Below are 55,093 nucleotides of genomic sequence, written 5' to 3' on the forward strand. Positions count from 1 at the left end.
GATAAAAGCTTTTGCGGTCGATCAGCGCCTCAAGGCCACGGCGCACATGCAGGTAAGGGCGCGGCGTGCCGTCTTCGCTGTGCTGCACCCGGATTTTGTGATCGCCATCGGCCAGAACGCTGTCGCCGACATTGGTTTCAAAGCGCAGGGTCTGATCGTCGCCCGTGCCCTCTGCCTCAAAATCGACCGCCACAAATGGTGCGTCCTGCACCCGAATGCCCACTTTCTCGACCGGGGTGACGAGGAAATATTTTCCGTCCTCCAGCTTGAGAATCGAGGCAAATAAACGCACCAGCGGCGCCCGCCCAATCGGCGTGCCCAGATAGAACCAAGTCCCGTCAGCGCGAATTTCCATGTCGAGATCGCCGCAAAAGGGCGGGTTCCACAGATGCACCGGTGGCGGGCCTTTTTTTGAGGCCGTTCGCGCGGCATTGGCCAGCCCCTCAGCAGAGGGGATATGGGCGGAATCTGTCTCTTTGTGATCCGTCATGTGAGTTTTGCCGTTCCTTGAGGCCAGGATATCTGCTTTGCTGGGAAGCATACGGATCTCGAGGGAGAATGTCATGGCCGAGCCTGAACAGCTGATGAAGGATATCGAACGTCTTGGGGGGAAGCTTGCGGATGCGCGCGCCTCCATTGACCGGCGCTTCATCGGGCAGGACCAGGTGGTTGAGCTGGTACTGGCTGCGATGCTGTCGGGCGGGCATGCCTTGCTTGTGGGTTTGCCCGGCTTGGGCAAGACGCTGCTGGTGGAGACCCTGTCGACCGTTATGGGGCTGGGATCGAATCGCATCCAGTTCACACCCGATCTGATGCCTGCCGATATTTTGGGCTCGGAGGTGCTGGAAACCGCGCCCGATGGCAGCCGGGCATTTCGCTTTCTCGAAGGGCCGGTGTTTTGCCAGCTTCTGATGGCAGATGAAATCAACCGCGCCTCGCCGCGCACGCAATCCGCGCTGTTGCAGGCGATGCAAGAGCGTGAAGTCACGATCGCCGGACAACACCGCCCGCTTGGCCCGCCGTTCCATGTGCTGGCCACGCAGAACCCGATCGAACAAGAGGGCACCTATCCGCTGCCCGAGGCGCAGCTCGACCGGTTCTTGGTGCAAGTCAATGTCGATTATCCCGACCGCGAGACCGAGCGTAATATTTTGCTGGCGACCACCGGCACCTTGGCCGACGCCGCCCACGCGGTGTTTACGCCCGTCGAGTTGATCGAGGCGCAGGGCATCGTGCGCCAAATGCCGGTGGGCGAGAAAATCGTCGATGCGATTCTTGATCTGGTGCGCGCGTGCCGCCCGAATGAGCCCGAGGCGTCTGATTTGGTACGCGATGCGCTGGCTTGGGGGCCGGGGCCGCGCGCCGCGCAGGCCTTGATGCTGACGGTGCGTGCGCGGGCGCTGATCAACGGGCGGCTTGCGCCCTCACTTGAGGATGTGCAGGCGATGGCGCGTCCGGTGCTGATCCATCGCATGGCGCTGAGCTTTGCGGCGCGCGCGCGTGGCGAAACGCTGGATGCGCTGATCGGGCGCGTTCTGGTTGAGGTAACGGGGGCCGAAGGGGTAGCCGCCGGGTCCAGAGGGGCCGCGGCTTGAACGCATCCCCGGACACATCCGTGCAGGCTTTGGCGCTGCGCCGTGAGGCCGAGACCGCCGCCTCGGCACTGCCGCCCTTGCTGGTGGCCGCCGAGCATTTGGCCGCGACCGTTCAGATGGGCGCGCATGGGCGCAGGCGTGCAGGCACCGGCGAGGAGTTTTGGCAATATCGCCCCGCCCATTCCGGCGATGAGGCGCGGTTTGTGGATTGGCGGCGCTCGGGGCGCTCGGATGCGCAATATGTGCGCGAACGCGAATGGCAATTGGCGCAATCGGTGCATCTGTGGGTCGATGACGCGGCTTCGATGAACTTTACCGGAGCGGAAACCGGGCGCGCGGCGCGGGCCCCGAAATCGGAACGCGCGCGGGTCTTGGCGCTGGCGCTGTCGGTGCTGATGATCCGGGGCGGAGAGCGCGTGGGTCTAACCGGGGTTGCCGCCCCGCCGCGTCCGGGACGTGCGCAATTGATGGCGCTGGCGGCGCTTTTGTCTGCGCCAAGCGGGCAGCAAGATTACGGCACGCCGCAGGTAGCAGGGGTTTCGGCGCAATCGCGCGCGGTGTTCCTGTCGGATTTTTTGGGCGATCTTGCGCCCATCGAAAGCGCCTTGGGCCAGCTGGCCGATCGCGGTGTGACGGGCGTGATGTTACAGGTGCTCGACCCCGACGAAGAGGCCTTTCCCTATGACGGGCGCACGATTTTTCAGTCGATGTCGGGCGCGTTGGTGCATGAGACCCGCAAGGCCAGCGATCTGCGCGGGCGCTACCAAGAACGGCTGGCGCAGCGGCGCGATGCGCTGACGCGACTGGCCCAAAGTGCGGGTTGGCAGTTTTCCACCCATCACACGGGCGATCCGGCCCAAAGCGCGCTGTTATGGCTATATGGCGCGCTGGGACGGGGGCAGGGATGATGGTGCTTGGCCCGATCGGCTTTACCGCACCTTGGCTGTTGCTGGGGCTTGTCGCGCTGCCGCTGCTGTGGCTGCTGCTGCGCGCGGTGCCGCCGGCGCCGATCCGACGTCGTTTTCCCGGCGTGGCGCTGCTGCTGGGGTTGAAGGACACAGAGGTCGAGGCCGCGCGCACACCGTGGTGGCTGCTGGCGTTGCGCCTGTTGGCGCTGGCGGCGGCGATCATCGGCTTTGCGGGCCCGGTGCTGAATCCGCAGCGCGCCGAACCGGGCTCGGGGCCGTTGTTGATCATCGCTGATGCAAGCTGGGCCTCGGCGGGCAACTGGCGCGTGCGCACGGAGCGAATGGAGCGCGCGCTGAGTGCGGCGGAACAGGCCGGGCGGCGTGTTGCGCTGATTTCGCTGGCAGAGCCGCCCGTCGCGCAACCCACCTTTAGCGACGCAAAAAGCGTGACACAGGCTTTGCCGGGAGTGTTGCCGCACCCTTGGATCGGGCAAAGTTTCGACGCAGCCACGATGCTGCCGCAGGGCAATTTCGATACGCTTTGGCTGTCCGATGGGTTGGCGCGCCCTGATCGTAGCGCCATTTTAAGTGCTCTGCAGGGGCGCGGGGCGGTCACGGTCTGGCAATCGCAGGTGCCGGTTCTGGCGCTTGGCGCGGCACGGATTGAGGATGGCGCGCTGGTGGTGCCCGCGCGTGCCTCTGCCCCGCCGCCCAGTCCACGCGAGGTCGCAGCGATTGGCCGCGATCCGGCGGGGATTGAGCGCGAATTGGCGCGGGTGCCGCTGGATTTCGCGGGCAAAACGAGCGCCGACTTGCGCTTTGATCTGCCGCCAGAGCTGCGCAACCGGATCACCCGGTTTGAGATCAGCGGGTTGCGGTCAGCCGGGGCGGTGAGCCTGACAGATGATGCGGTCAAGCGGCGCAAAGTGGCGATCTTGTCGGGCACACGCGACCGCGAAGGCCTGCAACTGCTTTCGCCGACGCATTACCTGCACGAGGCGCTTGCGCCGACGGCGGATCTGATTGAGGGCACGCTTGATGATGTGCTGACCGCCGATCCCGATGTGATTATCCTTGCCGATATGGCCGATCTGCCCGAGCAATCCAAGCTGCGGGACTGGGTGGAAAAGGGTGGTTTGCTGATTCGGTTCGCCGGGCCGCGCATGGCCAATGCCGATCTGACGGCGGACACGTTGTTGCCTGTGCGGTTGCGGGCGGGTGGGCGCTCGATTGGGGGGGCGATGAGTTGGGGCGCGCCGCGCGGACTTGCACCCTTTCCCGAGGACTCTCCTTTTGCCGGTCTTGCGGTACCCGATGACGTTACCGTCAAGGCGCAGGTTATGGCCGAGCCAGCCCCCGATCTGGTAGAGCACACGATTGCCTCGCTGGTCGATGGCACGCCGCTGGTGACGCGCGCGAAGCTGGGGCAGGGCGCATTGGTGCTGTTTCATGTCAGCGCCAATGCCGAATGGTCAACGCTGCCGCTGTCTGTGCTGTTTCCCCAGATGCTAGAGCGGCTGGCGGTCTCGGCGCGCCCGAATGCGCCAGAGGTGGCGGATTTGGCGGGGCAAACTTGGGTGCCCCAAAAGCTGCTTGATGGCTTTGGGCGTCTGCGCGATGCGGGAGCGGCGGCAGGTGTACCGGGCGCAGAGCTGGCCAAGGCCGTGGCGGGGCCCAAGCTGCAACCCGGGATATACACAGCCGATGAGCGCGCTGTTGCGCTGAATGCACTGGGCCGCGATGCGGTGCTGACGCCTGCGACATGGCCTGCCACTGTGGCGGTCGAGGGCGCGACGGAGACGCAAGAAACGCCGCTGAAGGGATGGCTTTTGGCGCTGGCGCTTGGGGCATTGCTGCTCGATATTTTGGCGGCGCTTGCACTGTCGGGCAAACTGCGGGGGCCGCGCGCAATCAAGACCGCAGCGCTGGTTTCTGCGCTGGTATTGACGGGTATCACGCCGCCACAAGCGCGCGCCGAAATGAGCGAAGCGCGCGCAATCGAGGCGGCGTCAAACGTGGTGCTGGCGGCGATGCCCTCGGGCGATCCCGAGGTTGACAGGGTTTCGCTGGCGGGGCTGACGGGGTTGTCTGCGGTGTTGAACCAACGCACGACGGTCGAGCCTTCGGCGCCGATGATGGTTGATTTGAAAAATGACGATCTGGCCGTTTACACCTTTATTTACTGGCCCATCACTGCCGATCAAGCCGCCCCAACCCCGCTGGAATATGCCAAGCTGAACCGCTATCTGCGCGGCGGCGGGATGATCTTGTTTGATACGCGCGATGCCGATGTCGCGGGCTTTGGTGAGGCTACGCCGACCGGTCGACGCCTGCAGGCGCTGGCGGCTCCGCTGGATATTCCCCCGCTTGCGCCGATCCCCAAGGATCACGTTCTGACGCGGACCTTCTATTTGTTGCAGGATTTCCCCGGACGCTATGATGGCACGATCTGGGTCGAGGCCCCGCCCGCCGATGCCGCGCGCGCCGACGGGATGCCGTTTCGCAACCTCAATGACGGGGTGACGCCGGTGGTGATTGGCGGCAATGACTGGGCCGAGGCGTGGGCCGTGGATGCCAGCGGTCGCCCGATGTTCCCGGTTGGCCGGGGGCGCACCGGAGAGCGCCAGCGCGAGATCGCCAATCGGTTCGGCGTCAATCTGATCATGCATGTGCTGACGGGCAATTATAAATCCGATCAGGTCCATGTGCCGGCACTGCTGGAAAGGTTGGGGCAATGAGCGGGATGTCGGTGATCTTTGCGCCGCTGCTGCCGTGGCCCGCGATTTGGGCGGCAGGCGGGGTGGCTTTGGTGCTGCTGGCGCTGGCGCTGTGGCGAGGCTTGCGCGGCTGGGCGTTGCGGGCGCTGGCGGCGCTGGTGTTGCTGGCGGCGATTGCGCAGCCCTCGCTGCAACGCGAACAGACCGCGCCGCTGTCTGATATCGTGCTGCTGATTGATGACCGCTCTGCCTCGCAGACGCTATCAGATCGCGCTGCGCAGACCGATGCCGCCGTGGCGAATGTGCAAGCCCAGCTTGACGCGTTGCCCAATGTCGAGACGCGCCGGGTCACGGTGAAGGATGGCGCGGAAAATGCCGGGACCGAGTTGGGCGCGGCGCTGTCCGAGGCGCTCGCCAGCGAGCCGCGCGCGCGTGTCGCCGGGGCCGTGGTGATCAGCGACGGGCAGGCGCATGACGCCGCCCTTGCGCCCGATCTGCCCGGGCCGCTGCAACTGCTGCTGACCGGGCGCGCGGCGGATTGGGATCGCCGTTTGGTGATTCAAACCGCGCCCGCCTTTGGCATTATCGGCGAGGAAAGCTCGATCCGCCTCAAGGTCGAGGATCAGGGCAAAGTGCCCGCCAGTATCGGCACCAAGGCCAAGCTGACGATCTCAATCGATGGCAAGAATCCGAAAACCTATGACGTGAATGTCGGGCGCGATCTGGAATTGCCGCTGACGCTGGATCATGGCGGGCAGAACGTGGTGCAGTTCACGTTGACCCCCGTCGAGGGCGAGCTGACCACGCGCAACAATACCGCAACCGTGCAGATCAACGGCGTGCGCGACCGCTTGCGCGTGTTGCTGGTCTCGGGCCAGCCCCATGCGGGCGAGCGTACGTGGCGCAACCTGCTGAAATCGGATGCGGGCGTCGATCTGGTGCATTTCACGATCCTGCGCCCGCCCGAAAAGCAAGACGGTGTGCCGGTGTCGGAACTGTCGCTGATCGCTTTCCCGACGCAGGAATTGTTCGTGGACAAGATCGACGAGTTCGATCTGATCATCTTTGACCGCTACGGCGCGCGCGGCATCCTACCGTCGTCCTATTTCGATAATATCCGCGATTATGTCGAACGGGGCGGGGCGATTTTGGTGGCCGCAGGGCCGGAATATGCGACCGTTGAAAGCCTGTATCAAACCAGCCTTGGCTCGATCATGCCTGCGCGCCCCACCGGGCGGGTGCTGTCGGAAAGCTTCCTGCCGCGCCCGACCGAGTTGGGTCTGCGTCATCCCGTCACGGCGGGTCTGAAAGGCGCGCCGCCGCCTGCCGACAAAGCCAAGGATGACGCGAAAGCGCCCCATTGGGGGCATTGGTTGCGTCAGGTCGAATTGAGTGATCCCAAGGGCGAAGTCGTGATGTCGGGCGCCGACGGTAAGCCGCTTTTGGTGCTCTCGCGCGAGGGCAAGGGGCGCGTGGCGCTGCTGGCCTCGGATCAGGCATGGCTGTGGGATCGCGGCTATGATGGCGGTGGGCCGCAGCTCGAATTGCTGCGCCGGATCGCGCATTGGGAGATGAAGGAACCCGAGCTGGAAGAAGAGGCGCTGTATGCCGAGATCGACCCGGGCGCGCTGTCGATGACGATCGTGCGCCGCTCGATGAAGGATGATGTGCCGCCTGCAAGCGTGACGCTGCCCGATGGCACTGTGCAGGACGTGCCGCTAAGCCAAAGCGCGCCGGGGCAGTTCACCGCGCGTTGGACTGCGCCGGGGCCGGGTCTCTATACGCTCAAGGATGGTGATCTGGCGCGCGTGGTCGCGATGGGTCCTGCCAGCCCGCGCGAGTTTGAACAAACCATCGCCAGTGGTGAGCCATTGGCTAAGGCGATTGCGGCCTCGGGTGGGGCTGTGACCCGGCTGGAGGAGGGCATTCCGCGCATCCGCGAAGTAGCGGTTGGGCGTGCAACATCGGGGCGGGGCTGGATTGGCATCACGCCGCGCGGGGCGCGCGCCACGACAGACATTCGCGTGCAACCCGTTCTGCCCGCATGGGCGTGGTTGCTGTTGGCAGCGCTGCTGACGCTTGGGGCCTGGATGATCGAGGGGCGGGGGCGGCGTACGGCCTAAGGCCATGCCGCCCGCCGCCAATATCAGTAGATTACGACCGAGCGGATCGATTCGCCGCTATGCATCAGATCGAAGGCCTCGTTGATCTTCTCCAGCGGCATGGTGTGGGTGATCATCGGGTCGATCTCGATCTTGCCATCCATGTACCAGTCAACGAATTTCGGCACATCGGTGCGCCCCTTTGCGCCACCAAAGGCCGTGCCTTTCCAGACGCGCCCGGTCACCAGTTGGAACGGCCGGGTCGAGATTTCCGCGCCCGCCGAGGCGACGCCGATAATCACCGAAACGCCCCAGCCGCGATGGCTGCATTCCAGAGCATCGCGCATCACCTTGGTGTTGCCGGTCGCGTCAAAGCTGTAATCGACACCGCCGATCTGATCGGCACCCTTCTTGGTCAGGTTGACGATTTCCTCGACGACCGTGCCCTTGATCTTTGTGGGGTTCACAAAATGGGTCAGGCCGAATTTGCGCGCCATTTCCTCTTTGTCGTCGTTCAGATCGACGCCGATGATCATGTCGGCCCCGGCCATGCGCAGGCCTTGGATCACGTTCAACCCGATGCCGCCAAGGCCGAACACCGCCGCGGTCGAGCCGATCTCGACTCCTGCGGTGTTGATCACCGCACCGATCCCGGTGGTCACGCCGCAGCCGATATAGCAGATCTTGTCGAAGGGCGCGTCTTCACGCACTTTGGCCAGCGCGATTTCGGGCATGACCGTGTGATTGGCGAAGGTCGAGCAGCCCATGTAGTGAAACAGCGGCGTGCCATCGAGCATGTGAAAGCGCGTCGTGCCATCGGGCATCAGCCCTTGGCCCTGTGTGCCCCGGATCGCGGTGCACAGGTTGGTTTTGCCCGACAGGCAAGACGGGCATTCGCGGCATTCGGGGGTGTAAAGCGGGATGACGTGATCGCCGGGCTTGAGCGTGGTCACGCCCTCGCCGACTTCGAGCACGACGCCCGCGCCCTCATGGCCGAGGATGCAGGGAAACAGCCCCTCGGGATCGGCCCCCGAGCGGGTGAATTCGTCGGTGTGGCAAATGCCGGTGGCCTTGATTTCGATCAGCACTTCGCCTGCTTTCGGTGGGTCGAGTTCCACCTCCATGATTTCAAGCGGCTTTCCGGCTTCCAATGCGACTGCGGCACGGGTTCTCATGGGCGTCTCCTCAAGGTATAAAAGTTGCCAAGAACCTGCGCGAATGCGCGGGTGAATGCAATAAAGGGTGCGATATGTTGACCAGATTTTCTGCTTTGCCTGCTGTGTTGTTGTCGGTGCTGGCGCTCGCGGCTTGCGATCCCGCAGGTCCGATTGAGCAAACGCCAGATCAAGATGTGGCGGTGCCCACGCCCTATCTGACGCCGCAAACCACCGTGACCGCAGGCGGCTTGCAAGAGCGCGAGCCCGACACATGCGGCGCCGCTAACTATGTCTCGGTGCTTGGCCAGCCAGCGGCGCAGATTCAGAGCCTTGGCATCACCAAGCCGATGCGAATCGTGGAATGGCGCGGCGTGGAAGATCAAGTCTACAACCCGCAGCGCGTGGTGTTCCGCCTCGATTCGCGCGGGAACGTTTACAATATCGACTGCGGTTGAGGCGGTGCGGCCCTCTGCGCTGGCGGGGGGTCAGTCTGCCTTAAAGCGACCGTGGCAATCTTTGCACGATGCGCCGAGTGCGTTGAGTCCATCGGCCAGGCCTGACGCGCTGGAGGGATCGAGCGCATCTGCCGCCTTTTGCAGTCGACGGGTCTTTTGCCAGAACTCGCCTTCATTGTCCCAAAGTCGGGGCAGCGCCTTGGAAGCCGGGTCGCTGGTGTTTTGCTCAAACGCATCGGTGACTTTCGCGGCATCGGCACGCAAAGCGCTGGTGGCTGCGGCTGCGGCGGTAGCATCAAAGGGTGTTTTCTTGGTCGCCATATCGCCAATGATCTTCAGGTTTTGGCCAAGCTGATCCATTAGCTCCATGCGCGCGCGTGCGATTGGATCTTTGGCAATGTCTTTGGCCAGGGCTGTCGTGGTCAAAGCGGCCAGCGCCAGCGCAAGCGACAGGCTGAGAGAGGTGGTGCGGACGAGGCGGTTCATCAGGGTGCTCCGGTGATTTGGGGCAACCTGCAATGTGCGAGCGCCAAGCGCAATCACGGATCGATCACGAAAATGAAAGCTCCAACTTTTTGGGTTGGAGCTTTGGATGCGGGCGGAGCGTCTCGACGGTGCGAACTGGGTGGGGGCTGTTAAGCGCACCGCCGAGACTTTCAGCGTTTTCCGCTATCCCTTGTATTGCGCCCAAAGGCGGCGGGAACGGGTGGGATCTGCGGCAAATCCAAGGCCTTTTCGCGACCCTGCCGTGACAGGGTGAAGCGATCCGCGCACGATACTGCGATGGTCTTGATTTGCGCGCGTGACGCGATACCATCGCAATATGACGGTGCAACCGCCCACACCCTTCCCGCAACGCCCTGCCGACCCGCAGGTTGCCTTTGATCGTGGCGAGCTGAACGTGATCTTGTCGCTTTATGGGCGCGCGGTCGCGGCGGGAGAATGGCGCGACTACGCGATGAGTTTCCTGCGCGAGGTGGCGGTGTTTTCGATTTTTCGCCGTGCGGCGGAAACGCCGCTATACCGCATCGAGAAACGCCCCGCTTTGCGCAATCGCCAAGGGATTTATGCGGTGATCGGGCCTCAGGGTCAGGTGCTGAAACGGGGCGGTGATCTGCGGGTCGTGCTGCGGGTTCTGGAACGCAAGCTGATCCGCCCGATTGATTGAGCGGATGCGGGCCTGCGTTGAGAGGGCGGGTGCCTCCGGCGGGAGTATTTAGCGGCTAGATGAAAGGGGTGGGGCGTTTGCAGCCCAGATAGGGGCTGTCGCCGGACGCCGCGATTCGATCCCGGCATGCGTCGATTGGCTCATAGGCGACGCTCATGGTGTGGCCATTGGCATGAATCAGGGTTTGGGCGTCACAGATCATCGCGACATGGCCTTTCCAGAACATCAGATCGCCGCGCTGCAAAGCGGCGGTTTCGGGTAGGGGCTCGCCCAGTTCCTGCCATTGCATGTCAGTATCGCCCGGCACGGATCGTGCGCATAGCGCGTGGCCCATTTGCACCAGCCCCGAACAGTCGATGCCGCTGCGCGAATTGCCCCCCCAGAGATAGGGCGTGCCCAAGAGGGCCTCGGCCACAGCGACCGGGTCGGTGAGTGGTGTCGTGAGCGGTGTAGCGTGTTGGCGGGGCACAAAGCCCTGTGCGGTGATCAGGAAGTCCGGGGTTTCTCCGATCACCGTTAGCCGGGAGCCCATGGAAAGCGCCATGATCTCGCCGCGCTTGATCGAGGCCTCGCGGTAAATATGTGTGGCCGGGGCGGTGACGCTATGGCTGGGTGTGGTTTTCGCGCACAGGGCGGATTGGGATAGCCAGCCGCAATAGCCGTCCCAGTCAGATTGCACGAAGGCATGGGTTTCGCACTGCTCGATCACGGTGAGTGTCGCGCCAAACAGCACTTGGCGATCGCGCGGGCTGTCTGGTTCGGGGCACAGGTCCGCGACCGGGGCGATGAGGCTTGCGGGGGTGCCTTGGGTGTAGTGTTGCGCTGCAACGTGATCGCGCAGCGATTCAAGGGCGATTGTGCCGGAAAAGGGCAGGCGGCGATGATCGCTCATGACAAGACCTCGGGCAGGGCGGTGAAGATCGCGCGCGCGCCTTGGCCGACGCCGCCTTTGGGGCGCGCTGGGGCGGAGGCAGGTTGCCAGCCATAAATGTCGAAATGCGCAAATCGCGGGGTTTGCGTGACGAAGCGGCGCAGGAACAGAGCCGCCGTGATCGAGCCCGCCATTCCTCCTGAGGGGGCATTGTCGAGATCGGCGATGCCCGGTTCGATTTTGGATTCATAGGCGGTCCAGAACGGCATGCGCCAAAGCGGGTCGGCGCTGTCATGTGCCGCTTGGGAAAGGGCCGTCGCGAGCGCCTCGTCATCGGTGTAAAACGGTGGCAGATCGGGGCCCAACGCCACGCGGGCCGCGCCTGTCAGCGTGGCCATACAGAGCAGCAGATCGGGGCGGTCCTCATCGGCCAAGGCCAAGGCATCGGCGAGCACCAGCCGCCCTTCGGCATCGGTATTGTTGACCTCAACGCTTAGCCCCTTGCGCGAAGTCAGGATATCGCCGGGGCGGAAACTGTCGCCGGACACCGAATTTTCCACCGCCGGGATCAGCACGCGCAGGCGCAGCTTTGCCCCGGTTTGCATGATCATATGGGCCAGCCCGAGCACCGTGGCCGCGCCGCCCATATCCTTTTTCATCAGCCCCATAGACGCGCCGGGTTTGAGGTTGAGCCCGCCGGTGTCAAAACACACGCCCTTGCCCACCAGCGTCAGCGCAGGCCCGCTGTCACCCCAGCGCAGATCGATCAGGCGCGGCGCGCGTGGCGAGGCACGGCCCACCGCATGGATCATCGGGAAGTTCTGCGTCAGCAGGTCTTCACCCGAGATGGTTGTCACCCGCGCAGCATGGCGTTCTGCCAGCAGGCGGGCGGCGCCCTCTAGTTCATCCGGGCCCATGTCAGAGGCGGGGGTGTTGATCAAATCGCGCGTGAAGGCTTCGCCCTCGGCCATTGCCTCAAGATGCGCGCGATCCATTCCGTCGGGGCAGACCAGCCGGGCCTTTGGCGGCGCATCGGGCGCGTAGCGGGCAAAGTGGTAGCCCGCAAGCAGCCAACCCAAAGCGGCCTCGTGCAAGGCATCCTGTGCAAGGTCGCCTTGCAATTTCCACGCGCCCTCGGGCAATGCCGTGGCTGCACTGGAAAGGGCAAAGCGTGTCTTCTCGCGGGCTTGCAGATCGCCCAGACCCAGCAAAGCCCCCTCAACGCCCAAAGCGCCGGGCAAAAGCGCCACGGTGCCTGCTGCCGCGCCAAACCCTTGCGCGCGCACGAATGCGGATTGCGCAGGGGGAAGCGTGGCGAGATGTGCCTCAAGCCCGTCGGGCGCGACCATTATCAACGGGCGCGCGCCCTCGGCGTTTTGCGCAAAGCGCATTGCGGGACGCTCGGCGAAGAAGGAAAAGGCGGCAGGCATTGTGGCTCCTTGCGGCTGGCTGACGCGCGCAGCCTAGCGCCCTCAGCCGCGCCTGCAAGAGATCACAGACGCAGATCACCCAGATCCCACACCTCGGTGAGAGAGCGATCCGCCAGCCGCATCAGCCGCGCGAGAACAGCGGCCTGCGCAATGTGATCGTTTGCGTCAATACAGCTTTGCAGATCCTGCGCGACCAGCACCATCGAGCTAAGCCCGATCTGTTCGGCCAGTGCGATCATCAACTCCAGGTCTGCGATCATCTTGGCCCATTGATGCGCCTTGGCGGACTTTTCGATCGCGACAAGATGTTGGGCGATATCCTCCATCGTGGTTGAAATCACGTGCTCTGCCGCCACTTGCCCAAGCTGCGCATAAAGCACGACAATGCGTGCCGGATCGAGTGCGCTTGCCTCATCACATGTAAATCGCGATACTTGTGCCACCCCGAAAACCCCTTTCACTCAATTGACCAGCTGGCCCCCACCAGTTCGCGCAGTTTGGCAAAGAGGTCTCAAGAAAGGGTTATGGGATATCGAAAATTACTCGAATTCATGCGCCGGGCAGGCTATTTGACGCTTAGACAGAGACAGCAAGCCACGCGAGGGACCGATGAGAGAACACGTTAAACCGCTGCCAAGCTATTTGGTGGGCCGCTATCAAGGCTGGCACGCCACTGCCTATGCCGAAAACCGCGCCTGGTATCGTCGGCTGGCCGAAGAGGGGCAACGCCCGCGTTCGATGATCATCGCGTGCTGTGACTCGCGCGTGCATGTGACCTCAATGTTTGGCGCCGATCAGGGCGAGTTTTTCATCCACCGCAATATCGCGAATCTGGTGCCTCAATTCACCCCGGATGGCGATCACCATGGCACGTCGGCGGCTGTGGAATATGCCGTCAAAAGCCTGCGGATCGCGCATATGATTGTGCTGGGGCATTCCAATTGCGGGGGGGTGCACGGCTGTCACGCGATGTGTTCGGGCGACGCGCCTGAGTTGGAAGAGAAGACCTCATTCACCGGGGCGTGGCTGAATTTGTTGCGTCCGGGCTATGAGCGCGTGATCGAGCGTAAACCTGCCGATCCGCTGACCGAATTGGAGCGTGAAGCCGTCAAGGTCAGTCTGGAAAACCTGATGACGTTTCCGTTCGTGCGCGAGGCGCTGGATGATGACCGCATGACCCTGCACGGGCTGCGCCATGACATCAGCGAGGGCACGCTGGAGCAGTATGATTCAGCGACAGACCAGTTTGAAACGATCTGATTGTTAGCGAATCTGGCGCGCGTTCACCGGGTGTTAAGCAGGCGCGGGCCAGATTGGTCGCATGACACAGACCCGACTCGTTTCCATTCGCCTGCCCGTCGATTTGATTGCTTTGATCGAACACGAGGCGCATGCGCGTGACACCTCTCCGGCGCAGGTGATCCGCCACGCTTTGCGTGTTGGGCTCACCCCGCTGGCCGAGCCTGAGGATGATCCGCTCCCTCTTGCGCTGCCCGAAATGCGGGCGCTGCAGGAGGCGTTGGATCAGGCGCAGGGATGGATCGATTTGCAGATACGGTTACGCAGCGCGGGGTTGGTGCTGCGCGCCGGTGGCGCGGATCAGCGGTTGGGGTTGCACGAATGGCCCTCGGACCGGTTCATAATTGCGCTTGAGGAAATCGGACCGAGCCTTGGGGAATTGGTGCTGCGCTATCGCGCACCGTTTCCGGGGCGACCACCCGAGGCGAAGGGCGCGAGCCCTGCCCGCAGCGAGTCGGCGCAGACCCCATTGATCTCACGCCGGTTCATGCTGCCGCCGCTGCGCCCCGCCGCCTGAGCCCCGTTAGCGCAACACCTGATCCGTCGGCCAGCTGAGCGTGGTTTCGGTGCGCAACTGTTTGTCCGCCCCCGCTGGCAGATCGAACTGCCAGGCCAGAACGCCACGTTTTTGGTCGTAATCGGTCTCGGTTGCGGGCGGGGTCGCCGTGGTCTCGATCTTGAGATCGTCCTGCTCGGAATAGGGCACCTGATCAATCACCCGCATCGGCCAATCCTGTGCGGTGAGGTTCTTCACCTCGATCTGCACCACTTCACGACGCGCGTTCGATTTGGAGATAAACCCGCGATCGCCTTCGCTGGTGTCGGGCATGGTGCGGGTCAGGCGAATCCCTTCGATCGCGCCAAAACCAAGGCGCAGCTTGTCGCCCGCCGCGATCATCGGAAGATGCGTTTGCCCCACCAAGGCTCCGTCGGCGAACAGGTTCGCAGGCCCGGGCAACAGAATTTCACCGGTCTCGTTCTTGCCCTCCGCGACGCGATAGGCCTGCGGATCTGACAGCGGGACGGCCTCGGCGAGGACGTTGACGGGGATCGTCTTGGCATCCAGTTTCAGGCGCAGATCATCCACCCCATCGCGCAAATCAACGGCTGTCGGGTAGTGATAGGTCACCGTTTCGCCCTGCATTTGCAGGGCAGCCGTGTCGGTCATTGCCGCTTCGGTCCTCATCGGCGCGGGTGCGCCTGCTGTGCGCGAAAGCGATTTGGACAGCGGTTGCGCAACCATCGGCGGGCCGATCCGCGCGAGGCGCGGGTAAATCGCTGTGGGCGCGGATTGCCCACCCGGACGTGCAGTCGACAGCGTCAGATCGACGCCGCGCCAATCCTCGCCCGTCGCCTGATGAACCGATACGAATCGCTCCATATCCAACTGGCCAGCGGCGCGATCAAGGCGCAGATCATAGGTTGGCTGCCAGCCAGCATTGCCGACGAAAGAGGTGATTGTCAGCGTGCCTGTGCCCGAGACCATCGCGCGCAACACGTCATGATCCTGGGCTGGGTTTTGCAGCGCATCCAGCGCTGCTTGCGCCTGTTTTACCGCCTCTTGCAGCGGTTTGAGCGCGTCTTCGGCGCGGCGCGCATCGGCTTTTGCCGCGATCACACGTTCAGAGGCGGCAAGGATCTGATCGCCCACCATCTGCGCCATGGCCTGCAATTGCGCCGGATCACTGAGCTGCGTGCCTGCGCCTTTGAGAAAGGTGATCTGATCTGCTGCGGCCTGCGCTTTGGCGCGGATCGTGGCGACCTGATCCTGACTGTTGGCAAGCGCCTCGCGCGCCTGTTGCAGGCGGGCCTGCGCGGCCTTGATCTGGGCGCTGCTTTGATCTGACAGCGCGGGCGCGCGCCCGTCGATCAGGCTCACCGCGCCGATCTGCACACCCTCTCCACTGACGCGCAGGGTCGAGATGTCGGTGCCTTTCGGCAGCCCCGGCACCAGAACCTCATGCGGTCCCTGCGCCGACTTGCCCTCCGCGCCCTTAATCTCAATGTCGCGCACCACCTGCGCCCCTTGGGGGAACAGTGTGACGGCGCGAATCGTGGCGGGGGCTTCGATGGTATCGGCAAGGGCGGGGGTTGCCCCCAAAACCAAGGCTGCGACGAGGGTTATACGCATGGCTTTCCTCCAGTTTGAGCGGGATCAGGGTGGGCCGGGGCGCGCGCGAAGGCAATGGCGGATTGGCGCGCCCCCGACAGCTTGCGCGTTTGATCGCCCAAATCATGGCTGGGGCGGAGCCACCAGCGCGCCCAGCGTCGCGATTTCTGCCGCGCCGGTTTGCGTAACTTTGGCCTCAAGGGCGCGATAGGCGGCCAATACGGCCTCGCCGGTTTCGGTCAGCGCCGCGCCGCCGCCTTGAGGGCCGCCGCGCACGCTTTCCACGAGGGGCGCGCGAAATGTGCCGTTCATCGTTTCGACCAGCGACCAGGCGCGTTTGTAGCTCATGCCCATTGCGCGCCCGGCTGCCGAGATCGAGCCCTCCGAGGCGATCGCTTCAAGCAGGCGCGCCTTGCCCGGCCCCAGCATCGCATCGCCGAAATAAAGACGCAGCATCAATCGGGTCAGCTCCATCGCGCATCGCTCCTGTCTTGTGGGTCCGCGCTATCGTGAAAGCCTGCGCGCGCCTTGGCAAGAGCGCCCCTTGCGCATATGCGCACCATCTTGCAGCTTGGCGCGAGTTTTCGCCCCCGGAGCCTGCATGCGCCTGTCCATTGCTTGTCTGGTCGTAGCCTATCTGCTCAGCCAGTTTTACCGGACCTGTCTGGCCGTGTTGACCCCAGTTTTGCATGATAGGATTGGCGTCACGGCAGGCGATTTGGCGGTGTTGCTGGGGCTTTGGTATGCGGCTTTTGCGCTGGTGCAGATTCCGGTGGGCGAGGCGCTGGACCGGATCGGGCCGCGTCGCACGGTGGGCTGGACGCTGGCGCTGGGCGGCGGCGATGTAATTTGCCTCGCGCCCGGTATTCGACGTGGCCCCAGGGCATTTCGCGCCGCCAACCGCCTATGGGCTGCTATTTGCGTTTTTCTTGGTGCCGCTGGTGGTGGGATTGGTTTTTTACGTTTTCACCCGCGACACTGGCGATGGTCTGATTTAGAACCGCCCCATGACAGAGATTGATGTTATCGCCCCCAACCTCAAGCGCCGCCTGTCGGGCGTGACCGCCACCGTCGTGCGGCTGGTCCCCTTGCAGGCGCGCAAAATCGCGATTGTGGCAACCGGGCCAGGTCTGCCCGATCATCTGCCGCATGTGGCGCTATGGCGGGTGCCGTTTCTGCCGCGCCGCACGCGCGTTTGGCATGCGCGGCGCAATACCGAGATGTTGTTGGGGCTGTTTCTGCGAGATGTTTTGCGGATGCGCCTCAAGCTGTTGTTCACCTCGGCCAGCCAGCGCAAGCACAGTGGCTACACGAAATGGCTGATCGGCAAGATGGACCGGGTTGTGGCGACCTCGGCGCGCACGGCGTCTTATCTGGAGCGCGACTGCACCGTGATCTTGCATGGCATCGACACCGAAAGTTTCACACCGGCCCTGGATCAAGCCGGTCTGCGCGCGCAGCTGCGCCTGCCGGTCGAGGGGCTGCTGGTGGGCTGTTACGGGCGTATTCGTGCGCAAAAGGGCACCGATGCCTTCGTCGATGCGATGATCGCGGCGCTGCCCACACGTCCCGGCGTTGCGGGTTTGGTGATGGGGCGCGCGGTGGGTGAACATGGCGCGTTTCTCGAAGGACTCAAGGCGCGGGTGGCCAAGGCCGGGCTAGCGGATCGCATCCTGTTTCTGCCCGAGGTCAGCGTCGACAAGATGGCCGATTGGTATCGCGTGCTTGACCTTTATATCGCGCCGCAGCGCTGGGAAGGCTTTGGCCTGACCCCGATCGAGGCGATGGCCTGCGGCGTGCCCGTGGTGGCAACCCGCGTCGGCGCCTTTGAGGAAATCGTGACGGATGAGACCGGTGCGCTGGTTGATCCCGGCGATCCGGCGGCGCTGGCCACGGCTGCGGCTCCGTTTCTGGATGATCCGGCGCGTCTGGCTGCGGCAAAACGGGCCGCGCGTTTGCGCGCCGAGACGGATTTTCGCATTGAGGGCGAGGCCGCCGCGTTGGTCGCGATATATCGCGAGATGTTGGCATGACGCGGCTTGGCTTTCTGATCGCGCGCAGTTTGCGTCGTGAGGCCCCGTTGGCGGCGCTGTCTGTCACGCAATCGGATTTGCTGAGCGATTTGGCGGGAAAATCGGTGGCGCTGGTGGGCAATGCCCGCGCGCTGTCCCAAGGCGATGCGGGGGCCAAGATCGACGCGCATGACGTGGTGATCCGCATCAACCGCGCCCCGATGCCCAGCGCGCACAGCCACGGCACGCGTACGGATTGGCTGGCGCTGGCGACTTCGCTACCGGCTGCGGAACGGGCGCGGATTTCACCGGGGCGCATCCTGTGGATGAGCCATAAACGCAAGCGGCTTGACTGGCAAAGCGCGCAAAGTCCGGGGTTTTATCTGCATCCGCTCGCTGATTATGAGGCGCTCAAGGCCCACCTTGGCGCGCAGCCCACAACGGGGGTGATGCTGATTGATATGCTGGCGCGCTCGACCCTAGCACGGCTTGATCTTTACGGGTTTGATTTCTTCGCCTCGCTGTCGCTTTCAGGCTCACGCAGCGCCGACAAGGTGCCCCATGATTTTGCCGCCGAAGCCGCGCTGGTGGGAAATCTGATCGCGCAGGATTCGCGCATCATTCGCAACTGATCTTCGCCAAAACCCTTTTATTTCCGCGTCCGAGGCGCTATGTGCGCCCTTGTTCTTTTCGGGCAAGGAGGTCCTTATGGGCTATAAAGTCGTCGTTGCGGGCGCCACGGGTAATGTGGGCCGCGAAATGCTGAATATTCTGGCCGAACGCCAGTTCCCGGTTGATGAGATCGTCGCGCTTGCGTCGCGCCGCTCGATTGGGACTGAGGTCAGCTTTGGCGACAAGACCCTGAAGACAAAGGATATCGAAGGGTTCGATTTCACCGGTTGGGATATTGCGCTGTTCGCGATCGGTTCGGATGCGACCAAACAATATGCCCCGATCGCGGCGAAATCGGGCTGCGTGGTGATCGATAACTCGTCGCTGTATCGCTATGACCCGGACGTGCCGCTGGTCGTGCCGGAAGTGAATCCGCAGGCCGTCGACGGCTACACGAAGAAAAACATCATCGCGAACCCGAACTGCTCGACCGCGCAGATGGTAGTGGCCCTCAAGCCGCTGCATGATCGTGCCAAGATCAAGCGCGTTGTGGTGTCGACCTATCAGTCGGTGTCGGGCTCGGGCAAAGAGGCGATTGACGAATTGTGGAACCAAACCAAGGGCATGTATGTGCCCGGCCAAGAGGTCGCGCCCAAGGTTTACCCCAAACAGATCGCGTTTAACGTTATTCCGCATATCGATGTATTCCTCGACGACGGCTCCACCAAAGAAGAGTGGAAAATGGTCGCCGAGACCAAGAAAATCATCGACAAGTCGATCAAGATCACCGCGACCTGCGTGCGTGTGCCGGTGTTTGTCGGTCACTCCGAGGCGATAAATATCGAGTTCGAAGAGTTCCTTGATGAGGACGAAGCACGCGACATCCTGCGTGAAGCGCCCGGCATCATGGTGATCGATAAGCGCGAGGATGGTGGCTATATCACCCCGATCGAATGCGTGGGCGATTATGCGACCTTCATCTCGCGGATCCGTCAGGATTCCACGATTGAGAACGGGCTGAACATTTGGTGCGTGTCTGATAACCTGCGTAAGGGTGCGGCGCTGAACGCGGTCCAGATCGCTGAAACGCTGGGCAATCGCTGTTTGAAAAAGGGCTGATCGCCTGCAGTCGAGAGTTTGGAAGACGCCCGGGGGAAACATCGGGCGTTTTTCTATTGCTCTCCTCCACCGCAACAAAAAGGCGCGGGAGGTTGTCCCCCCGCGCCCGTGTTCTGCGTCGTCCTTCGGGCTTACGCCTCGACGGTTTCGACCTGTTTGGATGGGGCCGAACCGGCAATCTCAATCCGGCGGGGTTTCAGTGCCTCGGGCACCTCGCGCACCAGATCAATATGCAGCATGCCGTTTTCATGGCTGGCCCCGGTGACCTTGACATGATCGGCCAGCGCAAAGCGGCGTTCAAACGCGCGGGTCGCGATGCCACGATGCAGGTAGCTGCGCGTGTCATCTTCGGACTTGCGGCCTGTCACGATCAAGCCGCCATCCTTCATTTCGACGCCCAATTCATCCGAGCCGAACCCGGCAACGGCAATCGAAATGCGATACGCATTCTCGTCGATTTTTTCGATGTTATAGGGCGGGTAGGTTGGCTGCGCGACGTCACTGGTCAATGCGCGGTCCATCAGATCGGCGACACGGTCAAAGCCGACAGTGGCGCGGTAAAGCGGTGAAAGATCAAAGTTTCGCATATCATCATCCTCTCTTGAGCGATGTAAAACGCCCGCCCTTGCGGGCCGGACTATTTCGATTTCGGGACCCGTTATGGCATCCCGATGAGCATGATTTGGGGGTGGCGATTTGCCAATTCAAGAGGGGGGCGTATGGCTAGGGGCGCAGGAATTTCGCCCCCGAGCCACCGCCGCGCAGGATGCGTGGTTTGCCCGGTTCCGATGCGCGCCGCGCGTCCGGTGCAAGGATGCGAGCGCTTTTCGCGGGCGCTTCTGACCCCGAAATCACGCCGCGCCCAGAGCGCAGGTTGGACTTGAGCTGCGCCACAATCGCAGGCAGCTCCATGCCATAGACCTGTACCTGACCATTCTTGCGCCCGCCCGAGGACACGAGTGAGACGATTTGCGCGCGCTGGCCCGCTGACACGCCCGAGCGGTCAAAGACCGGTGCGCCAGAAGAGCCGTGATCGACATCGCAATCAAACCCGATCACCCCCTGCGCATGTCCGAAAACCGTGCAATTGCGCTGCCATGACAGCTCGCTTGAGCGCCCGCGCGCGTAAGACACCACGCTGACCTGCGTGCCTTTGCCCCCCGCAGCCCCGACGCGAAACCACGCTGCGGTCGAGCTGGGGATCGGCGCGGCAAGCTGCAGCAGCGCAACGTCATGGCGCACAGTCTGCGCCGAAAGCGGTGCAAAGGGTGCATATTGCGGATCAGCAATCATACGTGCCACCGGACGCGTCGCTATGCTGCTGTCGCCGGTTTGGCCGGCCACGAATGTCAGCTCTGATGGGGCGCGCGGCCGCTTGGCGTCTCGATCAAAGATGCAATGCCCTGCCGTGAGCACCAGATCGGGTGCGATCAGCACGCCGGTGCAATAGCCGGTGTTGTCGATGGTGACCTTGCCCACCGCCTCCCAGCCAAACAAATCCGAGCGGCGCGACAGGGCATCCAGCCCACTTTGCGCCAGTACCGGCGACGCGATCAGCGTCATCCCAAGGACCAAGGGGAAAACATTGCGCAGCCATTTCATCGGGGGCATGGGATGTCACCTGTCAGGGGCGCAGGAATTTCGCGCCTTTGATGCGGATTTCTTTCGCACCGTCAGGCACTTCGCGTGAGGACAGATCGGCGCGCAAATCCGCCACGCCACTGATCAACGCGCCGACCGAGACCGGCTCGTGCCCGACCTCGGCCTTGGCCGAAATAACGGAAACGATGCGCGGCACTCCGTCGCGAAGAGTAAAGACAGGGGCGCCGGACGCCCCAAAATCGACCGAACAGGTCAGCACCACAGTGCTGCTTTCGCGCGCAATAACACTGCAGACGCGTTGTAGTGAGGGCGCTTCGGAGCGGCCTTTTGCATAGGAGAGAACGCCGACCTCTTCGTTGCGCGTTGGTGGGGTGTGATCCAACTCGAACAGGCGCAGTTGCGGCAGGCGCACGGGCTGTGCCAGTTCCACCAGCGCCAGATCGAAGGAGGATCGCGACAGCCGTTTGGGCCCGTCATAATGATAGGAGGAATGGGCAATCGCGCGCTTCACCTTGCGGTAGGCCAGCGCGCGCCCGTTGCGCCAGCCTGCGCGAAATTCCATGCCGTCGGCGTTAATCATTGTGCCGGTGCGCTTGTCAAACAGGCAATGCGCCGCCGTGAGCACCAGATCGGGTGCGATCAGGGTGCCGGTGCAAAAACTGCCGTGGCCCAGATCAAGTTTGCCCACGGCCTCCCAGCCGCGCGAGGCATCGCCGGTGTCGAGTTTCTGCAAGGGTTGATCGGCCAGCGCAGGCAGCGCCAGCCCGATCAGGACAGTGAGAAAGGCGATCAACCGCATCGGGCGCTCCGCTGGTGATTTGCTCCACAGATAGCGCGCGAATGGGGCTGAACTGTGGCATCCGGGGCGCGAATTACCCTGCCAGTGCCGGGGGTTTTGGCCCTCCAAGCGCCCAATCCAGAAGCTCGACAGTATGCACCACGGGCACATCCGTGCCGCCGCCGATCTGCACCATGCAGCCGATATTTCCCGCCGCGATTACCTGCGGTGATTTCGCCTCGAGCGTGGCAACTTTGCGCCGCTTCAGCTCGTCGGAAATCTCGGGTTGCAGCAGGTTATAGGTGCCGGCCGAGCCGCAACACAGATGGCTGTCAGTGGGCTCGACCACTTCAAATCCGGCTCGTTTCAGCAAATCCTTGGGCGCGGATTTGATCTGCTGCCCATGTTGCAGCGAACAGGCGGCATGATAGGCCACACGCATATTGCCAGTGCCTTCCGGAATTCCGATACGTTCGAGAAATTCAGAAATGTCGCAGGCGAGCCCCGCCACCTTCGCGGCTTTCTCCGCCAGTGGATCATCGCGAAACATATGGCCGTAATCCTTGACCGTCGTGCCGCAGCCCGAGGTGTTGATGATCACCGCGTCCAGTTCGCCCTCGCCCAGATAGGCGTGAATGTTGCGCGCGGCTTGCGCATGGGCCTCGGTTTCACGGCCCATGTGATGGCTCAGCGCGCCGCAACACCCCAAGCCCTTGGGCACCACCACTTCGCAGCCAAGCCGGCGCAGCAGACGGATCGTGGCATCGTTGATATCGGTGTTAAGCGCTCGCTGCGCGCAGCCGATCTGCAACGCCACACGGTATTTCTTGGCTCCGATCGGGGCGAAGACCTGCGGGTCGTCATTGCGCGAGACTGGCGGGATCGATTTGGGCGCCATCGCCACCATCGCACGCAGGCGCTTGTCCGGCAGAAAGCGCGCAAACGGACGCGCCAGTTTTGCCCCGCCCATCGCAAGGCGGAACCGACCCGGATAGGGCACGATCTTGGCCAGCGTCCAGCGCAGCATCCGATCCATCAACGGGCGCTTGTAGGTTTTCTCGACATGGACGCGGGCATGATCAATGAGATGCATGTAATTCACACCCGACGGGCAAGTGGTCATGCAGGCAAGGCAGCTCAGGCAGCGATCCAGATGTTTGACGGTCTTTTCATCGGCCGCACGCCCGCTTTCCAGCATGTCCTTGATGAGATAAATGCGCCCGCGCGGGCTGTCCAGTTCATCGCCCAGCACCTGATAGGACGGGCAAGTCGCGGTGCAAAAGCCGCAATGCACACAGGCGCGCAGAATGTCATTGGCGTGCGCAATACCCGGCTTTTTGAGCTGCTCTTCGGTGAAATTGGTCTGCATCAGCTCATCCTTCCAGGGTTCAGAATGCCACGCGGATCAAATTGCGCGCGCAGACCCGCCGAAATTTTGGCAACTGGGGCGGGTTCGGGCTGAAAAATGTCTGCACGACTGCCGCGCATCAAGGTGGCGTGCCCGCTATAGGGGGCGGCCAGCGCGCGGGCATCGACCCCCTCGGCCAGTAGCGCCCAGATCAGCCCACCACCCCAATCCAGCATCACCTCACCGCCCAGCCGTGCGATGATATCGGCTGTTTCTGAAGGCTTGACCGACAAGCGCCACAAATCGCCCGGTTTGCCCACAAACGGTGTCAGATCGCGCAGTTTCGCCCAGATCGCGCCCGAGCCATCTTGCTCAATCCGCACTGTTCCGAAGGGCGCAAGAAGGGTAGCCAGCTTGTCGGCACGATACTGCACCGATTGCGCCAACCCTTCGACGCGCACCACCGCGCCCACGCCCGGAACCCAGCCTGCGCCAGACACATCAAAGGGCGAGCCAAGCGCCGTGGCCAGCGCCACTTGCGCGGCCCCCGCAGGCATGTCCACGATCACCGTCGCTTGCGTCGGGGCTGCGGGCAGCAGCTTGAACGCCACTTCGCTGAGAACCCCCAAAGTGCCCCAAGATCCTGCCATCAGCTTGGCCAGATCATAGCCGGTGACGTTTTTCATCACGCGGCCACCGTTCTTGATGACATCGCCCCGGCCATCGACAAACCGCACACCGATCAGGGAATCGCGGCACGCCCCTGCCTGCACCCGCCGCGGTCCTGACACGTTGGCCGCCACCACGCCGCCGATTGTGCTATGCCCCGGCGTGCCCAGAACCTTGCCCCAATCGCCCGGTTCAAAGGGCAGGCGCTGCCCTTCGGCGGCCAAGGCGGCTTCGACCTCGGCCAAGGGCGTGCCCGCGCCAACCACCATCGTCAAAGCGCTCGGCTCATAGAGCGAAATCCCCGAAATCGCGACCTCTAGCGCCTCGCCAACACAGCGCCCGACCGGGCGCGTTCCCCCGCCACGGATCACCAGCGCGCCGCTTGCATCGCGCACCGCTTCGGCCAGTTGCGTCTCGCTCTCAACTCTCATGAAATCCTGCCTTCCAAATTCTCGAAATATCCCGGGGGAGCCTGACATGGCACAGCCGTGTCAGGCGGGGGCAGCGCCCCTAGCTGACGCGGCGGCTTTCAGTCACGCTTAGGGGAAACACCTTGGCCGGGTTGAGTAGCCATTTGGGATCGAACACATCCTTGACGCGCAGCTGTGCCTCTAGATCGGCGGGGGCGAATTGTACCGTCATCAGATCGCGCTTTTCGATGCCGACACCATGTTCGCCTGTCAAACAGCCGCCCACCTCGACGCAGAGTTTCAGGATCTCGGCCCCCAACTGTTCGCACAACTCCTGCTGGCCTGCCTCGTTGGCATTATACAGGATCAGCGGGTGCATATTGCCATCGCCCGCATGGAACACGTTGGCCACATCCAGACCGAACTCTTTCGACAATTCCCCGATCCGGCGCAGCACGAAGGGCAATTCATTGACCGGAATTGTGCCATCGAGACACATGTAATCGTTGATCTGTCCCATCGCGCCAAAGGCCGATTTGCGTCCCAACCAAATGCGCGCGGCCTCGTCCGCCGAGCCAGCTTCGCGGAACTCCACCGGGTCATGGCGAGTCGCGATCTGGCGGATCATGCCGATCTGCTCGTCGATTTCGGCACCCGAGCCTTCGCATTCCACAATCAAAAGCGCCTCGCAATCGGGGTAGCCGGCATGACAAAACGCCTCGGTCGCGCGGATGCAGGGGCGGTCCATGAATTCGATCGCGACCGGCAAGATCCCGGCGCGGATGATATCGGCGACGCAAGCGCCGGCGATTTCATTGCTGGAAAATCCGATCAGCACGGGGCGCGCGCCCTCGGGCTTGGGCAGGATTTTCAGCGTCGCCTCGGTGACGACGCCCAATTGCCCCTCCGAGCCGCAGATCAACCCCAGCAGATCAAGCCCGCCAGAATCCAGATAGGCACCGCCAATCTCGACCACTTCGCCCGCCATGCTGACCATCGTCACGCCCAGCAGATTGTTCGTCGTCACGCCGTATTTCAGGCAATGCGCGCCACCCGAATTCATCGCTATATTGCCCGAGATCGCGCAGGCAAGCTGGCTGGACGGGTCAGGGGCGTAAAACCAGCCATCGCTTTCCACGGCACCGGTGACCGACAGGTTGGTGCGCCCGGCCTGAACGCGAATAAAACGGTTGTCGTAATCGGTTTCCAGCACGCCATTCATCCGCGCCAGCCCCAACACCACCGAATCGGCTTGCGGCATCGAGCCCCCCGCCAGCGAGGTGCCCGCTCCGCGCGGCACCACCGGCACGCCAAGTTCGTGCAGCAGCTTCAGCGCGGCGGAGACCTCAGCAGTTGAGCGCGGTAAAATCACTGCAAGAGGCTGGCAGCGATAGGCCGAAAGCGCATCGCATTCATAGGCGCGGGTCTCGGCGGGGTCGTCAATTACGGCATCGCGGGGCAGAACCTCGCGCAGGCGCGCCACGATCTGCGCCTTATTGGCAAGCAAATCGGCGTTGGGTATCGGCATTTGCATGGCGTCTCCTCCCGTTTGGTCAGAAATTATAACCAATTCTGGCGCGTGACAAGCCCGCTCCTCTCACGCTAACAGAGAGCATGACAGAAAACAGTCTCTTTGGCCCGCTTACACCGCTCGATTTGATCGCGCTTGTCGTGCTGGTGATCTGCTGGCTTGCGATTGGCTGGTTGACCGAGCATCCGCCCGCACATCGTCCCTCGATGGGGAAATTGATGGAGAGCTATCGCCGCGAATGGATGCGCCAATTGGTGACGCGCCAGCCGCGCATTTTTGATAGTGCGATGGTGGATGGGCTGCGGCAATCGACGACGTTTTTCGCCTCGACTGCCCTGATCGCGATTGGCGGCGGGCTGGCGCTAATCGCCAATCCTAAACCGCTAACCGATATCGCGAGCGATTTTGCGTTTGCGCAGGGTCCAGCGTTGCTTTGGGAGGCGCGCATTATCACGGCGGTGCTATTTGGAGCCAATGCGTTCTTGAAATTCGTCTGGTCGCATCGGCTGTTTTCTTATGCCGCGATTGCGATGGCGGCGGTGCCCAATGAACCCGACGATCCGCTGGCGTATCCGCGCGCGGCCCAAGCGGCGCAGATCAATATTAATGCCGCCAAAAGCTTCAATCGCGGGCTGCGTTCGGTGTATTTTGCGCTGGCGACGCTATCTTGGTTGCTTGGCCCGGCCGCGCTGATTGTGACGACCCTGTTTACCACCGCGATGTTGTGGCGGCGTGAATTCGCCTCGGAGTCGCGGCGCGCTTTGTTGGAGAACAAACCCGACTGAGCGCCGCAGTTTGGGGCCGCGATCACGCGCCCAAATACGCGCGCAGGCTAGGCGGCGGCGCGTTCAGCAGCGTCTCTGTGTCTTGGGGGGCAAGCGCCACACCATCGGCCACCAGCACGGTTTGTGGGCATAGCGCGCGGGCATCCTCGGGGTCGTGACTGACCATTAGAACCGTCGTGCCTTGTTCCCGCGCAATCTGTGCCACCAGCGCCAGCATTTCCGCCTTTAGCGCCGGGCCAAGCGCGGCAAAGGGTTCATCCAGCAGCAGCATCGGACGCGCGCGCAGTAGGGCACGCGCCAGCGCCGCGCGGCTTTGTTGGCCACCTGACAGTTGGCCGGGCTTGCGCGCCCCCATCCCCTCAAGGCCTGCTCGGATCAGCGCGGTTTCAATGCGGGCGTGATCGGGCGCATCGACCTTGCCATCGGGGTTCAGCCCCAATGCGAGATTGCGGGTTACGCTGAGATGGGGAAACAGGTTTTGATCTTGAAACAGGATCGACAGCGGGCGCGCACCGGGATCGGTTTGGGTGATGTCCTTGCCGTGCCACAAAACGCGGCCCTGAGAGGGGGCAAGAAACCCCGCGATCACCGAAAGCAGCGTGGATTTCCCTGCGCCCGAGGGGCCGATCACGGCAACCCGCGCGCCTGCTGGGATCGACAGATCGGCGCCAAGGTGGAAATCGCCTTGTTTGATCAATAGTTTATCGAGGGTCAGCATGATGTCCCAATCGGTCAAACGCCCAGAACAGCGCGAAGGTGAGGATCAGCAGCAAGCTTGCCGCTCCCGCTGCCTGATCCATGCGATACGATCCCATCAGTTGGAACAGCGCCAGCGGCAGGGTACGGGTTTGCCCATCGGAAAACAGCGTGATCACGCCCAGATCACCCATTGAAAACGCCGCCGCCAGCCCCGCCGAAAACCCCAAGGGCCGGGCGAGGCGGGGCAGCGTCAGCAAACGCAGTCGGGCAATCCCGCGCAGCCCCAGCGAGGCGGCGAGCCGGTCGTAATCGGTCTGAAGCGTGCGGATCTCGGGCAGCAGGATGCGCGTGGCGAAGGGCACCGACAGCGCGGCATTGGTCAGCAGCACCATCGGCAGGGCAAGGCTGGTGGGGTTCACAAAGGGGCGCGCGATCAGGAAGGCCCCTGTGCCCATCACCAGTGCCGAGGCGGTCATCGGCAGCATCGCCGTGATCTCGGCCCAGCGGTGACGCGTCGCGGCCAACGCGAGGGGCAGCGCGACGCACAGGGTCGCAAGCGTTGAGGCGAGCGCAATGATAAGCGAGGTCGCGGTGGCGCTCCAGATCATCGGTGGGAGGCTGGTCAGCGCGGGTAGGCCTCGGGCGAAAACGGCGCCAATCGGGGTGAGTAGAAAAGCGGCGGCCAGCACGATTGCAGCCCCGTCCAGAACGGTATGCGCCGCTCCGCCCGAGAGTTGCGCAATCGGCGCGAGATTGCGGTCATGGCCCGCGCCAAAGCTGGCGGGCAGCGTCACGCGCGCCGCGATTAGCAGGGCCGTGACCGAAATCGCGACCTGCACCAGCGCAAGGCTGGCGGCCCGGCCCATGTCAAAATCGAAGCGGAACGCCTGATAAATCGCCAGCTCAACCGTAGTCGCGCGCGGTCCGCCGCCCAGCGTCAGCGCCACGGCGAAAGAGGTCAGGCAGACGAGGAAAATTGCGAGAAACGCTCCGGGCAGCACCGCTCGCAGCATCGGGCGTTCCAGCTGGCGCGTAGTTTGGGCGGAACCAAATCCAAGGCTGGCGGCAAGGCGGAAGCGCTCGGACGGGATCGCCTGCCAGCCATGCAGGATCATCCGCGTGGCCAACGGCAAGTTGAAGAACACATGCGCCACGATCACGCCTTGCGCGCCGTAAATCGAGAGCGGTTCAATACCGAAATGTCCCAGGGCTGCGTTGATGAACCCGCGCCGCCCGAACACCGCGATCAACCCGAAAACGGCCACGATCACCGGCAGAATGAAGGGTGCGCCCATCAGCGAGATCAGCAGATCGCGCCCGGCAAAGCGGCGGCGATGCAGCGCGCGCGCTACCGAAATCGCCAGCGCGCAGGAGATCAGCGCCGAGAGCGCCGCCTGCCACAGCGTAAAGCGGATCGCGGCCAGATCACTGGCGCGCAATCCGCTCAACCCGCCCGCGCGGATTGCCACCGCCGCCAGCGTGCCGATCACGAGCGCGGCCAGAACCGCGCCCGCAACCGCCGCCGGGGCTATTTCGCGAGCGCGCGCTGCCATTCTTCCAACGCGGGTCCGCGCAGTTTTTCGGCCTCGGCCTCTCCGATATACAGCGTCTTGTCGGGCATAGGCAGGTCTTGGAACACCTTGGGCAGTTGGTCATGGGGCAGCTTGGCCGGGAATGACCAGTTGGCGGTGACGATCATCTTCTGGAACGCGGGGCTCAGGATGTAATCCATGAATTTCTGCGCCAGTTCCGGGTGCTTCGAGGATTTGAGCTGGGCGGCCAGTTCGGGGGTGAAATAATGCCCCTCGGGGAAGATCGCGGCGAGTTTGCTGTCGTCGTTTTCGGCCATGATGTGATAGGCGGGCGAGGTGACGTAGCTCAGCACCATGTCGGCCTCGCCATCGGTGAACATCCCGTAAGCCTCGGACCAGCCCGGCGTCACGGTCAGGATTTTCGGCGCAAGCTTTTCCCACGCGGCCTCGGCCTGATCACCATAGATCGCTTTGACCCAAAGCAGCAGCGACAGCCCTGCGATAGAGCTGCGCGGGTCTTCGATCACGATTTTATAGGCGTCTTTCGGAGCGTCGAGCAGCTCGGCAAAACTATGGGGCGGGTTTTTCAGCTTGGTCTTGTCATAGACAAAGGCCAGATCGGACCAATCGAAGGGCAGAAAAATCGGATCATCCCATTTCACCGGCATGCTCAGATTCGAGGTGTCCTCGTTATGGGGCGCAAACAGGCCGGTGGCGCGGGCCTTGGCGGTGACATCGGTGTTGAGCCCGATCACCACATCGGCCGAGGTCTTATCGCCTTCGAGCATCACGCGCGGCAGTACGTCGCCTGCGACGAATTTGAGGTCGCAATCGCAGATCGCCTCAAAGCCCTTTTCGATTGCGGGGCCGGGGCCCCATTCGCTGGTGAAATAATCAGGTGCGTAAACTGTGAGTACGGGCTTGTCCTGCGCAACCGCCATCGTGGCGATCAGGCTTAGGGCTCCCGCAAGCATCAGGGTGGATTTCATGTCTCACTCCAAGGGCTTGCCGGGCGGAGTGGGGCCGGGAGATCCGACTACCTTCCCTCCGCCGGTCTTAACCGGTTCAGGTTCAACGGGTTCGCGATTGTCGCATCTCAGCCGGATTTGCACCGGCACCCCGAGGTAGGTCACAAACTAAAGAGCGCCGCGCCGGGGTGCAAGGGCTTTCCCGGCGCGATCTGTGTTATGGCGCGCTATGCGCGGTGCCGTCGGGCCGGTTAATGCGGCTTGGCATAGCGCGCGAGTTCCTCTTCGGCGGCCTCGTCGATATCCAGATCGTCGCTTGCGGTGCCGGCATTGGGGTCGTTGAAGACATCCATGTCCAACTGTCCCTCGGTCTTGGCGACAATCGCCGTGACGACCGCATCACCGGTAATGTTGACTGCGGTGCGGATCATATCCATCAGCCGGTCCACGCCAAGGATCAGCGCGATCCCCTCAATCGGCAGGCCGACCTGGCTGAGCACCATCGTCAGCATTACAAGCCCCACACCCGGCACGCCCGCCGTCCCGATAGAGGCCAGAACCGCCATCGCGATCACCGTCAGATAGCCGCCAAGACCAAGGTCGATGCCATAGACATTGGCCAGAAACACCGTGGCGACGCCCTGCATGATCGCGGTGCCATCCATGTTGATCGTCGCTCCGAACGGGATGCAGAAGGACGCAACCGAGTTCTTCGCGCCCATTCTCTCGGTGACACAGCGCAGCGTGACGGGGATGGTGGCGTTGGAGGAGGCGGTCGAGAAGGCAAAGATCTGCGCGGGGCGGATTTTGCGCATGAAGGTAATCGGGTTCAGGCCCGAGAACACCTTGAGAAAGATCATCAATGTGCCAAACAGGTGCAGCATTAGCGCAAAAATCAGCGTTAGCACATAGGCCAGCACCGGCACGAACAGATCAATGCCCTGCTCGGTAAAGGTCTTGGCAATCAGTGCAAACACCCCGATCGGGGCCGCGGCCATGACGATGGCGACGATCTTCATCATCACCTCGTTCATATATTCGGACGCTTCGACAAAGCCCTTGGACTGATGGCCCAGCATCAGCACCGCAATGCCCAGAATGATCGTGTAAAAGATGATCTGCAGCATCTCGCCATTGGCGAATGCCGCGACCGGGTTGGTCGGCACAATCCCGGCAAACACATCCCAGACCGAGGGGGCCTCTTTGCCCGTGATGCCCGAGGTATCGACCCCCGCCATGTCAAAGCCCTTGCCCGGCCCGATCAGCGTGGCGATCAGAATGGCAACCGCAATCGCGACCGCCGTGGTCAGCATATAAAGCCCAAAGCTTTTGCCGCCGACACGGCCCAGAATGCGGATATCGCCAATCCCTGTGACTCCGCAAATCAGCGAGAAGAAAACCAGCGGCACCACCAGCATCTTGAGCGCGTTGACAAACATCTTGCCCACCATCGCAAACAGCCCGCCTACGATCTGAGTGTTGATGAAACTGGAATCGATGGCGTTAAAAATGACGCCCACAATGATGCCCGCGACCATCGCAAACATGATCTGCGCGGTAAGTGAAATTTTCTTTCGCCCGCCCGAGGGGTGCGGAGGTGTTGTGGTTGTCATCGACGCGTCTCCCTGCTGTCGTTTGTTTCCGTCAGCATGACGCAGTTTTGGTATCGATCAACCTTTACGTGCAAAGCGCGGCGTATTCGAAGCGATTGCGGTCATCGAGTGCGCACGTTGCCTCAAAGCGGGCAACTTGCTAAGGCGTGGGGGAGTGAAACCCGTAAAGGCCGCGTTCCCATGTCGTTCAATTCCTTCGGTCATCTGTTCCGCGTCACCACTTGGGGCGAAAGCCATGGGCCTGCCCTTGGCGCGACGGTGGATGGCTGCCCGCCCGGCATCGCGATCGACGAGGCCTTTATCCAGCAGTTTCTGGATCGTCGCCGTCCTGGCCAGTCCAAGGAAACCACCCAGCGCAAGGAGCCCGATGCGGTGCGCATCTTGTCGGGCACATTCGAGGGGCGCACGACCGGCACGCCGATCCAGTTGATGATCGAGAACACCAATCAGCGTTCCAAGGATTACGGCGAGATCGCGCAGCAGTTCCGCCCCGGTCATGCCGATATCACCTATCATCAGAAATACGGCGTGCGCGATTATCGTGGCGGCGGGCGGTCGAGCGCGCGTGAAACCGCAGCGCGGGTGGCGGCGGGCGGCGTGGCACAGGCTGTGCTGGCGCAGCTGGTGCCCGATCTGAAAATCTATGGCTACATGGTTCAGATGGGGGCCAAGCACATCAACCGCGCCCGCTTTGATCGCGACCAGATCCTGCAAAACCCGTTCTTCATTCCCGATGCGCTCGCGGTTGATGAATGGGCCGATTATCTGGCTGCGATCCGCAAGGGCCAAAATTCGGTCGGCGCCGCGATCGAGGTCGTGGCCGAGGGCTGCCCGGCGGGTCTTGGCGCGCCGATCTATGCCAAGATGGATACCGAACTGGCCGCCGCGATGATGTCGATCAACGCAGTCAAAGGCGTGGAAATCGGCGAAGGCATGGCCGCTGCCGCGCTGACCGGCGTGGACAATGCCGATGAGATGGTGATGGGCCCGGATGGCGTGCAATACCTGTCCAACCATGCGGGCGGAATCTTGGGCGGCATCACCACCGGCCAGCCGATTACTGTGCGCTTTGCGGTCAAGCCGACCAGCTCGATCCTGACGCCGCGCCGCTCGGTCAACACGCGCGGCGAAGAGGTCGAGGTGATCACCAAGGGCCGCCACGATCCCTGCGTTGGCATCCGCGCCGTGCCGGTGGCCGAAGCGATGATGGCCTGCGTGATCCTTGATCAATTCCTGATGGATCGCGGGCAAACGGGTGGTGTGCGCGGCGTGATTGGCTAAATCGCGGGGGCGAGCTGCCCGCCGCAGAACCGGGTCGATCCGAGGCCATGACCAAAGCGGCGTCACGTCCCGTCTTGGCGTGACGATGCGTTGCATGATGATCGGGTTGCACCTTGCAGCGCTGTTGGTTTATGCACGGCGCGACTCGGCAGGGGGGCTGGCAAAACTGGCCCTTGCAGAGACTGAAACGACGGGTGGTAGCCGCCCAAATACAGTTTGGCTGCTGATATCTCCTGAGAGCTTTGCCTTATCCAGACGCGCCTTCGCGCCCGCATTGTCTTTGTGTTTGCGCAGATTGATCCGGTCCGTCGTTGTCGGGTCGCACCGTTTGTGTCCACTTGGGCAAGGTCAGCCGTGGGAACCTCGGCCCGGAGCCGCAAATCGAAACAAGGAACAGGACATCACATGCGCTTTTTGATCGACGTTCAGATGCACTACTGGTTCCCGTATCCCAATACGGTCGCCTTGGCAGTGGAGGTCGCCCAGACCAGCGGGCAGACGATCTGTAGCGCCAATCTGAACCTTGGTCACTCCGAGGTGTTTCGGATCGCAGCCGATAGCGATGTCGGGGACAGGATCTGGGCGCGCGTTCCGGGAAATGAGATGTGGCTGCATTATCAGGCGCAGGTCGAGATTACGCGCTCCAGTGCACCGCTGAATGATCTGCGCGCGATGCCCCTGCACGAAATTTCCGCCGAAGCCGCCCCGTATCTGCGCCCCTCGCGCTATTGCCAGTCCGACAAGTTCATCTCTTTCGTGAACAAACGGTTTGGTCATCTGGAAGGGGGCAGCAAGGTCGCCGCCATTCGCGACTGGATCGAGTCGAATTTATCCTATGTTCCGGGCAGTTCGGATTCCGACACCAATGTTCTTGAGACCTTCGCAGGGCGGCAAGGCGTGTGTCGCGACTATGCGCATCTGCTGTGCACCATGGTGCGGGCGGCGCAAATTCCGGCCCGTGCGGTCTCGGCCTATGGGCCCGATGTAGCACCGCAGGATTTCCACGCGGTCGCCGAGGTTTGGCTGGAGGACGCTTGGCATCTGGTCGATGCGACGGGGATGTGTGGTGCGGACAGCATGGCGGTGGTTGTCGTCGGGCGCGACGCCTATGACATCGCCTTCATGGAGTCCCAAGCCCCGGCCAATCTGATTTCCCAGACGGTCTCGGTTCAGCGCTGCTAAGGCGCGGCGCGCCCGGTTGGGTATGAAAAAAGACCGCCCAGATTAAAGGACGGTCTTTCGCAATCGATCCGCAAAGATCATATCACGCGTCGGGTTTGGCTTTTTTCGCGGCGGGCTTTTGGGCCCCTTCCAGCGCATCAAGGCGCGCCTTGAGCGCGTCGTTTTCTTCGCGCGCCTTTTGCGCCATCGCGCGCACCGCGTCGAATTCTTCGCGGGTGACGAAATCACGATCCGCCAGCCAGCGGTCCATCCACGATTTCATCGCAGTTTCGGCCTCGTCTTTCGCGCCTTGAGCCACGCCCATGGCGTTGGTCATCAGCTTGGACATTTCGTCGAAAATTTTGTTGGGCGGTTGCATGGGCATCCCCTCGCGTGAACGTAATCGGTTAAGGCCTATATGGGCCGCGCGGCGCTGGGGTGCAAGGTTGACTTCCCGCACCTAGCAAGGCTTTCTCGCGGCGCATCATCCCGAGGAGACCGCATTGCTGCCCCTTGCCATTCCCTTTCCGCAATTTGACCCGGTCGCGTTGACCATCCCGTTCGTGGGGCTGCCGATCCGCTGGTATGCGCTGGCCTATATTACCGGGCTGGTGCTGGGCTGGCGCATCATCGTAGCGCTGATGAAGCGCCCCGGATTGTGGCCTGCCGATCGCGCGCCGATGGCGCCGGGCCGCGTCGAAGACCTGCTCACGGCGGTGATTTTGGGCGTGGTATTGGGCGGGCGTCTGGGGTTCGTGCTGTTTTACGAACCCGCGTGGTATTTGGCGCATCCGCTGGATGTGCTTAAGGTCTGGCAGGGCGGCATGTCGTTTCACGGCGGTTTTCTGGGCACGCTGGTGGCGGGCTGGTGGTTCGCGCGCCGCCATGACGTGCCCAAGCTGCAACTCGCTGATGCGATGGCTTTGGTCGCGCCGATCGGGCTGTTTCTGGGCCGGATCGCGAATTTCATCAAACCCGAGCTGTGGGGCCGTCCGACCGATGTGCCGTGGGGGGTGATCTTTCCGGGTGAAGCCGCCCAAACCTGTCTAGGCATCGCAGGGCAGGTGGATGGGATCTGCGCGCGCCACCCCTCGCAACTTTATGAGGCGGGGCTGGAGGGGATCGTGCTGGGTCTGATCTTGTGGGGGATGATGCGCTTTGCGCGTTCGCTGAAACGCCCCGGTCTGAGCCTGGGCATCTTCCTGACGGGCTATGGTTGCGCGCGTGCCTTTGTCGAGCTGTTCCGCCAAGGCGATCCGCAATTTGTCACCCCCGGCAATCCTTATGGCCATGTGATCCGCTTCACCGATGGGCTGGGGCTGACGATGGGGCAGGTGCTGTCGATCCCAATGATCCTTGTGGGGCTGTTTTTCGTGATCCGCGCGTTGCGGGCGCCCAAGGCTGCATGACCCCGCTGGGGCGACTTCTGGGCGCGCAGATCGCCGCTGAGGGGCCGATGCGGCTGGATCGCTATATGGCGACGTGCCTGTTGCACCCGGCGCATGGCTATTATGCCACGCGCGACCCGTTTGGCACCGCCGGCGATTTCATCACCGCGCCCGAAATTTCACAGATGTTTGGTGAGATGATCGGTCTGGCGCTTGCGCAGGCTTGGGGCGATCAGGGGCGCCCAACGCCGTTCACTCTGGCCGAGGCGGGGCCGGGGCGGGGCACCTTGATGGCCGATATGGTGCGCGCGATGCGGGCCGTTCCGGGGATGCTCGCGGCGGCGCAGATCCATCTGATTGAGGCCTCACAGACATTGCGTGACATCCAACGCGAGACTTTGGCGGGGCATCAGGTAATTTGGCATGACAGCCTCGTCTCGCTGCCCGATCAACCGGTGTTTCTGGTCGCCAACGAGTTTCTCGATGCGCTGCCGATCCGGCAGTTTCAACGCGCTGATACGGGCTGGTGTGAGCGGCAGGTGGGCGTCGCGCCAGATGGCACGCTGATCCCCGGTCTTGCGCCGCCGACATGGCTGGCCGCACTAGAGACGCGGCGCGGCGATACCAAGCCGGGCGATGTGGTGGAAACTTGCGCGCCTGCGGTGGCGTTCGTGGGCGATCTGGCGGCGCGGATCGCAGCCCAAGGCGGGGCGGCGATTTTGATCGATTACGGCAATTGGCACAGCTTGGGCGATACGTTCCAAGCCTTGTGCGCGCATCAGCCGGTCGATCCTTTCGCCACCCCCGGCGAGGCTGATTTGACCGCCCATGTTGATTTCGAGCCGCTGGCACAGGGCGCGCGTGCAGCGGGGGCGCAGGTCAGTGCGATGACGGCTCAGGGGACGCTGCTGGAGCGGTTGGGCATCACCGCGCGCGCGCAGGCCTTGGCGGGCAAGATGACAGGGACCGCGCTTACAAGCCACATCGCCGCGCATCGCCGCTTGACCCATCCCGCGGAAATGGGTCACCTATTCCAAACGCTGGCGATTGTGCCACAAGGTGCGGCGCTGCCCCCCGGATTTGATGCGGCCTGATTGGCTAGGCAAGGAGATGCGATGGAAACGACGCTTGAAATCCTGACCGCCCCTGCGCTTGGTTCTTTTCAACACGGGTTCTTTACGCGCAAGGGCGGGGCGTCATCGGGGATTTTCTCGGGGCTTAATTGCGGCCCCGGATCAACGGATCAAGCCGGGGCGGTGCGCACCAATCTTGCGCGTGCGGCCAGCGCGCTTGGCGTCGCCCCCGAGGCGTTGGTCAGGGTTCATCAGGTGCACTCGCCCAATGTCGTGACCATTGATGCGCCCGCTGAGACCCCGGTCGAGGCCGATGCGCTTGTGACCGCCACGCCGGGCATCGCGATTTCGATCCTGACGGCAGATTGCCAACCGGTTCTGTTTGCCGATCCCAAGGCGGGGGTGATTGGCGCGGCCCATGCGGGCTGGCGCGGTGCCCTTGAAGGGGTGTTGGAAAACACGCTGGATGCAATGGAGCGCCTTGGCGCAGAGCGTGCCAATATCACCGCTGTGATCGGCCCCTGTATCTCGCTGCAAGCCTATGAGGTGGGTGAGGAGTTCATGGAACGCTTCATGATCGAGGACCCGGCCTATAGTCGTTTCTTTTCCGGTGGTCCCGGTGGCAAGCCGCATTTCGACCTGCCCAGCTTTAGCCTAAGCCGTTTGCGTGCGGCCGGGGTGGGGGAGGCAGAATGGATCCACCGCTGCACCTATAGCGAGCCCGACTTGTTCTTCTCATATCGACGCACCACCCATGCGGGTGAGGCCGATTATGGTCGGCTGTTGTCTGCGATTCGTCTGTGATTGCGGCACGAATGGGGGATGGCGCGCCATGGATCGGCCTTACTTGGGGCAGCGTGCAGCGCAATCCCGGCAAAACGCCCTTATTGCGCGGGATATTGAAACAATCGACTTTGCCATATTTCCCGCTCAAATTGTTTGAAAGTTTTTCGTAACCGCCCAAAGCTGGCCGTAAAGCCCTGCCATACAGGATGAAACCGGGAAAACCGGAAACGCATTCTGAGGTAGGAGCAAACCATGAACCGCAAAGCATCCCAAAACCGCTGGATCAAATCCGTGCTGCGCGAAGCCGCCCAAGCCGAGGTGCAGATGCCCTTCGCGCGTGGTGCCCGCAAATCGCTGACGGATCGGCGTGCCGAATATAGCATTGCCCCAGCACGCCGCGTCGCAGCGTCCTGAGCCCCGCGTTTCCTTTCCGGCCTGCACGCCATTTAGAGATGTGCGTGTGCGCCGTTGAGAGGAATGGGGGTGAAGGCTGCCACTTTCGCCCCGAAAATCCCCGCGTTCCGGCCTGCTCCGGGGCGCGGGGTGATTCGTTTCCCGATTGTGTCGAGACAGTGGCGGCGCGTCCCCAAGTCTGAAACGATGCGCATATCGAGGGGCGCATTGCCTGCCCCCGAGGCGACAGTTTACGCAAAAATTTGACGCGAGCGTTCGGAGTGGTCATGGTCATCTCGTCTCTCTGCACCCGGTGGGGGCCGCCGCAGATGTGACCAGACCGAAAGGCTGCTCGCATGAGGAATACCCATCGTTCGGTGGCGGGGCTGTCACCCGTTCACACGACACATGATACACATGTCTCACAGGCACCCGCACGGGTTCTGCGGGCCACTCCGTCGAGTCCCAAGCGCACGCTCAAGGCGTCGGGGCTGACGCGCCGCTACTCTACGATGTGGCTGGGCGAAGACGGGATGATTGAAGATGAATCGCGCATCGCTCCGGCGATTCCTCTGTTCGAAGAGGCGTTTTCGGCACTGGCGCGCGGTTCGGTTCTGGCCACCGAGGAAGGCCCCGTGGCGATCGAAGACCTCGTGCCCGGAATGCGCGTGCATACCGCTGAGGGGCGCGTCGAAACGGTCACCTGGATTGGCTCGATGACGATGTTTCCGACCGGGGGCGAGCCGGGGGCAAAGCTGATCCGTGTGGCTGCCGAGGCCTTTGGTCATGCGCGCCCGATGCCCGATCTGGTGCTGGGTCCGCATGCGCGCATCGGGCTGCGCGATGCGCGCATGCGCGGGCGCATGGGGATCGAGCAGGCCTATGTGCCGATCTCGGGGTTTATTGACGGGGTCAGCGTGGTCGAGGTGCAGCCGATATCGCCGGTCAGCGTTTATCATCTGGTGCTGGAGACGCAGGGGTCGCTGAAGGTCGGTGGGCTAGAGGTGGAAAGCTACCATCCCGGCGAGGGCGCTGAGCGGATGATCGACTCGCGCATGTTGGAACTGTTCACGGGTGTCTTTCCGCAGATATCGCATCTGCGCGATTTCGGTCGCCTGAGCCATCCGCGACTGACGCGATACGAAGTTGAAGACATGCTGGTTTGAGTGGGTAGCAGACCGGTATGAGAAAGCCGCGCGGGTTGGGGGCTCGCGCGGCTTTTGCATATTTGTGGGGGCAGGGATTAGTCCTCCATTGCCTCCAGCTCGTCGATGAAGCCTTCGATCATCGACAGGCCCTTGTCCCAGAATGCCGGGTCGGTCGCATCAAGGCCGAACGGGGCCAGCAGCGCCTTGTGATGCATCGACCCGCCCGCTTCGAGCATCGCGAAATACTTGTCCTGGAAGCCCTGCGGTTCGGCCTCGTAAGCGGCATATAGCGCGTTCACCAGACCATCGCCAAACGCATAGGCATAGACGTAGAAGGGCGAGTGAACGAAATGCGGGATGTAGGACCAAAAGGTTTCATATCCGGGCATGAACTCAAACACCGGACCCAAGGATTCCCCCTGCACCGACATCCACAGCGCGTTGATATCTTCCGGCGTTAGTTCCCCTTCAGCGCGCGCGGCGTGCAGTTTGCATTCGAAATCGTAGAACGCGATCTGGCGCACGACCGTGTTGATCATGTCCTCGACCTTGCCCGCCAGCAGGGTTTTGCGTTCCGCCTGCGTTTTGGCACCTGCCAGCAGCTTGCGGAAGGTCAGCATCTCGCCAAAGACGCTGGCGGTTTCGGCCAGTGTCAGCGGGGTTGAGGCCAGCATCTCGCCCTGTTTGGCGGCCAGCACCTGATGCACGCCATGGCCCAGCTCATGTGCCAGCGTCATCACATCGCGCGGCTTGCCAAGGTAGTTGAGCATCACATAGGGGTGCACGGTGGTCACCGTCGGATGGGCAAACGCGCCCGGTGCCTTGCCCGGCTTCACGCCTGCATCAATCCAGCTGCGTTCGAAAAATGGCTGGGCGATCTCGGCCATGCGCGGATCAAACCCCGCATAGGCCTCAAGCACGGTGGCTTTGGCCTCATCCCATTGGATTTCGCGCGGGTCGTCATTGGGCAGCGGTGCGTTGCGGTCCCAGATTTGCAGCTTATCAAGGCCGAGCCATTTGGCTTTCAGCGCATAATAGCGATGCGACAGGCGCGGATAAGCGGCGACCACGGCATTGCGCAGGGCCTCGACGACCTCGGGTTCGACGTCGTTGGACAGGTGGCGACCCGTCTGGGGGGTCGGTATCTTGCGCCAGCGATCCTCGATTTCCTTTTCCTTGGCCAGCGTGTTGTGGATGCGCGAAAAGGTGCGGACCGTCTCACTGAACACTTTCGCCAAGGCCTGCGCCGCCGCCTCGCGCTTGGCGCGGTCGTGATCGGAGAGCAGCGTCGTCGTGGCCTCAAGGCTCAGGGTTTCGCCCTGCACCTCAAATGTCAGCGCGGCGGTGGTTTCGTCAAACAGCCGGTTCCACGCAGAGGCCCCGACAACCGATTGATCATGCAGAAACTTCTCCATCTCATCAGAGAGCTGGTAGGGTTTCATCGCGCGCATCCGGTCAAAGACAGGCTTGTAGCGCGCAACCTGCGGATCGGCGAACACCGCTTCATAGCGGGCATCGTCGATGCGGTTGAATTCAAGGCTGAAAAACACCAGCGGCGTAGTGAAGGTGGTGATTTTATCCTGCGCATCCGCCATCTGTTTGACGCGCGCAACATCGCCGGTGTTCTGGTAATAGCGCAGCCCCACAAACGACATCACGCGGCCCGCTTTTTCCTCGATCGCCTCATAGCGCGCGATGCAGTCTGCCATGGCGGACGCGTCCAACTCGGCCAGCTTGCCTTGATAATCGCGCGCAAAAGCGGCGCAGTTTTTCTCAAGCCAGCTCATATCGCTTGCCAGTTCGGGTGCATCAGGTGCTGGATACAGATCGCTCAGATCCCAGTCGGGAAGCGCGCCGAAGGCCCCCGAATTTGCGTTGGCGTCGTAAACGGGGCGGCGGTGCGTGGGTGTCATGGCGTCCTCTTGGTCTGGCATGTTGGTCTTGAGATAGGGGGCTTGGGGCGGGAATGGCAAGGGGTGCGTAAAATTTGGGCATTGTGCGGTAAATTACGCGTTGGTTGGCCAATTCAGCCACTCAACCTTGGCGATTGCCTTTTCCTGTCGACACTCTAGCCTTAGCAATAGTGGGAGAAGCAGGAGTGACCGCGATCGAAATGATAGAATATTTCAACGAGATGTTCGACGGCGATCAGGTGCGTGCGCCTTATAGCGCGCTGGATGGCTGGACCCGCGAGATGCCCGCCGATTTCCGCGCCATGAAACAGGCCGAGGCAGAGGCGATGTTTCGCCGCATCGGCATCACCTTCGCGGTTTATGGCGAGGGCGGCGACCCGGATCGACTTATCCCGTTTGATATGTTCCCCCGCGTGTTCACGCAGATGGAATGGCGCAAACTCGAGCGCGGAATCAAGCAGCGCGCGCGTGCGCTCAACGCGTTTCTTCTGGATGTTTACGGTCGCGGAGAGATCGTGCGTGCCGGACGCATCCCCGCCCGTCTGGTGTATCAAAACGACGCCTATGAGCGCTCTGTCACCGGCTTTGTACCGCCGCGCGGTATCTACAGCCATATCGTAGGCATTGATCTGGTGCGCACCGGGCGCGATCAGTTTTACGTTCTTGAAGACAACTGCCGCACGCCGTCGGGTGTGTCGTATATGTTGGAAAACCGCGAGATCATGATGCGGATGTTTCCGCAGCTGTTTCGCGAGAACCGGATTGAGCCCGTTGAGGGCTATCCCGAGGCGCTGCGGCGCACTCTGGCCTCGGTCGCACCGGCAAAATGCAATGGCGATCCCACGATCGCGATCCTTACGCCGGGCCATTTCAACTCGGCCTATTACGAACATTCCTTCTTGGCCGATCTGATGGGGGTCGATCTGGTCGAGGGCGCGGATTTGTTCGTCGAGGGCGGGTTTTGCTGGATGCGCACGACCGAGGGGCCGCAGAAGCTGGATGTGATCTATCGCAGGCTGGATGATGCCTATCTTGATCCGCTGTGTTTCCGCCCCGATTCCATGCTGGGCGTGCCGGGGCTGATGGATGTCTATCGCTCGGGTGGCGTGTCGATCTGCTCGGCGCCCGGTGCTGGCGTGGCCGATGACAAGGCGATTTATACGTTCGTGCCGGAAATGATCCGCTTTTATCTTGGCGAAGAGCCGCTGCTGGAAAACGTGCCGACTTGGCAATGCGCCAAGCCTGATGAGCTAAAATATGTGCTCGAAAAGCTGGGGGATCTGGTTGTCAAAGAGGTCCACGGTTCGGGCGGTTACGGCATGTTGGTGGGGCCGAAATCCACCAAGGAACAGATCGAGATTTTCCGTCACAAGATCATGGAAGATCCTGACAATTACATCGCCCAACCGACCTTGGCATTGTCGACTACCCCGACATTCGTCGAAGAGGGGGTGGCGCCGCGCCATGTCGATCTGCGCCCCTACTGCCTTGTCGGGGATAAAATCGAACTGGTGCCGGGCGGGTTGACGCGCGTGGCGCTGACCGAAGGCTCGCTCGTGGTCAATTCAAGCCAGGGCGGCGGCGTAAAAGATACCTGGGTTCTGGCGGAGTGATGACATGCTAAGCCGGACGGCGGAAAATCTCTTTTGGGTCGCGCGCTACATGGAGCGCGCGGAAACGATGGCGCGCCTGCTTGAGGTCGGCGCGCGTATCTCTTTGACGCCCTCAGCGGGGCATGGCTATCGCTCTGACTGGGTGAGCTTGCTGCAAGCCTCGGGCACCGCCGAAGGCTTTGCTGCGAAATACGGCGATCCGGTGCAGCGCAATATCGAAAGCTACCTGTTCTTTGATCGCGACAACCCCTCATCGGTGATTTCCTGTATCGAACGGGCGCGCGAAAACGCCCGCATCGTGCGCACCGCGATCACCGGACAGGTCTGGGACACGCTCAATACCGCGTTTCAGCAAATCCGCCAATTGGAACGCCAGCCACGCTCTGAGATGGAATTGGGCGAGCTGTGTGATTGGGTGAACAGCAAATCGGCGCTGCTGCGCGGCTCGATGGATGGCACGATGCTGCGCAATGACGGGTTCTTCTTTATGAACCTCGGCTATGCGCTCGAGCGGGCCGACAACACCGCGCGTCTGATTGACGTCAAGTACTTCGTGCTGCTGCCTTCGGTCGAAATGGTCGGCACGGGGCTGGATAATCACCAATGGCGGGTAATGCTGCGCGCGCTGCAAGCCCATCGTGCGTTTCACTGGGCCTATGGCGGTGAGATCACCTCGGCCAAAATCGTGGATTTCTTGATCTTGAACCCGGCCAGCCCGCGCTCGTTGCTGTCATCGACGCAAAAGGTGATGCGCCATCTCGACAACCTGGCGCGGTTCTACAACCAGCCCGCAGGCCCCGCGCAAGAGAGCGCCCAAGCGCTCGTCGCCGCGCTGTCATCCACCCGTGTTCCCGAGATTTTCGACGAGGGGCTGCATGAATTCCTGACCCGCTTCATTCAGGATATCGGTGAGCTGACGGGACTTGTGCAGCGCAACTACCTGAGTGGAGAGGCGCGATGATTCTCACGGTCGATCATGTAACAACCTATTCCTACGACAGTCCGATGGGCTCATCGGTGCAGTCTTTGCGCCTGTTCCCGTCGCGCTTTAGCGGCCAACGCGAGATTGAATGGCAGGTTGCGGTCGAAGGCGGCATTCGCGGCGGTGAGTTTCGCGATGGTGCGGGCGATAAGGTGGAAAGCTGGTCGATCCGCCCGCCCATCGAGGAGGTCGTCGTGACGGTGCGTGGCAAGATCGAGACCACCGATACGGCAGGGGTGCTGCGCGGCCATCGCGAGTTGGTGCATCCGATGGCGTATCTGCGCGAAACCACCGCGACATGGATCGACGACGGATTGGCGAAACTGGCCTCTGAGGCGGTCGCGGATTGCACCGAGTTGCTTGATTGCGCGCATCGCCTAAGTGCTGCAGTGGCCGAGGCAATTTCCTACGAGCCCGGCACCACCGATGCCCATACCACCGCCGCCGAGGCTTTGGCCCAAGGCAAGGGCGTGTGTCAGGATCATGCCCATGCCCTCATCGCCGTGGCGCGCGCGCATGATCTACCGGCACGCTATGTCTCGGGCTATTTGTTTGCCACAGAAGACGGCGCCCCCCATGAAGCCGCACATGCCTGGACCGAAATCTGGATCGAGGGGATCGGCTGGATCGGTTTTGATGCCGCCAATAGCTGCTGCCCCGATGACCGCTATATCCGGCTTGGCTCGGGTTTGGATGCCCATGAGGCCGCGCCAATTCGCGGCATCACCCAAGGCGGTTCCGAAGAGCGACTAGACGTCACAGTTGCTCTTGAGCAAGTCCAGCAATAAGGTCGCGCTGATCAGGGGGATCAGGGAAAAATTATGACCTATTGTGTCGGCCTGCTTTTGAATGCGGGCATGGTTCTGCTGTCGGATACGCGCACCAATGGTGGGCTTGATAATATTGCGACCTATCGCAAGATGTTCACCTTTGAAGACCCCGGTGAGCGGGTGGTCGCGATCATGACGGCGGGCTCGCTGTCGGTGACGCAAACCACGCTGGCGCGGTTGCGCGAAGAAATCGACTCTTCGGATGCCACTGGCGAGACCTCGATTATGCTTGCGCCGACGATGCTGAAGGTGGCCGAGATTATCGGCAATACCATGGCTGGCGTGCGCAAGGATATCGTGAGCCGGATGGAGATGGAGCGAGTCTCGACCTCGGCCTCGATGATCGTTGCGGGCCAGCGCGCGGGCGGCGAGATGCGGATGTTTTTGATCTATCCCGAAGGCAATTTCATCGAGGCGACCGAAGACACACCGTTCCTGCAAATTGGCGAGCATAAATACGGCAAGCCTATTCTCGACCGGGTGGTGCGCTCGGAAACCACGCTTGAGGATGCACAAAAGGCGGTGCTGCTGTCGATGGATTCGACATTGCGGTCAAACCTGTCGGTGGGCATGCCTCTAGATTTGGCAGTGATTGCCAACAATGACTGCAAAATCACGATGCAGCGCCGTCTTGAAGCGGGCGATCCCGAATTCGCGCGCATGTCCGAGGCGTGGTCAACTGCGCTGCGCGACAGCTTTACGCAGATTCAGCTATAGGTGCCGCTGCCGCGCCTGCCGCGTCAAAAAGCGCCGCGCAGGCATCGTAAAACCGCGCACGCGTGGCGGGCACTTCCATCATGATCTCGTGCTCGGCGCCGGGCATCACGTCAAACTTGGCGCCCGGCCAGCGGCCCATCCGGTCATGAACTGACGGGGTGTAAACAATTTTTTCGACCCCTCCCAGCGCGCAATAGCAGGGCAGATCGGGCGAGGGCAGGGCGTTTAGCGCTTCGCATTCCAGAATGCTTTCCGCGACCCAATGGATCGTCGGGCCGCCCAGCGTCAGCGCAGGCTCTTGGGCCGCTTGGTCCAGAAGCCACGCCCACATCGCAGGATCGCGGGTAAGGCGATTGGCGTTGAAGCTGTCGCGATAGACATAGGTCTGCGCGTTCATGCCCGGCGGGAAGCCCTCGGCAAAGGGGGATCCACCGAACAGTTGCGCCAAGATGATGCGGAACGGGTGCAGCATGGCGTTCACCTTGATGCCCCACATCGGTGCCGAGAACGCGGCGGCGGCAAAAGGGTGGTCCTTGCCCTGTATCGCGCGCAGCCCGATCGCGCCGCCCATCGAATGGCCGATGAAAAAGAATGGGCGGGGCAGAGCAAGCTCATGCGCTGCCTTGATCACCGCCTTCAGATCGATTTGATAATCCAGGATGCCCCCGACATGTCCCTTCATCGGGTCATTGGGCAGCAGACGGTCGGCAAGGCCCTGACCCCGCCAATCCACCGCCAGCATCGCATAGCCGCGCGCAGCCAGTTCCGCCGCTGCGGGGCCGTATTTCTCGATATATTCGGTGCGACCACATAGCAAAAAGACGGTCCCGCGCGGTTTGGCGGGGCCGGGCCAATGGCCAAATCGGATGCGCACACCGTCATCGGTGTGCAGCCAATAGGCCGCGCCCCCCTCGGGGCCACGTGCGATTGCCTCATTGAGGGGGGCGCGTTCCATCAAGCGAGCGCCGCGCCGAGTTGCATGGCCAGCCCCATCGAGCCGTCCACTTTCAGCTTGCCCGACATGAAGGCTGCCGTCGGGTTTACATCGCCGCCCAGCATTCCCTCAAACGTCTCGCGATCTGCGATCATCACGACTTCGGCGTCGTCATCGCCTTCGCGCACGCCGTTTTCATCCACGATGATCGAGCCTTCATCCTCGATCACGAATTTCGCAGTCGACGAAAAACCATCGGGCAGCTTCACTTTCAATGCCTCAACGGCCTTGTTGATAACTTCGCTCATCATCGTCCTCCAGATTTGATCGCCGGGCTCTCGCATTTTCCAGCATTTGTATTATCTAAGTGTTATGTGGCACGCGATCTACAGATACAAATATGCCGTCACGGCATTTTGCTTGAGCGCTACGCTTGGGGCAATGGCGGCTTTCCCCGCTAAGGCCGAAACAGCGGGGCTTGATCCCTATTTCAAGGAATTGGCCGATCCAAGTGAGCAAGGATGGTCACGCGCAGAGGCGGATATCCGCCGGGCGTGGTCGCGCTCTGGCTCGGCGACGATGGATTTGCTGCTCAAACGTGGCGAGTCCGCGCTGGACGAGGGCGATACCGATGCCGCAATCGAGCATTTCACCGCCCTGACCGATCACGCGCCCGATTTCGCCGAAGGCTGGAACGGGCGCGCGACCGCCTATTTCATGGCCGGGCTGTACGGCCCTGCGGCATCCGATATCGCCCATGTTCTCAAACTTGAGCCGCGCCATTGGGGGGCCTTGGCGGGTCTGGGCGCGATGCTCGAAGAAATGGGCGATGAGAAACGCGCGCTTGAGGCCTATCAGGCCTCTTTCGCCTTGAACCCGCATCAACAGGATGTGAAAGACGCAATTGCGCGTCTGGACAAGGCGCATCGGGGAACGGCGCTCTAAGGCCGACAGGGAAGCTGCAATGCAAACCGGGCGGATCACGGCCGTTCTGGGGCCGACCAATACTGGTAAAACCCATTACGCGATTGAACGGATGCTGGCGCATCGCACAGGCGTTATCGGCTTGCCGCTGCGTCTGCTGGCGCGCGAGGTCTATGACCGGATCGTGGCGCAGCGCGGGCCGTCCGTGGTGGCGCTGGTCACCGGCGAAGAGCGAATCGTGCCTGATCGCACGCAATATTGGGTCGCCACGACCGAGGCGATGCCAACCAATATCGGCGCGGATTTTCTGGCGATTGACGAGATCCAGCTTTGCGGCGATCCCGAGCGGGGCCATGTGTTCACTGACCGGTTGCTCAATGCGCGGGGCCTGCATGAGACGCTATTCTTAGGCTCGGAAACGATGCGCGGGGCGATTGCGGCGCTTGTGCCCAAGGCGCAGTTTGCCAAGCGCGAGCGGTTTTCCGAGCTGACCTATTCGGGATCGAAAAAGATCTCGCGGATGAAGCCGCGCTCGGCGATTGTCGGGTTCTCGGTGGAAAATACCTATGCGATGGCGGAACTGATCCGGCGTCAAAAGGGTGGCTGCGCGGTGGTGATGGGGGCGCTCAGCCCGCGCACCCGCAACGCGCAGGTCGAGATGTATCAAAACGGCGATGTCGATTATCTGGTGGCCACCGATGCAATCGGGATGGGGCTGAACCTTGATATCGACCATGTCGCGTTTTCGGCCACGGCGAAATTCGACGGCCGCCGGATGCGGGCGCTGTTTCCCTACGAGCTGGCGCAGATCGCGGGCCGCGCCGGGCGACACACGACGGATGGCACCTTTGGCGTGACCGGTGAGGCGCGCCCGTTGGATCCTGAAATCGTCGATGCGATTGAAAACCATCGCTTTGCCCCGTTGCAACGGCTGCAATGGCGCAATTCCCGGCTGGAATTTGGCACGTTGGACCGCCTGATCTCCTCGCTTGAGGCCCGCCCCGAGGGCGAATGGCTGACCAAGGGACGCGAGGCCGATGATCTGCGCGCGCTCAAGCAGCTTGGCGACGACCCCGAGACCCGCGACCGCATTACCAGCCCGAAAGATGTGCAATTGCTGTGGGATGTGTGCCGAATTCCCGATTTCCGCTCGATTTCCGAGGCCGAGCATGCGACGCTCTTGACGCGGATTTTTGGCTTTCTGCATTCTGGGCGTGGAGTGCCATCTGACTGGCTCGCGCGCCAGATCGAGCGGATCGACCGCACGGGGGGCGATATCGACACGCTCTCGCGCAGGCTCGCCTTTATCCGCACCTGGACCTATGTTGCGCAACGCAAAGGCTGGGTTGATGACGAAAGCCATTGGCGCGAGGCGACTCGCGCTGTAGAAGACCGCCTGTCAGATGCGCTCCACGGCGCGCTGACCCAACGATTTGTGGATCGGCGCACATCTGTGTTGCTGCGCCGGCTCAAGCAGAAGGAGACCCTCGTGGCCGAGGTGAACGACAAGGGCGAAGTGACGGTCGAGGGCGAATTCGCCGGCCGTCTTGAAGGGTTCCGGTTCCGTCAGGATGACACCGGATCACCTGATGAGGCTAAAATGCTCGCCCGTGCGGCCTATGAGGCGCTCGCACCCGAATTCAATCTGCGTGCGGATCGGTTCTACAACGCGCCCGATACCGAGATGGATTTCACCGAGCAGGGGGGCCTGATGTGGGGCACCACTGCGGTGGGCAAGCTGGTCAAGGGTGGCGATGTGATGCGCCCGAGCGTGCAGGCTTTCGTCGACGAAGAGGCGGGGGCCGATGTGGCCGAAAAGGTCACGCGTCGCTTGCAGCATTTCATCGACCGCAAGGTGGCCGCCCTGTTCGAGCCGCTTCTCGCGATGAGCCGCGATGAGGCGCTGGCAGGTTTGGCGCGTGGTTTTGCGTTCCGTCTGGTCGAGGCGCTGGGCATTTTGCCGCGTGAACAGGTCGCAACCGAAGTCAAAGAACTTGATCAAGACTCGCGCGGTGCCTTGCGCAAGCATGGCGTGCGCTTTGGGCAATACACGATCTTCATGCCCGCGCTGCTGAAACCTGCGCCGACTCGGCTGCGGCTGGTGCTGGCCTCGCTTTGGGATGGGCGCGACGAGTTTCCCGAAAGCCCGCCTCCCGGTCTGGTCACGATTCCAAATATCGAAGGCTTTGAGCCCGAGGCCTATCGTCTGTCGGGCTATCGTCCCGCAGGTGCGCGCGCGATCCGCATCGATATGCTAGAGCGGTTGGCCGATCTGTTGCGCGCCAAGGATAGCCGCGGCGGGTTTGAGGGCAATCCCGACATGCTGTCGATCACCGGCATGACGCTGGAGCAATTCGCCGATCTGATGGGCGGCTTGGGCTATAAGGCCGAAAAAGGTGAGCGCGCGAAGGTCAAACCTGCGGCTTTGGAAAAGGCCGAAGAGGCCGCGAGCGCCGAGGCGTTGAGCGATGAGCTGGCGGTTGAGGCCGAGGCCGAAACCGGTGGCGGCGAGACTGCCCCCGAGACCCACCCCGAGGCCGAGGCGGCTGCTGAGGCGGGAGGCGACATGATCGCGCCTGCGGATGTGCCCAGCGATGAGCTTGAGGTGTTTTACACCTTCACATGGGCGCCACGCCCGCGGGCCAATAACCGTCCGCTGCGCCGCGAAGGTGGGAAATCTGACGCCCCGCGTGGTGAACGCAAAGGGGGCCGTCCGCAAGGCAAGTCCTTTGACAAAAAGGGCGGCAAGAAGGGTGGCAAACCCGAGCAAGCGCGCAACTTTGAGGCGCGTCCGCCCAAGAAGGACAAGCCGATCGACCCGGATAACCCCTTTGCCATCTTGGCCGCTCTCAAGGACAAGAAGTAAGCGCGCGCGGCCATGCCTGACGCCCCCGAGCGCATCCGTCTTGATAAATGGCTCTGGCACGCGCGGTTTTGTAAAACCCGCGTGCTGGCGCAAGAACTGGTGCAGGGCAAACGGGTGCGGGTGAATGGGGTGCGCGTGGACAAACCGGGCCGTGCGGTCGGTCCGGGCGATGTGCTGACCTTGCGGATCGGGACAGATGTGCGGCTGGTGCGGGTGTTAGACTGCGGCACAAGGCGCGGCCCCGCCCCCGAGGCGCAAACGCTGTATGAGTCTCTGGCCCCCGAGGCCTGAAGCCCGCGCGTCTTGCCGCGGCGAAAACCCGCGTCGCTCTCTTGAAACGCGCGCCAAGCCCCGATAGGACAGGTCAGGAAGCTGTAAAATCGGGGTTTCGCCATGACCTATGTCGTTATCGATAACTGCATCAACTGCAAATATACCGACTGCGTCGAGGTCTGCCCGGTGGACTGTTTCTACGAGGGCGAGAACACCTTGGTGATCCATCCCGACGAGTGCATCGATTGCGGCGTCTGCGAGCCGGAATGCCCCGCGGATGCGATTCGACCCGATACCGAGCCGGGAATGGATAGCTGGGTGGAGTTGAACCGGAAGTATTCGGAACTCTGGCCCGTGATTACGCAAAAGAAAGACGCAATGCCTGAAGCCGCGAAATACGACGGCGAAACCGGCAAGCTGGATAAGTATTTCTCCGAGGCGCCGGGCGAGGGCGATTGAACCGTCGACTGATTCTGTAACAATGCGTTTGCGCAGACCGATTCGGGGCCTGTCATATGACTGTTACGCTACGGCACTTTGGTCTGATTGTGCCTGTAAGCCTTTGAAATCCGGCGACTTCACAAAAGCGAGAGCGCATCATGCTTTAAAACGCATGCTTTTCTTGCTATATTAGGTCCAGAAAAGAGCGTCGACCCCAACTTCTACTTCAGCCTGCTCGCCTGTAGAAGCCGATCTCTCCGTTCAGAAACGTTCACAGGGCCTTTGGCGCTGAGGGCGTGTTATGCTCGCTTGATACCGGGGTTCGAGGCTCGCTGCAAGGAAGCGAAACCGCATGACCAAAACCAAAAAGTCTGAATTCCGCCCCGATGATTTCGTCGTATATCCGGCGCATGGGGTGGGCAAAATCATGTCCATCGAAGAACAGGAAATCGCCGGGCTCAAGCTGGAGCTGTTCGTGATCTCGTTCGAGAAGGACAAGATGACCCTTCGCGTGCCGACCCACAAGGCGACCGAAGTGGGCATGCGCGGCCTGTCCTCGCCCGATATCGTGACCAAGGCGCTTGAGACCCTCAAAGGCAAAGCCAAGGTCAAGCGCGCGATGTGGTCGCGCCGCGCTCAGGAATATGAGCAAAAGATCAACTCTGGCGACCTGTTGTCGATTGCCGAAGTGGTCCGCGATTTGCACCGCAGCGACGATCAGCGCGAGCAATCCTATTCCGAGCGTCAGCTGTATGAAGCCGCGCTTGAGCGTCTGACTCGCGAAGTTGCGGCTGTTTCGGGCACTGACGAGGTTGGTGCTGCAAGAACTGTCGACGAGGTGCTGGTCGGCCGCGCCGCCTGATCTGGGCACATCCTAGAATTTGAAAACGCGAGGCTTTCGAGCCTCGCGTTTTTTTTATTGTAGCCCGTGCCGCCATCGTTTTCGCGCGTCAATCGCATCCCGGTTCAGGGTCTCAAAAGGGGGTGCGCGCCTTTAGGCATCCGGCCCCCCCTCAAGCGTGCCCGGCGGCTCTTGATCGCTCTCGTCTTTCTTGTCGCGACGGCGATATTGCTCCATCATCGCGGCTTCCAACTCGGCGTTGAGTTCTTTTGTGCGCGCAATATAGGCCGGGTTTTGCTCGACCGGCACACCGGGTTTCCAGACCTGCGCCAGATCGCGCACAGCCGCGCGGTCAAGCTTGAAGAACAGCTTTTCCAGCGCCGAAGATTCGAATTCCGACAAGCCGGAATTTTCCAGCACATAGCGACCCGCGCGCAGGCTTGAATCAAACATCTCGCGCACGATGTCATTGGCCCCCGCCTTATAAAGATCAAACACATGGGTGCGGTCGCGCGCCCGCGCAACGATGTGCAAATCGGGACGGATACGGCGGGCATAGCGCACCAGTTCTGTCGTCTTGTCCCGCCCATCCAGCGCCACGACCAACACCCGCGCATCGGCAATCCCGGCAGCGGCCAACAGATCTGGCCGGGTCGGGTCGCCGAAATATCCCTTGAAGCCAAAGGTGCGCATCAACTGGATGGTGCGCAGGTCATTGTCGATCACCGTCGTGCTCAAGCCCGACATCGTCACCATCCGGTTGACCACCTGCCCAAAACGGCCCACGCCCGCAATAATCACGGGCTGGCGCTCTTCGATGTCGTCTGGATCGGGGCCCTTATCAATGCGGGCAAATTTCGCGATGCGATCGTGCAGGATGAACAAAAGCGGCGTGATCAGCATCGAAAGGGCGACCACGACCAGCACCTTCTCAGCCAGCGCATTTGGCAATATCCGCTGCACCACTGCGAAGGAGACAAGCACAAAGCCAAATTCGCCCGCTTGTGCGAGGCTGAGCGTGAACAGCGAGCGATCGGGCCCGCGCAGTTTGAACAGCAGCGACAGTCCATATAATACGCCCGATTTCAGCGCCACGAGCAAGATCACCAAAGCCGCGATATTCCACGGCTGAGCGACGATTACATCGAAATTGATCCCCGCGCCCACGGTGATGAAAAACAGCCCCATCAGCAGGCCCTTGAACGGCTCGATGTCGCTTTCAAGCTCATGCTTGAACTCGCTATCGGCCAGAACCACGCCTGCCAAAAACGTGCCCAAAGCGGGCGAAAGCCCCACGAGGTTCATCAAGCTTGCGATGCCCACGACGATCAAAAGCGCCATCGCGGTGTTGATCTCGCGCAGCTTGGCGGTTTGCACGAACCGGAACAGAGGGCGGATCAGGTAATGCCCCATCAGAACCGTCAGCACGACAGCGGCTAAGGTGATCAGCGTAACGCCCCAAGCCGGCATCGACTCGATCAGCCGCCCCACGACGTGATCGCCGTGATCAGCCTTGGCCACCGCGCGCGCGCCCGGCAGTGCCAGCAACGGCATCAGCGCCAGCATCGGGATCACCGCGATATCTTGGGTCAGCAGCACAGCAAAGGCGGACCGCCCGCCCGCCGTTTGCATCAGGCGCTTTTCATTGAGCGTTTGCAAAACGATTGCGGTCGAACTGAGCGACATCACCATGCCAAGCGCCAGCGCGACCCGGAAATCCTCGCCCAAGGCCATCACGATCCCGGTGACCAGCACCATCGTGATCGTCACCTGCAAACCGCCCAGCCCGATCAGCTTGTGGCGCATCGCCCAAAGCGCGCGGGGTTCCAGTTCCAGCCCGATTAGGAATAGCATCATCACAACGCCAAATTCGGCGAAATGCTGCAGGTCGGTCATCTCGGTTCCCGACAGCCCCGTGACGGGCCCGATCAAAATTCCCGCCAGCAGGTAGCCCAGCACAGACCCCAAGCCCGCGCGAGTCGCCAGTGGCACCGCCACGACCATCGCTATCAGATAGAGCGTGGCGTAAAAGAGAAAGCTTTCCATTGGCTTGGCGGTCCTTCATGCGCGCGCGTATGGCGCCCTGTAGGAAGAGGGATGGGCGGTGTTTGATGCGCGTGCTGCAAGGGTAACTCGCGCATCGACAGGGGCAATAGGCGAAACGGTGTGCGAAGCGACTAACCGTCTTGCAAAAGCTTGAGCGTGTAGCTGCGCGCACCCTTTTTATAGGTTAGCTGCGTCGTGCCGATCGCCGAAACCTGGCCACCATCAAGCTTGTCCCCAACCCCGACCTTGATGAAACGGCCATTTTTCAGCCGTACCAAGGCACGTCGGTTTGAGGACGACCCATAGAGCCCGATCAAGTTGATCTGACGCAGGTTGATCACATTCTTTTCGGTCGCTTGACGTGCAACCGAGGCGGATGTGGGCAGTTTGGGCGCGGGTTTGACCGGTTCGGGTTCGTCGATTTCCTCGGGTTTCGGGGCGGCTGCGACCGCTTTTGGGGCAGGCGCGATAGCCGCTTGGCGGGGCGCGGGTTCCGCCGCGATGGCCGCAGCCAATGCGCTTTCAACCGAGCGGGAGAAGTTGCGCGGCTTGCCCGGCGGTCGGGCCGAGGTAGCCACCGCCAGCGCAGAGGCATCGGCAAACGGGTTGCTAGCGGGCGGCGCGGCGGGGGCTTGGCTCACGGCCTTGGCGGCGGATTGCACGCTGGCTGGGCGCGCATCGGGGCGCAATCCGGCAAGGCGGGTGTCTTGCGCCGTGGCGGGGGCGGGCGTCAGCGTGGCGCCATCATCTTGCGCGGCGGGCTGAGCGGGTGTGTTTTGCGCCTTGCTAGAAATCGCTGCCGGGCGCAGCACCGGGCGCGCTGCCGCCAGCGTCGGATCATTTCCGCTTGGCAATGGGGCCGGGGCTGTCGTGGGCAGGGCTGATGCGGGCGCGGCTGGCGTGATCGGGGGGGCGATCGAGGCGGGGCGATTGGCCGGACGAAAGCCTGCCAATTCCGGCAACGCGGCCAGCGTGTCTTCTGGGCGCAACGCTGCGGGGGGCTGGGTCGTGCGCCAAGCTTGCGTGACGCTTTCGGGGCGCGTGCCCGGAACCAGATTTGGCTTGCCGGAAAACAGCGTGAAGCCGCCGGGCATTGGCACGCCCTCTGGCGTCGGGGTGACGTTTGCCGTTGCAGAGGGCGCGGATTCTGGATTGGGCGCGACATTGCTCCCCACTGCGGGGGCGCTGGGGGGTGCCAAAGGCGTCGCGGTGAAGGGCGGCAGGCTGCTGGGCGCCAGCGGCGCGATTGCTGCTGTCTGCGTATCGGCTTTGGGCGGGACCGTCTCATTCGTGACTGGTGCCTCAGGCGCGGATTGGGTGTCAGGGGCGACTTGGCTCGTCACCGATGGGGCACTGGGCGCGTTTTAGGCGGGCGGTGTCGCAGGCATCGGTGCGGGCACGGCCGAGGCTTCGGGCGCAGCCGCAACCCGCGGCGGTGCGACATCAGGAGCGGCCCCTTCGGGCGCAGAGGCGATCTGGTCTTGGGGCGCCGGTGTGTTGGTATTGCCCAAGAAACTTGTCCATAGCCCGACGATGGTGAGAAACAGCACCAACCCCACGACCAAACTTGCGCCCAGATAGCGCGGCTTGCCACCGATATCGGGCCGCTTTTGCGCCCCGAAAACAGTCTTGTCAGAGACTTCATCTACCGGTTTGGCCTGCGCTTTCGCAGCGCTGCTGGCGCCTGCTTTCGCTGCACGCGCCGTCGCGGACAGCGCAGTAGAGCCAATCGCAGCCCCCCCGATAAGCCCCTTCTTTACGGTCTTTTTGAACGCGTTCGCGCCTGTCTTTTTGAGCGCGGGCGTCTCTGGCACGGGGTCTGGGTCGGGTAGATCAAGCCCCGGGGCCGTGATCCCGGCCGTACCTGTCAGGATTTTCTTGCGCTCGGGTTGTGGCGGGCTAAGTCGGCCCACGCCACCAAGTTTGCGCGCATGTGCGCCGCCCAATTCAGGCGCGTCGGGGGCCGGGGCGTCTTTTGCCTTGGCTGCGCGCG

Annotated in this window: 54 protein-coding genes, 1 pseudogene and 1 riboswitch (2 of these 56 cut by a window edge); of the genes and pseudogenes, 30 read left to right on the top strand and 25 right to left on the bottom strand. The window is 62.3% G+C overall.

Features of this window, described 5'->3' with window-relative positions:
- Nucleotides 1-490, bottom strand: partial view of a DUF1285 domain-containing protein gene (locus tag QZ571_RS05010; protein WP_295532562.1) — the 5' portion only. The gene continues 104 nt to the left of window position 1, outside the view; the window shows 490 of its 594 coding nt (coding positions 1-490); its start codon is at nt 488-490; its stop codon lies beyond the left edge, outside the window.
- 73 nt (nt 491-563) lie between these two features.
- On the opposite strand from QZ571_RS05010, the gene QZ571_RS05015 reads away from it, so the two are divergent.
- Genes QZ571_RS05015 through QZ571_RS05030 form a run of 4 tightly spaced genes read left to right on the top strand, consistent with a single transcriptional unit; the run spans nt 564 to nt 7,343 of the window.
- Complete coding sequence (locus tag QZ571_RS05015; RefSeq protein ID WP_295532564.1) at nt 564-1,595, top strand: MoxR family ATPase; 1,032 nt, start codon at nt 564-566, stop codon at nt 1,593-1,595.
- Complete coding sequence (locus tag QZ571_RS05020; protein ID WP_295532566.1) at nt 1,592-2,503, top strand: DUF58 domain-containing protein; 912 nt, start codon at nt 1,592-1,594, stop codon at nt 2,501-2,503. Before QZ571_RS05015 ends, QZ571_RS05020 begins: the two co-directional genes overlap by 4 nt.
- The gene (locus QZ571_RS05025) at nt 2,500-5,241 is read left to right on the top strand and encodes a DUF4159 domain-containing protein (protein ID WP_295532569.1); all 2,742 of its coding nucleotides are present in this window, start codon (nt 2,500-2,502) and stop codon (nt 5,239-5,241) included. The genes QZ571_RS05020 and QZ571_RS05025 overlap by 4 nt, the downstream gene beginning before the upstream one ends.
- The gene (locus QZ571_RS05030) at nt 5,238-7,343 is read left to right on the top strand and encodes a hypothetical protein (RefSeq protein WP_295532571.1); all 2,106 of its coding nucleotides are present in this window, start codon (nt 5,238-5,240) and stop codon (nt 7,341-7,343) included. The genes QZ571_RS05025 and QZ571_RS05030 overlap by 4 nt, the downstream gene beginning before the upstream one ends.
- Nucleotides 7,344-7,366: 23 nt before the next feature.
- On the opposite strand, the gene QZ571_RS05035 is transcribed toward QZ571_RS05030, so the two are convergent.
- A complete protein-coding gene (locus QZ571_RS05035) occupies nt 7,367-8,497 on the bottom strand; it encodes an S-(hydroxymethyl)glutathione dehydrogenase/class III alcohol dehydrogenase (RefSeq protein ID WP_295532572.1) in 1,131 nt (376 codons plus the stop codon).
- A gap of 74 nt (nt 8,498-8,571) precedes the next feature.
- On the opposite strand from QZ571_RS05035, the gene QZ571_RS05040 reads away from it, so the two are divergent.
- Nucleotides 8,572-8,934 carry an I78 family peptidase inhibitor gene (locus tag QZ571_RS05040; RefSeq protein WP_295532574.1) on the top strand — a complete coding sequence of 121 codons (363 nt, stop codon included), beginning with the start codon at nt 8,572-8,574 and terminating at the stop codon, nt 8,932-8,934.
- 30 nt (nt 8,935-8,964) lie between these two features.
- Here QZ571_RS05040 and QZ571_RS05045 read toward each other — a convergent pair whose 3' ends face one another.
- Nucleotides 8,965-9,420 (bottom strand): cytochrome c, encoded by a 456-nt coding sequence (locus QZ571_RS05045; RefSeq protein WP_295532576.1) that lies wholly within the window; start codon nt 9,418-9,420, stop codon nt 8,965-8,967.
- 337 nt (nt 9,421-9,757) lie between these two features.
- On the opposite strand from QZ571_RS05045, the gene QZ571_RS05050 reads away from it, so the two are divergent.
- The gene (locus QZ571_RS05050; RefSeq protein WP_295532578.1) at nt 9,758-10,102 is read left to right on the top strand and encodes a DUF2794 domain-containing protein; all 345 of its coding nucleotides are present in this window, start codon (nt 9,758-9,760) and stop codon (nt 10,100-10,102) included.
- A 55-nt stretch (nt 10,103-10,157) separates the two neighbouring features.
- Here QZ571_RS05050 and QZ571_RS05055 read toward each other — a convergent pair whose 3' ends face one another.
- The 3 genes from QZ571_RS05055 to QZ571_RS05065 form a co-directional block, all read right to left on the bottom strand.
- On the bottom strand, nt 10,158-10,994 hold the full coding sequence (locus QZ571_RS05055) for an NlpC/P60 family protein (RefSeq protein WP_295532580.1): 837 nt from the start codon (nt 10,992-10,994) through the stop codon (nt 10,158-10,160).
- On the bottom strand, nt 10,991-12,403 hold the full coding sequence (locus tag QZ571_RS05060; RefSeq protein WP_295532582.1) for a M17 family metallopeptidase: 1,413 nt from the start codon (nt 12,401-12,403) through the stop codon (nt 10,991-10,993). The genes QZ571_RS05055 and QZ571_RS05060 overlap by 4 nt, the downstream gene beginning before the upstream one ends.
- A gap of 62 nt (nt 12,404-12,465) precedes the next feature.
- Nucleotides 12,466-12,846, bottom strand: coding sequence for a hypothetical protein (locus QZ571_RS05065; protein ID WP_295532584.1), 381 nt, complete (start codon nt 12,844-12,846; stop codon nt 12,466-12,468).
- A 166-nt stretch (nt 12,847-13,012) separates the two neighbouring features.
- Here QZ571_RS05065 and QZ571_RS05070 point away from each other — a divergent pair, with 166 nt between their 5' ends.
- Both QZ571_RS05070 and QZ571_RS05075 read left to right on the top strand, forming a co-directional pair.
- Nucleotides 13,013-13,663, top strand: a complete 651-nt coding sequence (locus tag QZ571_RS05070; protein WP_295532586.1) for a carbonic anhydrase — start codon at nt 13,013-13,015, stop codon at nt 13,661-13,663.
- A gap of 61 nt (nt 13,664-13,724) precedes the next feature.
- Complete coding sequence (locus QZ571_RS05075; RefSeq protein ID WP_295532588.1) at nt 13,725-14,219, top strand: CopG family transcriptional regulator; 495 nt, start codon at nt 13,725-13,727, stop codon at nt 14,217-14,219.
- Nucleotides 14,220-14,225: 6 nt separating this feature from the next.
- On the opposite strand, the gene QZ571_RS05080 is transcribed toward QZ571_RS05075, so the two are convergent.
- Both QZ571_RS05080 and QZ571_RS05085 read right to left on the bottom strand, forming a co-directional pair.
- The gene (locus QZ571_RS05080) at nt 14,226-15,833 is read right to left on the bottom strand and encodes a mucoidy inhibitor MuiA family protein (RefSeq protein WP_295532590.1); all 1,608 of its coding nucleotides are present in this window, start codon (nt 15,831-15,833) and stop codon (nt 14,226-14,228) included.
- A 102-nt stretch (nt 15,834-15,935) separates the two neighbouring features.
- Nucleotides 15,936-16,286 carry a winged helix-turn-helix domain-containing protein gene (locus tag QZ571_RS05085; RefSeq protein WP_295532592.1) on the bottom strand — a complete coding sequence of 117 codons (351 nt, stop codon included), beginning with the start codon at nt 16,284-16,286 and terminating at the stop codon, nt 15,936-15,938.
- 127 nt (nt 16,287-16,413) lie between these two features.
- Between QZ571_RS05085 and QZ571_RS05090 the strand changes: the two are divergent.
- The 4 genes and pseudogenes from QZ571_RS05090 to QZ571_RS05105 form a co-directional block, all read left to right on the top strand.
- Nucleotides 16,414-16,623 (top strand): annotated as a pseudogene (locus QZ571_RS05090) (MFS transporter); the annotation flags it as partial.
- A 196-nt stretch (nt 16,624-16,819) separates the two neighbouring features.
- The gene (locus QZ571_RS05095) at nt 16,820-17,845 is read left to right on the top strand and encodes a glycosyltransferase family 4 protein (RefSeq protein WP_295532594.1); all 1,026 of its coding nucleotides are present in this window, start codon (nt 16,820-16,822) and stop codon (nt 17,843-17,845) included.
- Nucleotides 17,842-18,456, top strand: coding sequence for a glycosyltransferase family 29 protein (locus QZ571_RS05100; protein ID WP_295532596.1), 615 nt, complete (start codon nt 17,842-17,844; stop codon nt 18,454-18,456). The genes QZ571_RS05095 and QZ571_RS05100 overlap by 4 nt, the downstream gene beginning before the upstream one ends.
- A 76-nt stretch (nt 18,457-18,532) precedes the next feature.
- Nucleotides 18,533-19,555, top strand: a complete 1,023-nt coding sequence (locus QZ571_RS05105) for an aspartate-semialdehyde dehydrogenase (RefSeq protein ID WP_295532598.1) — start codon at nt 18,533-18,535, stop codon at nt 19,553-19,555.
- A 131-nt stretch (nt 19,556-19,686) separates the two neighbouring features.
- On the opposite strand, the gene QZ571_RS05110 is transcribed toward QZ571_RS05105, so the two are convergent.
- The 6 genes from QZ571_RS05110 to QZ571_RS05135 all read right to left on the bottom strand — a co-directional run bounded on the left by QZ571_RS05110 (nt 19,687) and on the right by QZ571_RS05135 (nt 25,896).
- Complete coding sequence (locus tag QZ571_RS05110; RefSeq protein ID WP_295532600.1) at nt 19,687-20,142, bottom strand: Hsp20 family protein; 456 nt, start codon at nt 20,140-20,142, stop codon at nt 19,687-19,689.
- A 136-nt stretch (nt 20,143-20,278) separates the two neighbouring features.
- The gene (locus QZ571_RS05115; protein ID WP_295532602.1) at nt 20,279-21,166 is read right to left on the bottom strand and encodes a serine protease; all 888 of its coding nucleotides are present in this window, start codon (nt 21,164-21,166) and stop codon (nt 20,279-20,281) included.
- A gap of 13 nt (nt 21,167-21,179) precedes the next feature.
- On the bottom strand, nt 21,180-21,956 hold the full coding sequence (locus tag QZ571_RS05120) for a trypsin-like peptidase domain-containing protein (protein ID WP_295532604.1): 777 nt from the start codon (nt 21,954-21,956) through the stop codon (nt 21,180-21,182).
- Between the two features lie 73 nt (nt 21,957-22,029).
- On the bottom strand, nt 22,030-23,304 hold the full coding sequence (gene glcF, locus QZ571_RS05125; RefSeq protein WP_295532606.1) for a glycolate oxidase subunit GlcF: 1,275 nt from the start codon (nt 23,302-23,304) through the stop codon (nt 22,030-22,032).
- A complete protein-coding gene (locus tag QZ571_RS05130; protein WP_295532608.1) occupies nt 23,304-24,383 on the bottom strand; it encodes an FAD-binding protein in 1,080 nt (359 codons plus the stop codon). Before QZ571_RS05130 ends, glcF begins: the two co-directional genes overlap by 1 nt.
- Nucleotides 24,384-24,462: 79 nt before the next feature.
- The gene (locus tag QZ571_RS05135; protein WP_295532610.1) at nt 24,463-25,896 is read right to left on the bottom strand and encodes an FAD-linked oxidase C-terminal domain-containing protein; all 1,434 of its coding nucleotides are present in this window, start codon (nt 25,894-25,896) and stop codon (nt 24,463-24,465) included.
- 80 nt (nt 25,897-25,976) lie between these two features.
- Between QZ571_RS05135 and QZ571_RS05140 the strand changes: the two genes are divergently transcribed.
- Complete coding sequence (locus QZ571_RS05140; protein ID WP_295532612.1) at nt 25,977-26,678, top strand: DUF599 domain-containing protein; 702 nt, start codon at nt 25,977-25,979, stop codon at nt 26,676-26,678.
- A 22-nt stretch (nt 26,679-26,700) separates the two neighbouring features.
- Here the strand turns inward: QZ571_RS05140 and QZ571_RS05145 are convergent, their stop codons facing one another.
- From QZ571_RS05145 to QZ571_RS05160, 4 genes are all read right to left on the bottom strand, one after another.
- A complete protein-coding gene (locus QZ571_RS05145; RefSeq protein WP_295532614.1) occupies nt 26,701-27,396 on the bottom strand; it encodes an ATP-binding cassette domain-containing protein in 696 nt (231 codons plus the stop codon).
- A complete protein-coding gene (locus QZ571_RS05150; protein ID WP_295532616.1) occupies nt 27,380-28,930 on the bottom strand; it encodes a thiamine/thiamine pyrophosphate ABC transporter permease ThiP in 1,551 nt (516 codons plus the stop codon). Before QZ571_RS05150 ends, QZ571_RS05145 begins: the two co-directional genes overlap by 17 nt.
- A complete protein-coding gene (gene thiB / locus QZ571_RS05155; protein ID WP_295532618.1) occupies nt 28,906-29,898 on the bottom strand; it encodes a thiamine ABC transporter substrate binding subunit in 993 nt (330 codons plus the stop codon). Before thiB ends, QZ571_RS05150 begins: the two co-directional genes overlap by 25 nt.
- Nucleotides 29,899-29,934: 36 nt before the next feature.
- Nucleotides 29,935-30,041: riboswitch (TPP riboswitch) on the bottom strand.
- Nucleotides 30,042-30,128: 87 nt separating this feature from the next.
- A complete protein-coding gene (locus QZ571_RS05160) occupies nt 30,129-31,490 on the bottom strand; it encodes a dicarboxylate/amino acid:cation symporter (RefSeq protein WP_295532620.1) in 1,362 nt (453 codons plus the stop codon).
- 180 nt (nt 31,491-31,670) lie between these two features.
- Between QZ571_RS05160 and aroC the strand changes: the two genes are divergently transcribed.
- A complete protein-coding gene (gene aroC, locus QZ571_RS05165) occupies nt 31,671-32,771 on the top strand; it encodes a chorismate synthase (protein ID WP_295532622.1) in 1,101 nt (366 codons plus the stop codon).
- 405 nt (nt 32,772-33,176) lie between these two features.
- Nucleotides 33,177-33,953, top strand: a complete 777-nt coding sequence (locus QZ571_RS05170; protein WP_295532624.1) for a transglutaminase family protein — start codon at nt 33,177-33,179, stop codon at nt 33,951-33,953.
- Nucleotides 33,954-34,035: 82 nt separating this feature from the next.
- Here the strand turns inward: QZ571_RS05170 and QZ571_RS05175 are convergent, their stop codons facing one another.
- Nucleotides 34,036-34,311 (bottom strand): accessory factor UbiK family protein, encoded by a 276-nt coding sequence (locus QZ571_RS05175; protein ID WP_295532626.1) that lies wholly within the window; start codon nt 34,309-34,311, stop codon nt 34,036-34,038.
- 139 nt (nt 34,312-34,450) lie between these two features.
- On the opposite strand from QZ571_RS05175, the gene lgt reads away from it, so the two are divergent.
- The 5 genes from lgt to QZ571_RS05200 all read left to right on the top strand — a co-directional run bounded on the left by lgt (nt 34,451) and on the right by QZ571_RS05200 (nt 38,738).
- Nucleotides 34,451-35,341: a prolipoprotein diacylglyceryl transferase gene (gene lgt, locus QZ571_RS05180; protein WP_295532672.1), complete on the top strand. Its 891-nt coding sequence runs from the start codon at nt 34,451-34,453 to the stop codon at nt 35,339-35,341.
- On the top strand, nt 35,338-36,414 hold the full coding sequence (locus QZ571_RS05185) for an SAM-dependent methyltransferase (protein ID WP_295532628.1): 1,077 nt from the start codon (nt 35,338-35,340) through the stop codon (nt 36,412-36,414). The genes lgt and QZ571_RS05185 overlap by 4 nt, the downstream gene beginning before the upstream one ends.
- Before the next feature lie 21 nt (nt 36,415-36,435).
- Complete coding sequence (gene pgeF, locus QZ571_RS05190; RefSeq protein WP_295532630.1) at nt 36,436-37,197, top strand: peptidoglycan editing factor PgeF; 762 nt, start codon at nt 36,436-36,438, stop codon at nt 37,195-37,197.
- 234 nt (nt 37,198-37,431) lie between these two features.
- On the top strand, nt 37,432-37,593 hold the full coding sequence (locus QZ571_RS05195; protein ID WP_295532631.1) for a hypothetical protein: 162 nt from the start codon (nt 37,432-37,434) through the stop codon (nt 37,591-37,593).
- Nucleotides 37,594-37,928: 335 nt separating this feature from the next.
- Nucleotides 37,929-38,738 (top strand): Hint domain-containing protein, encoded by an 810-nt coding sequence (locus QZ571_RS05200; RefSeq protein WP_295532633.1) that lies wholly within the window; start codon nt 37,929-37,931, stop codon nt 38,736-38,738.
- A gap of 77 nt (nt 38,739-38,815) precedes the next feature.
- Here QZ571_RS05200 and QZ571_RS05205 read toward each other — a convergent pair whose 3' ends face one another.
- Nucleotides 38,816-40,633, bottom strand: coding sequence for a M3 family oligoendopeptidase (locus QZ571_RS05205; protein ID WP_295532635.1), 1,818 nt, complete (start codon nt 40,631-40,633; stop codon nt 38,816-38,818).
- A gap of 200 nt (nt 40,634-40,833) precedes the next feature.
- Here QZ571_RS05205 and QZ571_RS05210 point away from each other — a divergent pair, with 200 nt between their 5' ends.
- The 4 genes from QZ571_RS05210 to QZ571_RS05225 are packed head-to-tail and all read left to right on the top strand — an operon-like array spanning nt 40,834 to nt 44,775.
- Nucleotides 40,834-42,246, top strand: coding sequence for a circularly permuted type 2 ATP-grasp protein (locus tag QZ571_RS05210; RefSeq protein ID WP_295532673.1), 1,413 nt, complete (start codon nt 40,834-40,836; stop codon nt 42,244-42,246).
- Between the two features lie 4 nt (nt 42,247-42,250).
- A complete protein-coding gene (locus QZ571_RS05215) occupies nt 42,251-43,207 on the top strand; it encodes an alpha-E domain-containing protein (protein ID WP_295532637.1) in 957 nt (318 codons plus the stop codon).
- Complete coding sequence (locus QZ571_RS05220) at nt 43,204-44,016, top strand: transglutaminase family protein (RefSeq protein ID WP_295532639.1); 813 nt, start codon at nt 43,204-43,206, stop codon at nt 44,014-44,016. Before QZ571_RS05215 ends, QZ571_RS05220 begins: the two co-directional genes overlap by 4 nt.
- 33 nt (nt 44,017-44,049) lie before the next feature.
- Nucleotides 44,050-44,775 (top strand): peptidase, encoded by a 726-nt coding sequence (locus QZ571_RS05225; RefSeq protein WP_295532641.1) that lies wholly within the window; start codon nt 44,050-44,052, stop codon nt 44,773-44,775.
- On the opposite strand, the gene QZ571_RS05230 is transcribed toward QZ571_RS05225, so the two are convergent.
- On the bottom strand, nt 44,756-45,730 hold the full coding sequence (locus QZ571_RS05230; protein ID WP_295532643.1) for an alpha/beta hydrolase: 975 nt from the start codon (nt 45,728-45,730) through the stop codon (nt 44,756-44,758). The genes QZ571_RS05225 and QZ571_RS05230 overlap by 20 nt on opposite strands.
- Nucleotides 45,730-46,017 (bottom strand): SCP2 sterol-binding domain-containing protein, encoded by a 288-nt coding sequence (locus QZ571_RS05235; protein ID WP_295532645.1) that lies wholly within the window; start codon nt 46,015-46,017, stop codon nt 45,730-45,732. The genes QZ571_RS05230 and QZ571_RS05235 overlap by 1 nt, the downstream gene beginning before the upstream one ends.
- A gap of 112 nt (nt 46,018-46,129) precedes the next feature.
- On the opposite strand from QZ571_RS05235, the gene QZ571_RS05240 reads away from it, so the two are divergent.
- The 5 genes from QZ571_RS05240 (at nt 46,130) to QZ571_RS05260 (ending at nt 51,075) form a co-directional block, all read left to right on the top strand.
- A complete protein-coding gene (locus tag QZ571_RS05240; RefSeq protein WP_295532647.1) occupies nt 46,130-46,654 on the top strand; it encodes a tetratricopeptide repeat protein in 525 nt (174 codons plus the stop codon).
- Between the two features lie 19 nt (nt 46,655-46,673).
- Complete coding sequence (locus QZ571_RS05245) at nt 46,674-49,499, top strand: helicase-related protein (protein ID WP_295532649.1); 2,826 nt, start codon at nt 46,674-46,676, stop codon at nt 49,497-49,499.
- A gap of 12 nt (nt 49,500-49,511) precedes the next feature.
- Nucleotides 49,512-49,790 (top strand): RNA-binding S4 domain-containing protein, encoded by a 279-nt coding sequence (locus tag QZ571_RS05250; protein ID WP_295532651.1) that lies wholly within the window; start codon nt 49,512-49,514, stop codon nt 49,788-49,790.
- A 102-nt stretch (nt 49,791-49,892) separates the two neighbouring features.
- The gene (gene fdxA, locus QZ571_RS05255; protein WP_295532653.1) at nt 49,893-50,231 is read left to right on the top strand and encodes a ferredoxin FdxA; all 339 of its coding nucleotides are present in this window, start codon (nt 49,893-49,895) and stop codon (nt 50,229-50,231) included.
- Nucleotides 50,232-50,565: 334 nt separating this feature from the next.
- Nucleotides 50,566-51,075: a CarD family transcriptional regulator gene (locus tag QZ571_RS05260; protein ID WP_295532655.1), complete on the top strand. Its 510-nt coding sequence runs from the start codon at nt 50,566-50,568 to the stop codon at nt 51,073-51,075.
- Between the two features lie 132 nt (nt 51,076-51,207).
- On the opposite strand, the gene QZ571_RS05265 is transcribed toward QZ571_RS05260, so the two are convergent.
- On the bottom strand, nt 51,208-53,100 hold the full coding sequence (locus tag QZ571_RS05265) for a monovalent cation:proton antiporter-2 (CPA2) family protein (RefSeq protein WP_295532657.1): 1,893 nt from the start codon (nt 53,098-53,100) through the stop codon (nt 51,208-51,210).
- Between the two features lie 131 nt (nt 53,101-53,231).
- Nucleotides 53,232-54,194, bottom strand: coding sequence for a hypothetical protein (locus QZ571_RS05270; protein ID WP_295532659.1), 963 nt, complete (start codon nt 54,192-54,194; stop codon nt 53,232-53,234).
- On the opposite strand from QZ571_RS05270, the gene QZ571_RS05275 reads away from it, so the two are divergent.
- The gene (locus QZ571_RS05275) at nt 54,178-54,468 is read left to right on the top strand and encodes a hypothetical protein (RefSeq protein ID WP_295532661.1); all 291 of its coding nucleotides are present in this window, start codon (nt 54,178-54,180) and stop codon (nt 54,466-54,468) included. The two genes, QZ571_RS05270 and QZ571_RS05275, sit on opposite strands and share 17 nt — an antisense overlap.
- Here the strand turns inward: QZ571_RS05275 and QZ571_RS05280 are convergent.
- Nucleotides 54,465-55,093 carry the 3' portion of a hypothetical protein gene (locus QZ571_RS05280; RefSeq protein ID WP_295532662.1) on the bottom strand. The gene runs 1,210 nt beyond the window's last position, so 629 of the gene's 1,839 nt are visible here — the last part of the coding sequence; its start codon lies off the right edge, out of view; the stop codon is at nt 54,465-54,467. The two genes, QZ571_RS05275 and QZ571_RS05280, sit on opposite strands and share 4 nt — an antisense overlap.

This window comes from uncultured Thioclava sp., assembly GCF_913064665.1.
GTDB classification, from domain to species: Bacteria; Pseudomonadota; Alphaproteobacteria; order Rhodobacterales; family Rhodobacteraceae; genus Thioclava; species Thioclava arctica.

What these genes read in the sequence shown, in the direction of transcription:
- QZ571_RS05160 (WP_295532620.1), bottom strand. Translation starts at nt 31,490, where the DNA reads ATGACAACCACAACACCTCCGCACCCCTCGGGCGGGCGAAAGAAAATT.
- QZ571_RS05095 (WP_295532594.1), top strand. Translation starts at nt 16,820, where the DNA reads ATGACAGAGATTGATGTTATCGCCCCCAACCTCAAGCGCCGCCTGTCG.
- QZ571_RS05100 (WP_295532596.1), top strand. Translation starts at nt 17,842, where the DNA reads ATGACGCGGCTTGGCTTTCTGATCGCGCGCAGTTTGCGTCGTGAGGCC.
- QZ571_RS05260 (WP_295532655.1), top strand. Translation starts at nt 50,566, where the DNA reads ATGACCAAAACCAAAAAGTCTGAATTCCGCCCCGATGATTTCGTCGTA.
- QZ571_RS05270 (WP_295532659.1), bottom strand. Translation starts at nt 54,194, where the DNA reads ATGCCCGGCGGCTTCACGCTGTTTTCCGGCAAGCCAAATCTGGTTCCG.
- QZ571_RS05150 (WP_295532616.1), bottom strand. Translation starts at nt 28,930, where the DNA reads ATGGCAGCGCGCGCTCGCGAAATAGCCCCGGCGGCGGTTGCGGGCGCG.
- QZ571_RS05070 (WP_295532586.1), top strand. Translation starts at nt 13,013, where the DNA reads ATGAGAGAACACGTTAAACCGCTGCCAAGCTATTTGGTGGGCCGCTAT.
- fdxA (WP_295532653.1), top strand. Translation starts at nt 49,893, where the DNA reads ATGACCTATGTCGTTATCGATAACTGCATCAACTGCAAATATACCGAC.
- glcF (WP_295532606.1), bottom strand. Translation starts at nt 23,304, where the DNA reads ATGCAGACCAATTTCACCGAAGAGCAGCTCAAAAAGCCGGGTATTGCG.
- QZ571_RS05245 (WP_295532649.1), top strand. Translation starts at nt 46,674, where the DNA reads ATGCAAACCGGGCGGATCACGGCCGTTCTGGGGCCGACCAATACTGGT.
- QZ571_RS05085 (WP_295532592.1), bottom strand. Translation starts at nt 16,286, where the DNA reads ATGGAGCTGACCCGATTGATGCTGCGTCTTTATTTCGGCGATGCGATG.
- QZ571_RS05250 (WP_295532651.1), top strand. Translation starts at nt 49,512, where the DNA reads ATGCCTGACGCCCCCGAGCGCATCCGTCTTGATAAATGGCTCTGGCAC.
- QZ571_RS05045 (WP_295532576.1), bottom strand. Translation starts at nt 9,420, where the DNA reads ATGAACCGCCTCGTCCGCACCACCTCTCTCAGCCTGTCGCTTGCGCTG.
- QZ571_RS05110 (WP_295532600.1), bottom strand. Translation starts at nt 20,142, where the DNA reads ATGCGAAACTTTGATCTTTCACCGCTTTACCGCGCCACTGTCGGCTTT.
- QZ571_RS05030 (WP_295532571.1), top strand. Translation starts at nt 5,238, where the DNA reads ATGAGCGGGATGTCGGTGATCTTTGCGCCGCTGCTGCCGTGGCCCGCG.
- QZ571_RS05170 (WP_295532624.1), top strand. Translation starts at nt 33,177, where the DNA reads ATGCGCTTTTTGATCGACGTTCAGATGCACTACTGGTTCCCGTATCCC.
- QZ571_RS05265 (WP_295532657.1), bottom strand. Translation starts at nt 53,100, where the DNA reads ATGGAAAGCTTTCTCTTTTACGCCACGCTCTATCTGATAGCGATGGTC.
- QZ571_RS05080 (WP_295532590.1), bottom strand. Translation starts at nt 15,833, where the DNA reads ATGCGTATAACCCTCGTCGCAGCCTTGGTTTTGGGGGCAACCCCCGCC.
- QZ571_RS05230 (WP_295532643.1), bottom strand. Translation starts at nt 45,730, where the DNA reads ATGGAACGCGCCCCCCTCAATGAGGCAATCGCACGTGGCCCCGAGGGG.
- QZ571_RS05185 (WP_295532628.1), top strand. Translation starts at nt 35,338, where the DNA reads ATGACCCCGCTGGGGCGACTTCTGGGCGCGCAGATCGCCGCTGAGGGG.
- thiB (WP_295532618.1), bottom strand. Translation starts at nt 29,898, where the DNA reads ATGAAATCCACCCTGATGCTTGCGGGAGCCCTAAGCCTGATCGCCACG.
- aroC (WP_295532622.1), top strand. Translation starts at nt 31,671, where the DNA reads ATGTCGTTCAATTCCTTCGGTCATCTGTTCCGCGTCACCACTTGGGGC.
- QZ571_RS05075 (WP_295532588.1), top strand. Translation starts at nt 13,725, where the DNA reads ATGACACAGACCCGACTCGTTTCCATTCGCCTGCCCGTCGATTTGATT.
- QZ571_RS05200 (WP_295532633.1), top strand. Translation starts at nt 37,929, where the DNA reads ATGAGGAATACCCATCGTTCGGTGGCGGGGCTGTCACCCGTTCACACG.
- QZ571_RS05135 (WP_295532610.1), bottom strand. Translation starts at nt 25,896, where the DNA reads ATGCAAATGCCGATACCCAACGCCGATTTGCTTGCCAATAAGGCGCAG.
- QZ571_RS05060 (WP_295532582.1), bottom strand. Translation starts at nt 12,403, where the DNA reads ATGCCTGCCGCCTTTTCCTTCTTCGCCGAGCGTCCCGCAATGCGCTTT.
- QZ571_RS05140 (WP_295532612.1), top strand. Translation starts at nt 25,977, where the DNA reads ATGACAGAAAACAGTCTCTTTGGCCCGCTTACACCGCTCGATTTGATC.
- QZ571_RS05040 (WP_295532574.1), top strand. Translation starts at nt 8,572, where the DNA reads ATGTTGACCAGATTTTCTGCTTTGCCTGCTGTGTTGTTGTCGGTGCTG.
- QZ571_RS05215 (WP_295532637.1), top strand. Translation starts at nt 42,251, where the DNA reads ATGCTAAGCCGGACGGCGGAAAATCTCTTTTGGGTCGCGCGCTACATG.
- QZ571_RS05210 (WP_295532673.1), top strand. Translation starts at nt 40,834, where the DNA reads ATGATAGAATATTTCAACGAGATGTTCGACGGCGATCAGGTGCGTGCG.
- QZ571_RS05035 (WP_295532572.1), bottom strand. Translation starts at nt 8,497, where the DNA reads ATGAGAACCCGTGCCGCAGTCGCATTGGAAGCCGGAAAGCCGCTTGAA.
- QZ571_RS05145 (WP_295532614.1), bottom strand. Translation starts at nt 27,396, where the DNA reads ATGCTGACCCTCGATAAACTATTGATCAAACAAGGCGATTTCCACCTT.
- QZ571_RS05235 (WP_295532645.1), bottom strand. Translation starts at nt 46,017, where the DNA reads ATGAGCGAAGTTATCAACAAGGCCGTTGAGGCATTGAAAGTGAAGCTG.
- QZ571_RS05205 (WP_295532635.1), bottom strand. Translation starts at nt 40,633, where the DNA reads ATGACACCCACGCACCGCCGCCCCGTTTACGACGCCAACGCAAATTCG.
- QZ571_RS05120 (WP_295532604.1), bottom strand. Translation starts at nt 21,956, where the DNA reads ATGCGGTTGATCGCCTTTCTCACTGTCCTGATCGGGCTGGCGCTGCCT.
- QZ571_RS05130 (WP_295532608.1), bottom strand. Translation starts at nt 24,383, where the DNA reads ATGAGAGTTGAGAGCGAGACGCAACTGGCCGAAGCGGTGCGCGATGCA.
- pgeF (WP_295532630.1), top strand. Translation starts at nt 36,436, where the DNA reads ATGGAAACGACGCTTGAAATCCTGACCGCCCCTGCGCTTGGTTCTTTT.
- QZ571_RS05220 (WP_295532639.1), top strand. Translation starts at nt 43,204, where the DNA reads ATGATTCTCACGGTCGATCATGTAACAACCTATTCCTACGACAGTCCG.
- QZ571_RS05025 (WP_295532569.1), top strand. Translation starts at nt 2,500, where the DNA reads ATGATGGTGCTTGGCCCGATCGGCTTTACCGCACCTTGGCTGTTGCTG.
- QZ571_RS05175 (WP_295532626.1), bottom strand. Translation starts at nt 34,311, where the DNA reads ATGCAACCGCCCAACAAAATTTTCGACGAAATGTCCAAGCTGATGACC.
- QZ571_RS05015 (WP_295532564.1), top strand. Translation starts at nt 564, where the DNA reads ATGGCCGAGCCTGAACAGCTGATGAAGGATATCGAACGTCTTGGGGGG.
- QZ571_RS05055 (WP_295532580.1), bottom strand. Translation starts at nt 10,994, where the DNA reads ATGAGCGATCATCGCCGCCTGCCCTTTTCCGGCACAATCGCCCTTGAA.
- QZ571_RS05050 (WP_295532578.1), top strand. Translation starts at nt 9,758, where the DNA reads ATGACGGTGCAACCGCCCACACCCTTCCCGCAACGCCCTGCCGACCCG.
- QZ571_RS05105 (WP_295532598.1), top strand. Translation starts at nt 18,533, where the DNA reads ATGGGCTATAAAGTCGTCGTTGCGGGCGCCACGGGTAATGTGGGCCGC.
- QZ571_RS05225 (WP_295532641.1), top strand. Translation starts at nt 44,050, where the DNA reads ATGACCTATTGTGTCGGCCTGCTTTTGAATGCGGGCATGGTTCTGCTG.
- QZ571_RS05115 (WP_295532602.1), bottom strand. Translation starts at nt 21,166, where the DNA reads ATGCCCCCGATGAAATGGCTGCGCAATGTTTTCCCCTTGGTCCTTGGG.
- QZ571_RS05195 (WP_295532631.1), top strand. Translation starts at nt 37,432, where the DNA reads ATGAACCGCAAAGCATCCCAAAACCGCTGGATCAAATCCGTGCTGCGC.